The organism is Paraburkholderia sp. SARCC-3016 (assembly GCF_031119615.1).
Lineage (GTDB): Bacteria > Pseudomonadota > Gammaproteobacteria > Burkholderiales > Burkholderiaceae > Paraburkholderia.
Genome location: NZ_JAVHZD010000003.1, coordinates 115,070 through 170,852, shown reverse-complemented (window position 1 = coordinate 170,852; position 55,783 = coordinate 115,070). Strand labels below are relative to the sequence as shown.

At 62.8% G+C, this 55,783-nt stretch carries 45 protein-coding genes, 1 other RNA gene and 3 pseudogenes (1 of these 49 only partly in view); 31 read left to right on the top strand and 18 right to left on the bottom strand.

What is annotated here, in order from left to right; all coding sequences use genetic code 11:
* Position 1: 1 nt before the first annotated feature.
* Positions 2-430: a ferric iron uptake transcriptional regulator gene (gene fur, locus QYH69_RS04810; RefSeq protein WP_075158160.1), complete on the bottom strand. Its 429-nt coding sequence runs from the start codon at positions 428-430 to the stop codon at positions 2-4.
* Positions 431-664: 234 nt separating this feature from the next.
* Between fur and bamE the strand changes: the two genes are divergently transcribed.
* The 11 genes and pseudogenes from bamE to QYH69_RS04760 all read left to right on the top strand — a co-directional run bounded on the left by bamE (position 665) and on the right by QYH69_RS04760 (position 19,483).
* A complete protein-coding gene (gene bamE, locus QYH69_RS04805; RefSeq protein ID WP_308830754.1) occupies positions 665-1,513 on the top strand; it encodes an outer membrane protein assembly factor BamE in 849 nt (282 codons plus the stop codon).
* Between the two features lie 177 nt (positions 1,514-1,690).
* A complete protein-coding gene (gene dapB / locus QYH69_RS04800) occupies positions 1,691-2,488 on the top strand; it encodes a 4-hydroxy-tetrahydrodipicolinate reductase (protein WP_308830753.1) in 798 nt (265 codons plus the stop codon).
* A 255-nt stretch (positions 2,489-2,743) separates the two neighbouring features.
* Positions 2,744-3,466, top strand: coding sequence for a MotA/TolQ/ExbB proton channel family protein (locus QYH69_RS04795; protein WP_308830752.1), 723 nt, complete (start codon positions 2,744-2,746; stop codon positions 3,464-3,466).
* A 45-nt stretch (positions 3,467-3,511) separates the two neighbouring features.
* Positions 3,512-3,952, top strand: a complete 441-nt coding sequence (locus QYH69_RS04790; protein ID WP_308830837.1) for a biopolymer transporter ExbD — start codon at positions 3,512-3,514, stop codon at positions 3,950-3,952.
* A gap of 219 nt (positions 3,953-4,171) precedes the next feature.
* Complete coding sequence (gene leuS / locus QYH69_RS04785; protein WP_308830751.1) at positions 4,172-6,766, top strand: leucine--tRNA ligase; 2,595 nt, start codon at positions 4,172-4,174, stop codon at positions 6,764-6,766.
* Positions 6,767-6,866: 100 nt separating this feature from the next.
* Positions 6,867-7,418 carry an LPS assembly lipoprotein LptE gene (gene lptE, locus QYH69_RS04780; RefSeq protein ID WP_308830750.1) on the top strand — a complete coding sequence of 184 codons (552 nt, stop codon included), beginning with the start codon at positions 6,867-6,869 and terminating at the stop codon, positions 7,416-7,418.
* A 34-nt stretch (positions 7,419-7,452) separates the two neighbouring features.
* Positions 7,453-8,619 (top strand): DNA polymerase III subunit delta, encoded by a 1,167-nt coding sequence (holA, locus tag QYH69_RS04775; RefSeq protein ID WP_308830749.1) that lies wholly within the window; start codon positions 7,453-7,455, stop codon positions 8,617-8,619.
* A gap of 222 nt (positions 8,620-8,841) precedes the next feature.
* Positions 8,842-10,113, top strand: coding sequence for a glutamate-5-semialdehyde dehydrogenase (locus QYH69_RS04770; protein WP_308830748.1), 1,272 nt, complete (start codon positions 8,842-8,844; stop codon positions 10,111-10,113).
* A 48-nt stretch (positions 10,114-10,161) separates the two neighbouring features.
* A complete protein-coding gene (locus tag QYH69_RS04765) occupies positions 10,162-10,578 on the top strand; it encodes a CopD family protein (RefSeq protein ID WP_308830747.1) in 417 nt (138 codons plus the stop codon).
* Positions 10,579-11,191: 613 nt separating this feature from the next.
* Positions 11,192-11,479, top strand: a pseudogene (locus QYH69_RS36030) (ESPR domain-containing protein); the annotation flags it as partial.
* 267 nt (positions 11,480-11,746) lie between these two features.
* Entirely contained in the window at positions 11,747-19,483 is a 7,737-nt protein-coding gene (locus tag QYH69_RS04760; RefSeq protein WP_308830746.1) for a YadA-like family protein, read from the top strand.
* A gap of 139 nt (positions 19,484-19,622) precedes the next feature.
* On the opposite strand, the gene QYH69_RS04755 is transcribed toward QYH69_RS04760, so the two are convergent.
* Entirely contained in the window at positions 19,623-20,468 is an 846-nt protein-coding gene (locus tag QYH69_RS04755) for a MurR/RpiR family transcriptional regulator (RefSeq protein WP_075158148.1), read from the bottom strand.
* A 315-nt stretch (positions 20,469-20,783) separates the two neighbouring features.
* Between QYH69_RS04755 and edd the strand changes: the two genes are divergently transcribed.
* The 4 genes from edd (at position 20,784) to QYH69_RS04735 (ending at position 25,559) form a co-directional block, all read left to right on the top strand.
* On the top strand, positions 20,784-22,748 hold the full coding sequence (gene edd, locus QYH69_RS04750; protein ID WP_308830745.1) for a phosphogluconate dehydratase: 1,965 nt from the start codon (positions 20,784-20,786) through the stop codon (positions 22,746-22,748).
* 11 nt (positions 22,749-22,759) lie between these two features.
* Entirely contained in the window at positions 22,760-23,395 is a 636-nt protein-coding gene (eda, locus tag QYH69_RS04745; protein WP_308830744.1) for a bifunctional 4-hydroxy-2-oxoglutarate aldolase/2-dehydro-3-deoxy-phosphogluconate aldolase, read from the top strand.
* Positions 23,396-23,680: 285 nt separating this feature from the next.
* Positions 23,681-25,054: a GntP family permease gene (locus QYH69_RS04740; protein ID WP_308830743.1), complete on the top strand. Its 1,374-nt coding sequence runs from the start codon at positions 23,681-23,683 to the stop codon at positions 25,052-25,054.
* Between the two features lie 10 nt (positions 25,055-25,064).
* A complete protein-coding gene (locus tag QYH69_RS04735; protein WP_308830742.1) occupies positions 25,065-25,559 on the top strand; it encodes a gluconokinase in 495 nt (164 codons plus the stop codon).
* A gap of 54 nt (positions 25,560-25,613) precedes the next feature.
* Here QYH69_RS04735 and purB read toward each other — a convergent pair whose 3' ends face one another.
* Positions 25,614-27,002 carry an adenylosuccinate lyase gene (purB, locus tag QYH69_RS04730; RefSeq protein ID WP_308830741.1) on the bottom strand — a complete coding sequence of 463 codons (1,389 nt, stop codon included), beginning with the start codon at positions 27,000-27,002 and terminating at the stop codon, positions 25,614-25,616.
* A gap of 161 nt (positions 27,003-27,163) precedes the next feature.
* Between purB and QYH69_RS04725 the strand changes: the two genes are divergently transcribed.
* The 6 genes from QYH69_RS04725 to QYH69_RS04700 all read left to right on the top strand — a co-directional run bounded on the left by QYH69_RS04725 (position 27,164) and on the right by QYH69_RS04700 (position 33,005).
* Positions 27,164-28,123: a LysR family transcriptional regulator gene (locus tag QYH69_RS04725; RefSeq protein WP_308830740.1), complete on the top strand. Its 960-nt coding sequence runs from the start codon at positions 27,164-27,166 to the stop codon at positions 28,121-28,123.
* A gap of 171 nt (positions 28,124-28,294) precedes the next feature.
* Positions 28,295-29,599: a Glu/Leu/Phe/Val dehydrogenase gene (locus QYH69_RS04720; RefSeq protein WP_308830739.1), complete on the top strand. Its 1,305-nt coding sequence runs from the start codon at positions 28,295-28,297 to the stop codon at positions 29,597-29,599.
* A gap of 271 nt (positions 29,600-29,870) precedes the next feature.
* Positions 29,871-30,776 carry a glutamate/aspartate ABC transporter substrate-binding protein gene (locus tag QYH69_RS04715; protein ID WP_075158141.1) on the top strand — a complete coding sequence of 302 codons (906 nt, stop codon included), beginning with the start codon at positions 29,871-29,873 and terminating at the stop codon, positions 30,774-30,776.
* An 89-nt stretch (positions 30,777-30,865) separates the two neighbouring features.
* Positions 30,866-31,606: an amino acid ABC transporter permease gene (locus QYH69_RS04710; protein ID WP_308830738.1), complete on the top strand. Its 741-nt coding sequence runs from the start codon at positions 30,866-30,868 to the stop codon at positions 31,604-31,606.
* The gene (gene gltK, locus QYH69_RS04705; protein WP_308830737.1) at positions 31,606-32,283 is read left to right on the top strand and encodes a glutamate/aspartate ABC transporter permease GltK; all 678 of its coding nucleotides are present in this window, start codon (positions 31,606-31,608) and stop codon (positions 32,281-32,283) included. Before QYH69_RS04710 ends, gltK begins: the two co-directional genes overlap by 1 nt.
* Complete coding sequence (locus tag QYH69_RS04700) at positions 32,280-33,005, top strand: amino acid ABC transporter ATP-binding protein (RefSeq protein WP_075158138.1); 726 nt, start codon at positions 32,280-32,282, stop codon at positions 33,003-33,005. Before gltK ends, QYH69_RS04700 begins: the two co-directional genes overlap by 4 nt.
* Positions 33,006-33,052: 47 nt before the next feature.
* On the opposite strand, the gene QYH69_RS04695 is transcribed toward QYH69_RS04700, so the two are convergent.
* Positions 33,053-33,967 carry a class II glutamine amidotransferase gene (locus QYH69_RS04695; RefSeq protein ID WP_308830736.1) on the bottom strand — a complete coding sequence of 305 codons (915 nt, stop codon included), beginning with the start codon at positions 33,965-33,967 and terminating at the stop codon, positions 33,053-33,055.
* 350 nt (positions 33,968-34,317) lie between these two features.
* Here QYH69_RS04695 and pyrC point away from each other — a divergent pair, with 350 nt between their 5' ends.
* From pyrC to rnpB, 3 genes are all read left to right on the top strand, one after another.
* Positions 34,318-35,388, top strand: a complete 1,071-nt coding sequence (pyrC, locus tag QYH69_RS04690; protein WP_308830735.1) for a dihydroorotase — start codon at positions 34,318-34,320, stop codon at positions 35,386-35,388.
* Entirely contained in the window at positions 35,385-36,224 is an 840-nt protein-coding gene (locus QYH69_RS04685) for a DUF3025 domain-containing protein (protein ID WP_308830734.1), read from the top strand. Before pyrC ends, QYH69_RS04685 begins: the two co-directional genes overlap by 4 nt.
* A 53-nt stretch (positions 36,225-36,277) precedes the next feature.
* An RNA gene (gene rnpB, locus QYH69_RS04680) (RNase P RNA component class A) lies at positions 36,278-36,690 on the top strand.
* Between the two features lie 97 nt (positions 36,691-36,787).
* Here rnpB and QYH69_RS04675 read toward each other — a convergent pair.
* Positions 36,788-37,210, bottom strand: a complete 423-nt coding sequence (locus QYH69_RS04675; protein WP_308830733.1) for an OsmC family protein — start codon at positions 37,208-37,210, stop codon at positions 36,788-36,790.
* Positions 37,211-37,856: 646 nt separating this feature from the next.
* On the opposite strand from QYH69_RS04675, the gene rplM reads away from it, so the two are divergent.
* The 3 genes from rplM (at position 37,857) to erpA (ending at position 39,296) form a co-directional block, all read left to right on the top strand.
* Complete coding sequence (gene rplM / locus QYH69_RS04670; protein ID WP_075158980.1) at positions 37,857-38,285, top strand: 50S ribosomal protein L13; 429 nt, start codon at positions 37,857-37,859, stop codon at positions 38,283-38,285.
* Between the two features lie 11 nt (positions 38,286-38,296).
* Positions 38,297-38,689 (top strand): 30S ribosomal protein S9, encoded by a 393-nt coding sequence (rpsI, locus tag QYH69_RS04665; protein ID WP_075158134.1) that lies wholly within the window; start codon positions 38,297-38,299, stop codon positions 38,687-38,689.
* A gap of 241 nt (positions 38,690-38,930) precedes the next feature.
* Positions 38,931-39,296 carry an iron-sulfur cluster insertion protein ErpA gene (gene erpA, locus QYH69_RS04660; protein ID WP_308830732.1) on the top strand — a complete coding sequence of 122 codons (366 nt, stop codon included), beginning with the start codon at positions 38,931-38,933 and terminating at the stop codon, positions 39,294-39,296.
* Positions 39,297-39,447: 151 nt separating this feature from the next.
* On the opposite strand, the gene QYH69_RS04655 is transcribed toward erpA, so the two are convergent.
* Positions 39,448-40,584, bottom strand: a complete 1,137-nt coding sequence (locus tag QYH69_RS04655; RefSeq protein WP_308830731.1) for an anhydro-N-acetylmuramic acid kinase — start codon at positions 40,582-40,584, stop codon at positions 39,448-39,450.
* Positions 40,585-40,834: 250 nt separating this feature from the next.
* Between QYH69_RS04655 and tyrS the strand changes: the two genes are divergently transcribed.
* From tyrS to QYH69_RS04640, 3 genes are all read left to right on the top strand, one after another.
* On the top strand, positions 40,835-42,076 hold the full coding sequence (gene tyrS, locus QYH69_RS04650) for a tyrosine--tRNA ligase (protein ID WP_308830730.1): 1,242 nt from the start codon (positions 40,835-40,837) through the stop codon (positions 42,074-42,076).
* A gap of 72 nt (positions 42,077-42,148) precedes the next feature.
* Entirely contained in the window at positions 42,149-42,607 is a 459-nt protein-coding gene (gene dtd, locus QYH69_RS04645; protein ID WP_308830729.1) for a D-aminoacyl-tRNA deacylase, read from the top strand.
* Between the two features lie 16 nt (positions 42,608-42,623).
* Complete coding sequence (locus QYH69_RS04640) at positions 42,624-43,295, top strand: histidine phosphatase family protein (protein ID WP_308830728.1); 672 nt, start codon at positions 42,624-42,626, stop codon at positions 43,293-43,295.
* Positions 43,296-43,362: 67 nt separating this feature from the next.
* On the opposite strand, the gene ruvB is transcribed toward QYH69_RS04640, so the two are convergent.
* The 8 genes from ruvB to QYH69_RS04600 form a co-directional block, all read right to left on the bottom strand.
* A complete protein-coding gene (ruvB, locus tag QYH69_RS04635) occupies positions 43,363-44,427 on the bottom strand; it encodes a Holliday junction branch migration DNA helicase RuvB (RefSeq protein ID WP_075158978.1) in 1,065 nt (354 codons plus the stop codon).
* Positions 44,428-44,557: 130 nt separating this feature from the next.
* On the bottom strand, positions 44,558-45,139 hold the full coding sequence (ruvA, locus tag QYH69_RS04630) for a Holliday junction branch migration protein RuvA (protein ID WP_308830727.1): 582 nt from the start codon (positions 45,137-45,139) through the stop codon (positions 44,558-44,560).
* A gap of 162 nt (positions 45,140-45,301) precedes the next feature.
* Entirely contained in the window at positions 45,302-45,844 is a 543-nt protein-coding gene (ruvC, locus tag QYH69_RS04625; RefSeq protein WP_075158128.1) for a crossover junction endodeoxyribonuclease RuvC, read from the bottom strand.
* 180 nt (positions 45,845-46,024) lie between these two features.
* Complete coding sequence (gene purH, locus QYH69_RS04620) at positions 46,025-47,590, bottom strand: bifunctional phosphoribosylaminoimidazolecarboxamide formyltransferase/IMP cyclohydrolase (RefSeq protein WP_308830726.1); 1,566 nt, start codon at positions 47,588-47,590, stop codon at positions 46,025-46,027.
* Positions 47,591-47,635: 45 nt separating this feature from the next.
* On the bottom strand, positions 47,636-47,869 hold the full coding sequence (locus QYH69_RS04615) for a Fis family transcriptional regulator (protein ID WP_075158126.1): 234 nt from the start codon (positions 47,867-47,869) through the stop codon (positions 47,636-47,638).
* Positions 47,866-48,930 carry a tRNA dihydrouridine synthase DusB gene (dusB, locus tag QYH69_RS04610; RefSeq protein ID WP_308830725.1) on the bottom strand — a complete coding sequence of 355 codons (1,065 nt, stop codon included), beginning with the start codon at positions 48,928-48,930 and terminating at the stop codon, positions 47,866-47,868. Before dusB ends, QYH69_RS04615 begins: the two co-directional genes overlap by 4 nt.
* 337 nt (positions 48,931-49,267) lie before the next feature.
* A complete protein-coding gene (locus QYH69_RS04605) occupies positions 49,268-50,452 on the bottom strand; it encodes a UbiH/UbiF/VisC/COQ6 family ubiquinone biosynthesis hydroxylase (RefSeq protein ID WP_308830724.1) in 1,185 nt (394 codons plus the stop codon).
* Complete coding sequence (locus tag QYH69_RS04600) at positions 50,449-51,921, bottom strand: aminopeptidase P N-terminal domain-containing protein (RefSeq protein WP_308830836.1); 1,473 nt, start codon at positions 51,919-51,921, stop codon at positions 50,449-50,451. The genes QYH69_RS04605 and QYH69_RS04600 overlap by 4 nt, the downstream gene beginning before the upstream one ends.
* A 180-nt stretch (positions 51,922-52,101) precedes the next feature.
* Between QYH69_RS04600 and QYH69_RS04595 the strand changes: the two genes are divergently transcribed.
* Positions 52,102-52,713 carry a glutathione S-transferase N-terminal domain-containing protein gene (locus QYH69_RS04595; RefSeq protein ID WP_308830723.1) on the top strand — a complete coding sequence of 204 codons (612 nt, stop codon included), beginning with the start codon at positions 52,102-52,104 and terminating at the stop codon, positions 52,711-52,713.
* 77 nt (positions 52,714-52,790) lie between these two features.
* Here the strand turns inward: QYH69_RS04595 and QYH69_RS04590 are convergent, their stop codons facing one another.
* The 4 genes and pseudogenes from QYH69_RS04590 to QYH69_RS04580 form a co-directional block, all read right to left on the bottom strand.
* A complete protein-coding gene (locus QYH69_RS04590; RefSeq protein WP_308830722.1) occupies positions 52,791-54,401 on the bottom strand; it encodes an FMN-binding glutamate synthase family protein in 1,611 nt (536 codons plus the stop codon).
* 89 nt (positions 54,402-54,490) lie between these two features.
* Positions 54,491-54,622, bottom strand: a pseudogene (locus QYH69_RS36025) (aminomethyltransferase beta-barrel domain-containing protein); the annotation flags it as partial.
* A pseudogene (gene mnmA, locus QYH69_RS04585) lies at positions 54,623-55,687 on the bottom strand (tRNA 2-thiouridine(34) synthase MnmA); the annotation flags it as partial.
* 47 nt (positions 55,688-55,734) lie between these two features.
* Positions 55,735-55,783: the 3' end of an NUDIX hydrolase gene (locus QYH69_RS04580; RefSeq protein ID WP_308830720.1), read on the bottom strand. Its footprint extends 428 nt past the window's final position; the window shows 49 of its 477 coding nt (coding positions 429-477); its start codon lies beyond the right edge, outside the window — the gene reads right to left on this strand; its stop codon occupies positions 55,735-55,737.

The following is a 55,783-nucleotide window of genomic DNA, read 5'->3' as shown; positions in this document are numbered from 1 at the left end:
GTCAATGCTTGCGATGCGGGCAATTTTCCTTCGTGCACGCACCATAGAGCGCGAGCGCATGTTCCTGCAGCCGGAAACCGCGCTGCTTCGCGATGGCCTGCTGGCGGTTCTCGATTTCGGGGTCGAAGAATTCCTCGACAAGACCGCAATCGATGCAGACGAGGTGGTCGTGGTGCGTCCCTTCGTTCAGCTCAAAAACCGCTTTGCCCGATTCGAAATTGCTGCGCGTCAGCAGTCCGGCCTGCTCGAATTGCGTCAGCACGCGATACACGGTCGCGAGGCCGATATCGAGTTCTTCGTGCAGAAGATTCCGGTACACGTCTTCCGCCGTGAGGTGACGCACGGGGCTGTGCTGGAAGATCTCAAGAATCTTGAGGCGCGGTAGGGTCGCCTTGAGCCCGATATTCTTGAGATCGGTTGGATTGGTCATGGCAAGGGATCCCTAGAGTACAATGCAGGGTTCAATAGTAATTGGATTTGCCGTTCAGGTCATCTTCGACGGAAACTTGCAAACCTACGTGGCTCGTAGCCGCTCCGCTTCATGGCTTTGATGCATGGCGTTGATACATCGCTCTGATACATGGCTCTGATTTTCATGGCAGACAGAGCCCGCACGGTGAGGGAAATGATTCCAAAATCTGTATTGTTCTACCGGGGGAGCCGCATGCGGAGTACCTTGCTGGCCGCGGCGGCCGTGGCGCTGGTTGCCGGGTGTTCCACATACGATAGCGTGACGCAGAAAATCGCGCAGAGCATCACGCCGTACCGCATTACTGTCGTGCAGGGCAATTTCGTGTCGAAAGAAGCCGCCGCGCAAATGCAGGTCGGCATGTCGCGCGCGCAAGTGCGTCAGTTGCTCGGCACGCCGTTGTTGACGGACATGTTCCACGCGGACCGCTGGGACTACCTCTTCTATTTCAAGCGCGGCTCGACGTCGATCGTCCAGCAGCGCGATTTCATCGTGATTTTTGCGAACGACCGCGTCGCCAGCTGGTCGGGCGGCGAAGATCTGCCGTCGAATCTCGAGCTGCTCGCCGATATCGACGGCGATAAGTCGGGCAAGAAGAAGCGCGCGACAGCGGTTGCGGCAAGCGCAGCGAGCGCGCCGGCCGCGGCGGCTTCCGGCGCGTCAGCGGGCGTTGCGGCGGCTCCGCAGCCGCCTGCTACGCCATCGCCGGATACGGTGCTTTCACCCACCGCCGAAGCGGCGCAGGCAGGCAGTTTGCCGGCAGAAGACCCGAACGCGCAGGCGGCCCAGGCAGCGAACCGGCTGACCAACGCGGTGCAGGCGCCGGCTGCGGGTACGACGCCGTCGGTGCGCGCGGGTACGCCGCAGTCGAACGGTGGCGTGCCGCAAGGGGCGACGGCGCCGGGTCAGCCGCAGTTCCACTTCCAGCGTCCGCCGCCGCCGCAAATTCAGGGCGTGCCGCAGGACAACCCGGTCGGGCCAACCGGTCCGCAGAGCAGCAATCCGCAGACGCCGGCGCAGCCGCAATCACAGCCGGCGTCGTGATTATCTGATTGTCGGGAACGGGCGGCGCCTTTTCTGGTCCGCCTTGCAGGGTCCGGCTTGTGTGGTCCGCTTTCTGCGGTCCATTTAGCGGTCCGTTCCCGTATTGCCGAACATGCAGCGGCGCGGCTGTCAGATCCCATGCCGCGTCACGTCGCGAGACACGTTACCGAGTCAGCCATGAACATTGCCATTGCCGGCGCATCGGGCCGTATGGGCCGCATGCTCATCGAAACCGTTCTCAACGAATCTGACATGACGCTTTCGGGCGCGCTCGATCGCGCCGGTACGCCGCAGTTGGGCCAGGACGCGGGCGCATTCCTCGGTAAGCAGACGGGCGTCGTGTTGTCGGACGATATCGACGGCGTGCTCGCGAAGTCGGATTTTCTGGTCGACTTCACGCGTCCCGAAGGGACGATCGCGCATGTCGACGCGGCGCTGCGTCACAACGTGAAGCTCATTATCGGCACGACCGGTTTCGATGAGCCGCAAAAAGCGCATCTGCGTGCGGCGGCCGAAAAGACCGGCATCGTGTTTTCGTCGAACATGAGCGTCGGCGTCAATGTGACGCTGAAGCTGCTCGAATTCGCCGCTCGCCATTTCGCGCAAGGCTACGACATCGAGATCATCGAGGCGCATCATCGCCATAAGGTCGATGCGCCGTCGGGCACCGCGCTGACGATGGGCGAAACGATCGCCCACGCGCTCGGCCGCACGCTCGACGATTGCGCGGTGTATGGTCGGCATGGCGTAACCGGCGAACGCGACCCGTCGACGATCGGCTTTTCCGCGATTCGCGGCGGCGATATCGTCGGCGACCATACGGTGTTATTTGCAGGCACCGGCGAGCGCATCGAAATTACGCACAAATCGGCGAGCCGGTTGTCGTATGCGCAAGGGGCGCTGCGCGCGGTACGGTTTCTCGCGCAGCGTGACAGCGGTCTGTACGATATGCAGGACGTGCTCGGGCTTCGTTAGGCGGGCCTTTGCGCGTGGCGCACGTCGAGCGCGCCGCGGTTGCGTCCTGTTTCGTTTCGGTTGCGTCCCGTTTCGCGCGCGCGTCGCGTCCGTTTCGTGCGTTGCGTGCGCCGTGCGCGCTACGTCCGCTACGTTCGTTACGCGGCGGGTCGTGCCTCGAGGCACCATGATCTGCGTTTGCGGCATCGCCGCCCGTGCGCTGTGTGCTGCGTCACGCGAAGCGTCCGCATTCGCCCTTTCAAACAGCGAGGTCAGATGGCAAGCACCGGCATCCTCCATTACCTGCAAACCAGCGATGCAATCACGCATGGCGTCGCCTATGTGTTGGCGGCGATGTCGGTTGCCAGCTGGTGTTTCCTGATCGTCAAGGGCTGGATGCTCGGGCGCGCGAAGCAGCAAGCGTCGCGGGCGATCGCGATTTTCTGGCAGGCTTCGGCGTTATCCGACGGCCTCGTCGCGCTGCGGCGCGCCGATAGCGAGCGCGTTTTCACGCCGCTCGCGGAAGCGGCGCTGCGCGCGTCGGAAATCGAAACGCCGGGCGCGATGCTCGCACGCGTCGAGCGCAGCGAGCGCGTGCTGCGCGCGTTGCGCGAGGCGCTCAGCAGGTCGCAGAGGCGGCTGGAGTTTGGACAGGTGCTGCTGGCGTCGGTGGGCAGTACCGCGCCGTTCGTCGGTCTGCTTGGCACCGTCTGGGGCATCTATCACGCGCTCGGCAGCATCGCCGAAAGCGGGCAGGCGATGATCGGGAATGTCGCCGGGCCGGTCGGCGAGGCGCTCATCATGACGGCGTTCGGGCTCGTGGTCGCGATTCCGGCAGTGCTCGCCTACAACGTGCTCGGGCGCCTCGTGCGGCAGCTGTCGGAAGAGCTCGACGGCTTCGCGCATGACCTGCATGCGTACGTGTGCGCGCCGGCCGAACGGCCGCCACGCGATGCGGTCGAACACGCGGCGAGCCGCAACGCGACCGCGCACCAGTAGCACGGGCGTTAGCGCAGTCCCGCAACCACGCGGAGAATGAACGACATGGCATTCGGCGGACTCGACAGGCACAAGACGGCCGCGCCGATGGCGGACATCAACATGACCCCGCTGATCGACGTGATGCTCGTGCTGCTCGTCATTTTCATCATCACGGCGCCGCTTTTCACGCATGCGATACGGCTCGATCTGCCGCGCGTGGCCGCGTCCGAGGCACGCGAGACGCCGCAAACGGTGACGCTCTCGATCGACGCAGCGGGCAAGATCTACTGGGACGACAAGCCGGTTACGCTCGACCAGATGCGCGCGCGGTTCGACGCAGCGGGCAAGCAGAAGCAGCAGCCGGAGATTCATCTGCGCGCCGAACGGACCACGCAGTATGAGGTGATCGCGCAGGTAATGAGCGCGGCGCAGCAGGCAGGGCTCGAGCGGATTGGCTTTGTGACGCAGCCGCCCGTTGCGGCTTCGGGCGGCGCCGGATTCTGAGCGGCGCGTCGGGGTCGCGCTTTCACCCTGACGGCCAGCGACCGATCGACGGCCCGTCGCGCACTGTCCGCGCGGGCTGCATGCGCGGTGAACGGCGCGGTGAACGGCGCAGTGAACGGTATAATCAGCGTTTTCCCCAGAGAACGGGGAATAAACGACATTCCACTAGCCGAGCACGGTCCGTCGCAGCCGCCCCGGACCCAGCGACACCACCCAACCATGCACGAAAAGTACATCCCCTCCGACGTCGAAGCTGCCGCGCAAGCCCAATGGCGCGCAACCGACGCTTATAAGACGACGGAAACCGCCAATAAGCCCAAGTTCTACTGCGTGTCGATGCTGCCGTATCCGTCGGGCAAGCTGCATATGGGGCACGTGCGCAACTACACGATCAACGACGTGATGTACCGCTATCTGCGGATGAACGGCTACAACACGCTGATGCCGATGGGTTGGGACGCGTTCGGCATGCCGGCGGAAAACGCCGCGATGGCGAACAACGTGCCGCCGGCGAAGTGGACCTACGACAACATCGCCTACATGAAGGGGCAGATGCAGTCGATGGGTCTGGCGATCGACTGGTCGCGCGAGGTCACCACCTGCAAGCCCGACTACTACAAGTGGAACCAGTGGCTGTTCCTGAAGATGCTCGAGAAGGGCATCGCGTACAAGAAAACCGGCACGGTGAACTGGGACCCGGTCGATCAGACGGTGCTCGCGAACGAGCAGGTCATCGACGGCAAGGGCTGGCGTTCCGGCGCCGTCGTCGAGAAGCGCGAGATTCCGATGTACTACATGCGGATCACGCAGTACGCGGACGAGCTGCTGAACGACCTCGAAGGCCTCGGCTGGCCCGAGCGCGTGAAGGTCATGCAGCAGAACTGGATCGGCAAGAGTTTCGGCGTGAATTTCGGCTTCCCGTATGAGATCGACGGCGAGCAGAAGCTGCTGCGCGTGTTCACCACGCGCGCCGACACGGTCATGGGCGTCACGTTCGCTGCGATCGCCGCCGAGCATCCGCTTGCCACGCGCCTCGCGCAGGGCAGGCCCGAACTGCAGGCGTTCATCGACGAATGCAAGCACGGCGGCGTCGCCGAAGCCGACATGGCGACGATGGAAAAGAAAGGCATGGCGACGGGCTTTTACGTCACGCATCCGCTTACGCACGAAAAGGTCGAAGTGTGGATCGGCAACTACGTGCTGATGAGCTACGGCGAAGGCGCGGTCATGGGCGTGCCTGCGCACGACGAGCGCGACTTCGCGTTCGTGAAGAAGTACGGCATTCCGGTGAAGCAGGTGGTGGCAGTCGAAGGCCAGAGCTTTTCAACCGACGCATGGCAGGAGTGGTACGGCGACAAGGAAAACGGCACGCTGATCAACAGCGGCAAATACGACGGCCTCAACTATTCGCAGGCCGTCGATGCGATCGCGGAAGATCTGAAAGCGCTTGGCGTCGGCGACAAGCAGATTACGTATCGTCTGCGCGACTGGGGTATTTCGCGTCAGCGCTATTGGGGCACGCCGATCCCGATCATCCACTGCCCGACGTGCGGCGATGTGCCGGTGCCCGAGCAGGATCTGCCGGTCGTGCTGCCCGAGGACCTCGTGCCGGACGGCACGGGCAATCCGCTTGCGAAGTCGGAAGCGTTCGTCAACTGCGCGTGCCCGAAGTGCGGCGGCGCCGCGAAGCGCGAAACGGACACGATGGACACGTTCGTCGATTCCGCGTGGTACTTCTATCGCTATGCGGCACCGGACGCGAAGACGATGGTCGACGCGCGCACCGACTACTGGATGCCGATGGACCAGTACATCGGCGGCATCGAGCACGCGATTCTTCACCTGCTGTATTCGCGTTTCTGGGCGAAGGTCTCGCGCGACCTCGGCATCGTCAAGTTCGGCGAGCCCGCGAAGAACCTGCTCACGCAAGGCATGGTGCTCAACGAGACGTTCTATCGCGAAGACAGGTCCGGCAAGAAGACGTGGTACAACCCGGCCGATGTGACCGTCGCGCACGACGACAAGGGACGTCCGGTCGGCGCGACGCTCAATGCGGACGGCCAGCCGGTCGAGCTCGGCGGCGTCGAGAAGATGTCGAAGTCGAAGAACAACGGCGTCGACCCGCAAGTGCTCATCGATCAATACGGCGCCGATACCGCGCGTCTCTTCACGATGTTCGCGGCGCCGCCCGAACAGCAACTCGAGTGGTCGGGCGCGGGCGTCGAAGGCGCGAGCCGCTTTCTGCGCCGGGTATGGACGTTTGCGCATGCGAATCACGCGGCGCTGCGCGAGCGCGTATCGTTCGACGCATCGCAACTGGCGGACACCGAGAAAACCGTGCGCCGCGAGATTCACAGCGTGCTGAAGCAGGCCGATTTCGACTATCAACGGCTGCAATACAACACCGTCGTCTCGGCCGCGATGAAGATGCTCAACGCGATCGAAGGCGCGCGCAATGCGCAGGCGGCCGTGCTGCGCGAGACGTACGGCATCCTGCTTCGTGTGCTGTATCCGGTGGTGCCGCACCTCACGTTCCAGCTGTGGCAGGAACTCGGCTACGCGGACGAGTTCGGCGCGCTGCTCGATGCACCGTGGCCGAAGGTCGACGAAAAAGCGCTCGAGCAGGCCGAGATCGAGCTCGTGCTGCAGGTGAACGGCAAGGTGCGCGGCGCGCTGATGGTCGCCAGGGACTCCCCGCGCGAAACGATCGAACAGGCGGCGCTCGCGCACGAGATGTTCGCGAAGTTCAGCGAAGGGCGGCCGGCGAAGAAGGTGGTGATCGTGCCGGGCCGGCTCGTCAATATCGTCGCGTGATCGCAGCAAACGCGAGCGCGGCGCAGGCGACCCGCCGCCTGTGCCGCCCGACGTCGCCTTTCGACGTATGCCAAGAATTAACTGCGAACCAGGAGCCAAAGTGACTCGCAGATCGTTTCTGACGCTAGCGTGCAGCGTAGCGATGCTGTCCGCGTGTGGCTTCCAGCTACGCGGCCAGTCGGACTACGCGTTCAAGCGTCTCGCCATCGCGGGCGCGCCGCCGGCGTTCGCCGCGCGTCTGACGCGCATCGTTCAGGGCGGCAGCGACACCGTCATCGTCAATTCGCCGGTCAATGCGGACGCGGTTCTTCGCGTGACCGAGTCGCTCGGCAATAGCGTGCTGACGCTGAATTCGCTCGGTGTGGTCGAGGAATATGCGTTGACGTATTCGATCAATTACACGCTGGTCGGATCGGACGGCACCGTGTTGATTCCGTCGAGCGTGATTTCGTTGAATCGCGCGATGACATATAGCGATCAGTTTTCGCAGTCGAAAGCCGCGGAAGCCGACATTCTGTACGCGGACATGCGTAACGACGCGGTCGATCAATTGTGGCGGCGTCTGGCGATCGTGAAGTCGCTGCATCCGGCGCCGGGGCAGGGCGTGCCGGCGGTCGTGCCGCGCGCGCCGCTGCCGCCGCCGCCGCTTTGACCGGTTTCGTCCTTGCTTACCGCTGAATCTGACCATGCAACTGCGACTTGACGCGCTTGAACCGCATCTGGCTAAAGGGCTCGCCGGCCTGTACGTCGTGTACGGCGACGAGCATCTGCTCGCGCAGGAAGCGACTGACCGGATTCGCGCGGCAGCGCGCGCAGCGGGTTTTACGGACCGCAACGTGTTCACGGTCGAGCGCGGTTTCGATTGGAGTTCGCTGCTAGGAGCGAGTCAGTCGATGTCGCTGTTCGGCGACCGGCAACTGGTTGAGCTGCGCATTCCGACGGGCAAGCCCGGTAAAGAAGGCGCCGAAGCGTTGAAGACGCTTGCCGGCGCGGCCAACCCTGACGTGCTGACGCTTGTTACGTTGCCGCGTCTCGATGCGGCGACGCAGAAGGCCGGATGGTTCACCGCGCTTGCCGATGCCGGCGTGGCGCTGAAGATCGATCCCGTCGAACGCGCGCAGTTGCCGAACTGGATCGGGCAACGGCTTGCGCTCCAGCAGCAGCGCGTGACGCCGGGCGACGAAGGTCGGCGCGCGTTGCAATTCATGGCGGAGCGTGTCGAAGGGAATCTGCTCGCCGCGCATCAGGAGATTCAGAAGCTCGGGCTGCTGTATCCGGCCGGTGTGCTCACGTTCGAGCAGATTCACGACGCGGTTTTGAACGTCGCGCGGTACGACGTGTTCAAGCTCAATGAGGCGATGCTCGCAGGCGATGTGGCACGGTTGTCGCGGATGCTAGATGGCCTGCGCGGCGAGGGTGAGGCGGCGGTGCTCGTGCTGTGGGCGGTCGTCGAGGAGATACGGACGCTGCTGCGCATCAAACGTGGCGTCGCGGCGGGCAAGCCGCTCGCGATGCTGCTGCGCGAAAACCGGGTCTGGGGGCCGCGCGAAAGACTGGTCGGGCCGGCGCTGTCGCGCGTCACCGAAAACGCGCTGGAGAAGGCGCTGGGCCTCGCTGCGAAGCTCGACCGGCAGGTGAAGGGTCTGTCGGGCACGTCGGGCAGTATGCCGGGACGGCGTCGTGCCGGCGATCCGCCGCCTGATCCGTGGGCGGGGTTGTTTGAGCTGGCCATGACGGTCGCTGCGACGCCGGCGGCGGCGGACAAAAGTGCCCGGCCGGCCAGCGCGGCGCCGCGGATTCCGCCGGGCGGGAGACCGTCGCCGGGCGCCGGGTTCGAGCGGCGGTCGTCGTAGGCGTTCCGGCTGTCATGACTTGCGCGGTGTCGGCGGTGGACCCGGTTACGCAGTCGCTGAGCGCCGATCCACGGCGGTCCGCGGCGGCTGTTCGTGGCCGCGCCGACCGAGCTTCTGCCCGCTCGCAACGCCGCTCCCGACTTACAATCACTCCAACGTTCGCTAACTGACAGCATCCGCGCACTTCGATCTCAAGGCGGCGCGGCACGAAGAGACATCACCATGGATATCGACCAGTACATGACCGACCTCGGTCGCCGCGCGCGCAAGGCGTCGCGCGCGATGGCGCGGGCGTCGACAGCGGCGAAGAACGCCGCGCTCGAATCGATCGCGTGTGCGATCGAACGCGATGCGGCGTCGCTCAAGAACGCAAATGCACGCGACGTCGCACGCGCCCGCGAAAAAGGACAAGACGCGGCATTTGTCGATCGGCTGACGCTGTCGGACAAGGCGCTGAAAACGATGGTCGAGGGCTTGCGCCAGGTGGCCGCGCTGCCGGATCCGATCGGCGAGATCAGCAACCTCAAGTACCGGCCGAGCGGCATTCAGGTTGGACAGATGCGCGTGCCGCTGGGCGTGATCGGCATCATCTACGAATCGCGGCCGAACGTGACGATCGATGCGGCGGCGCTGTGTTTGAAGTCGGGCAACGCGACCATCCTGCGTGGCGGATCCGAAGCGCTCGAAAGCAACACGGCGCTCGCGAAGCTGATCGGCGAAGGGCTCGACGCCGCGGGCTTGCCGCGGGAAGCCGTGCAGGTCGTCGAGACGCCGGACCGCGCCGCAGTGGGCAAGCTGATCACGATGACCGATTACGTCGACGTGATCGTGCCGCGCGGCGGCAAGAGCCTGATTGCGCGGCTGATGGAAGAGGCGCGCGTGCCGATGATCAAGCATCTCGACGGCATTTGCCACGTGTACGTGGACGATCGCGCGGATCTCGCGAAAGCGATGAACGTCTGCGACAACGCGAAGACGCATCGCTACGGCACATGCAACACGATGGAGACACTGCTGGTCGCGCGCGAGATCGCACCGGCGATCTTGCCGCGGCTTGGCAAGCTCTATCGCGAGAAAGAGGTCGAGTTGCGTGTGGATCGTGCCGCGCGTGCGGTGCTCGAGACCGCAGGTGTCGCGCCGTTGGTCGATGCGACGCAAGAAGACTGGAGTACCGAGTATCTCGCACCGGTTCTCGCGGTCAGGATTGTCGCGGGTCTCGATGAAGCGATCGAGCACATCAATACCTACGGTTCGGCTCACACCGATGCCATCGTGACCGAAGACCACGATCGCGCCATGCGTTTTCTGCGCGAAGTCGATTCGGCGAGCGTGATGGTGAATGCCTCGACGCGTTTTGCCGATGGCTTCGAGTTTGGCCTCGGCGCGGAGATCGGCATCTCTAACGACAAGCTGCACGCGCGCGGTCCCGTGGGGCTGGAGGGCTTGACCTCGCTGAAGTATGTGGTGCTTGGGCACGGCGAAGGACGTCAATGAGTTTGTTGGCTTGATCAATCGACTTCGAACGCAAAACAAGGACTGTCGATGCTCTGGATCAAAACGTTTCATATCGTATTGATCGCTGCATGGTTCGCGGGGCTTTTCTATCTGCCGCGAATCTTTGTGAACCTCGCGATGGAGACTGAGCCGGTGGCGATCGCGCGGTTGCTCATCATGGCGCGCAAGCTGTTCCGGTTCATGACGCTTATCGCCGTGCCGGCGCTCGCTTGCGGGCTCTGGTTGTGGCTCGCGGTCGGCATCGGCAGCGGGCAAGGCTGGCTTCATGCGAAGCTCGGCGTGGTCGTGCTGCTGGTGATCTATCACGCGTATTGCGGCGTGCTGCTAAGGACCTTCGAGCGCGGTGAAAACCGTCGCTCGCATAAATGGTATCGAATGTTCAATGAGCTTCCCGTGCTCGGAATGCTTGCGGCTGTGGCGTTAGTGGTTATCAAACCGTTTTAAGTCAATTTTTGTCGCTCCAAATTGCCGTCAGAAAACGCTATATAAGCTAGCAAATCTAGCTTTAGCGTTTTCTGACGCGCGTCAGAAGTTCCTCTGATTTCTCCATATTCAGGTTGACGAACGTCAAGGCGTTTATCCGCCTGCCTGATTGGCCTTTCAATTAAATTTCAATTGCTGTTTTAACGTCGATGTGCCACAGCGTTTCTGGCCGAGCGACGGTGCGGGCGCTCGCGCCGGTGGCTGACGTAAGCCGTGCCATTACGGGCTGTCGGCGAATGTCAATGCGCCTTTTGTCCTACTTCTCCTGCCTTCGTCCGAAGCTTACAAAAGCCTATTCGGAGTTGTCCGATATTCCCTTAAGAGCGTGTCCCATAAAGTTCATCTCGCGGTAGATGGGCTGGGCAGATTCTCTCTCTTCTCAAATTTCTCCTGTCCCACCTCCCGGCTTCGGCCGATTGACACGCGACAGTGGTTCACGAGTTTTCGTGTCCCGAGGCCGGTCTGAAGTGTCCATTTTTTTCTTTGGCTAATGGCTCCGATTACTCGGCGCCGCGGGATGTTTTTGCGTCTTTTCTAGCTGCAAAGGTTATTCCGAGATATTTAGGATTGTGCGATGAATAAGGCTTATCGGTCGGTTTGGAATGAATCCACTGGGACGTGGATGGCAGTGCAGGAGAATGCGAAGGGACGTGGGAAACGAGCGTCGAAATCTGTTGTTGCGGTCGCGATCGCAGCAGGTGCTCTGGGTCTGGCTGATCATGCGGCGGCAGGTAGTTTGGACGGCGGCACGATCGGCAGCGACCCGCATATGTCGGCATACGGCAATGCCTCTAAGGCGACGGGAATAGATGCGACGGCAGTGGGGTATAACTCGGTCGCGACTGGTGTTAACGCTACTGCACTCGGTAACCAGCTTACTGTTCAGGCATCCGGTGGTATTGGAATTGCCGGCAATTACGAAAACATCGTCGCTGTGGACAGCGCATCGACAGACGGGATCGCGATCGGTACAAATGCATTTGTGAAGAACGCGGTGTCGGGCATCGCATTGGGCGCTAATGCGCAGACCACGGCTCAATCGGCTGTAGCGCTTGGTGCCAATTCTGTGGCCGATCGCGCCAATACAATTTCAGTAGGTAGCAGTACCTCCCAGCGCCAGATCGTAAACATGGCGAAGGGCACGGCTGACACGGACGCAGTAAACGTCTCGCAGCTCAAGGGAGTGACGACGGCGCTGGGCGGCGGCTCGACGGTAAATGCGGACGGCACTATCGCGGCACCGACGTATAAAGTGGCGGGCAGCACATACAGCGACGTCGGCACGGCGCTCGCGGCAGTCAATGCGATTGCGGCGAATGGTTCCACGGACGGTGTTAAGTACGATACGTCGGCGCACGATAAGGTGACGCTCGCAGGCGGCACGGCCGGCACGACAATCACGAACGTGAAGGCCGGTGCCTTGAGCGCATCGAGCACAGACGCCGTCAACGGCTCGCAGCTGTTTGCAACGAACGCAAACGTCACGAACGTGACGAATACGGTGAACAGCATCACCAACGGCGGCGGCATCAAATATTTTCACGTGAACTCCACGGCTGCCGACTCGAGCGCCTATTCTGCCGGCGACATTGCCATCGGGGCCAACGCCTCGGCAAGCCGCGCCGGTTACAGCGGGCAGGGCAACTCTATCGGTATCGGTACGAATGCGGCCGGACAAGGTGTCAATTCCATCGCCATCGGTAACGGCGCTTCGACCAACACCGGCACGCTGTATTCGGGCGCTAGCTCGATTGCCATGGGCGCGGGCGCGTTTTCGGAAGGCAGCGGCGCAATCGCGATCGGCAACGGAAGCAACGCCGGCTTTGCGACTGGCTTTGACACGAACTCGGTAGCGCTGGGTACGAGCGCCTACGCCAAGAGCTCTTCCTCGACCGCATTGGGTGCCAACGCCTCGGTGAAGGCGAGCAACAGCACGGCTGTCGGTACGAGCGCAAGCGCGACGGGTGCCAACGCAGTGGCATTGGGTGCGAGCTCGGTGGCGGATCGCGACAATTCGGTGTCGGTAGGTTCCACGTCAACGCAGCGCCAGATCGTGAACATGGCCAAGGGCACTGCCGATACGGATGCGGTGAACGTCTCGCAACTCAAGGGCGTGGCGACGGCACTGGGCGGCGGCGCGGCGGTGAATGCGGACGGCACGATCAAGGCGCCGACGTACACCGTGCAAGGCCAGACGAAGAGCGACGTAGGTTCGGCCCTGGCCGCAATCGACACGGCGACGACCGGCAATACGACGTCGATCACGAACCTGACGAATAACATCAACAACGGGGCAGTTGGCCTGGTCCAGCAGGACGCGACGAGCAAAGCGATCACGGTGGCGAAGGCGACCGCCGGCACGACGGTGGACTTCACCGGCACGGCGGGTACACGTCAGCTGAAGGGCGTCTCGAAAGGCACGGCCGATACCGATGCGGTGAACCTGGCGCAGCTCAAGGCAGCGGGCCTGAACGTCGATACATCGGGCAACGTGACGGGCGCGTTCGTATCGTACGACGATGCCACGAAGGGCAAGGTCACGCTCGCAGGGGGTACGGCCGGCACGACGATCACGAACCTGAAGGCGGGCGCAATCAGCGCGACCAGCAAGGACGCAGTCAACGGTTCGCAACTCTACTCGCTGGCGTCGAGCGAAGCGGCCGCACTCGGCGGCGGCTCGGTCGTCAACGCGGACGGCAGCATCTCGAAGCCGACGTACACGGTCGATGGCAAGTCAGTCAACGGCGTTGACGGTGCGGTTAGCGCACTCGACACGCGCATCACCGATGCCACGTCTTCGACCGCCCAAATCTCCGATAAGCTCAAGTACGTGAAGTTCGGCCAGACCAGCGCACTCGATGCAACCGCGTCTGGCCAGGACGCAGTTGCGATCGGCGGCTACGCCCAGGCAATTGGCGACAACACGCTGGCGATCGGTTCGCAATCTCGCGCGATGGGTACGAACTCCGTCGCCATCGGGTACGGCTCGTCCACCACGCAAGCCAACACTTTCGCAGTCGGCTCGAGCACGTCCAAGCGCCGCATCGTGAACGTTGCGGACGCAACCGGCGTCAGCGACGCGGTCACGCTCGGCCAGATGAACACGGCCATCGGCGCGGCGATCACGAGCTCGGGTGTGAAGAACAACGGCATGCTCGGTGCCTCGACGATGCTGCTCGGTGCGACGTCCAGCAAGACGCCGGATCAACTGATCGTCTCGGGCCCGACAACCCTGTCGACCCCTACCGACGCACTCGGCAAGAACGGCATCGCCATGGGCTTGAACGCGCATGCCAACGCCGACAACGCGGTCGCAGCCGGTCAGAACGTCAGCGTGCTCGGCTCGAACGGCGTCGCAGTCGGCCAGAACATCGCGGTCGGCGCGGACTCCGCCGTCGGCATCGGCGTGGGCACGTCGGTCGCCTCCGAGAACGCCGTCGCAATCGGTAGCAACGGAACCGAAGTCAACACCGGCGCGGCGAACGCAGTCGCAATCGGTAGCGGCGTGTCGGTCGGCGGTCAGAACTCGGTCGGCATCGGCAGCAACATCGTCGTCGGCACCGCGAACAGCGTGGTGCTCGGCGCGAACAGCTCGGACGACAACCGTGCGAACACGTTATCGGTCGGTTCTTCGGCAGTGCCGGGCATGGGCACGAGCGTGGTGCGTCGCCAGGTCATCAACGTGGCGGCCGGTACGCAAGACTACGACGCGGTCAACGTATCGCAGTTGAAGGGCGTGACCTCGACGCTCGGCGGCGGCGCAGGCGTGAACACGGATGGCTCGATCAAGAAGCCGAGCTATACCGTGGCAGGCGGCACATATACGGATGTCGGTTCGGCGCTCGCCGCAGTCGATACCAAGGCAGGTAGCGGATCAGCCGACGCCGTCAAGTACGACAGTTCCGCGCACGACAAGGTCACGTTCAGCGGCACGAGCGGCACGACGCTGACGAACGTGAACGCAGGCACGGCGGACAAGGATGCCGTGAACGTGGCGCAGCTCAAGGCAGCGGGTCTGAACATCGACACGTCGGGCAATGCCACGAACTCGTTCGTCGCCTATGACGACACGACGAAGACCAAGATCACGCTCGGCGGCGGCACGGCCGGCACGACCATCACGAACGTGAAGGCCGGTGCACTGAGCGCCTCCAGCACGGACGCCGTGAATGGCGCGCAGTTGTATGCGACGAACCAGAATGTGAGCTCGATCAACACGCAGATCACGAACATCAACGGCAAGATGGCTGATGCGGTGATGTACGACTCGTCGGCGCACGACAAGGTTACGCTCGGCGGCGGCACGGCCGGCACGACCATCGCCAACGTGAAGGCGGGCAAGTCCGACACGGACGCCGTGAACCTCGCGCAACTGAAAGCGGCGGGCCTGAACGTCGATACGTCGGGCAACGTGACGAATTCGTTCGTCGCCTACGACGACACGACGATGGGTAAGGTCACGCTCGGCGGCGGCACGGCCGGCACGACGATCACCAACGTGAAAGCGGGCGCGGTTACTTCGACGAGCAAGGACGCGATCAACGGTTCGCAGCTGTACGGCACGGCAAGCAGCACGGCGGCAGCGCTGGGCGGCGGTTCATCGGTGGACGCGAACGGCAAAATCACCAAGCCGAGCTATAACGTGGCTGGTAGCACATACGGCGATGTCGGTTCGGCGCTGGCAGCGGTGGACGCGAAGGCGGCATCGGGCTCGGTCGACGGCGTGAAGTACGACTCGTCGGCGCACGATACGGTGACGTTCAGCGGCACCAGCGGCACGAAGCTGTCGAACGTAACGGCCGGTACGGCCGACACGGATGCGGTCAACCTCGCGCAACTGAAGGCGGCAGGCTTGAACGTCGATACGTCGGGCAACGTCACGAACTCGTTCGTCGCCTACGACGACACGACGATGGGCAAGGTCACGCTCGGCGGCGGCACGGCCGGCACGACGATCACCAACGTGAAGGCAGGCGCGGTCAGCTCGGCGAGCAAGGATGCGATCAACGGCTCGCAGCTGTACAGCGAAGCGAATAGCATCGCCACGGCACTCGGCGGCGGCGCGGCAGTGAACACGGACGGCACGATCAAGGCGCCGACGTACACGGTCCAGGGCCAGACGAAGAGCGACGTAGGTTCGGCCCTGGCCGCAATCGACACGGCGACGACCGGCAACACGACGTCGATCACGAATCTGACGAACAACATCAACAACGGCAAGATCGGTCTGGTCCAGCAGGATGCGGCCACCAGGACGATCACGGTGGCGAAGGCAACCGACGGCACGACGGTGGACTTCACCGGCACCGCGGGCGCGCGTCAGCTGAAGGGCGTGTCGGCAGGCAAGGCGGATACCGACGCAGTCAACATGGCGCAGCTGAAGGCAGCGGGCCTGAACGTCGATACATCGGGCAACGTGACGAACTCGTTCGTCGCCTATGACGACTCGACGAAGGGCACGATCACGCTGGCAGGCGGCACCGCGGGCACGACGATCACGAACCTGAAGGCTGGCGCCGTCGGCGCAAGCAGCACGGACGCGATCAACGGTTCTCAGTTGTATTCGCTCGCTTCCAGCGAAGCGGCGGCATTCGGCGGCGGCTCGACGGTCAACGCGGACGGCTCGATCTCGATGCCTGAGTACACGGTCGGCGGCAAGACGGTCGACGGCGTCGACGGCGCTGTGACGGCGCTCGACACGCGCATCACCGACATGTCGTCGGCGATGACGGAAATTGCGCCGAAGCTGAAGTACATCAAGTTCGGCGACACGAACGCGCTCGACGCCACGGCAGCAGGCGCAGACGCAGTCGCGATCGGCGGCTTTGCCCAGGCAATGGGCGACGGCGCTCTGGCAATCGGCGCAAACGCGCGAGCAATGGCGACGAACTCGGTCGCGATCGGCTACGGTTCGTCGACGTCGCAAGCGAACACGTTCGCAGTCGGTTCGACGACGAGCAAGCGCCGTATCGTGAACGTCGCGGACGGTACCAGCATCAGCGACGCAGTGACGGTCGGCCAGATGAATACGGCCATCGGCGCGGCGATCACGAGCGCGGGTGTGAAGAACAACGGCATGCTCGGCGCCTCGACGATGCTGCTCGGTGCGACGTCCAGCAAGACGCCGGATCAGCTGATCGTGTCCGGCCCGACGACGCTGTCGACGCCGACCGATGCGCTCGGCAAGAACGCGATCGCCATGGGCTTGAACGCGCATGCCAATGCGGACAACGCAGTGGCAGCGGGCCAGAACGTCAGCGTGCTCGGTTCGAACGGCGTCGCGGTCGGCCAGAACATCGCGGTCGGTGCGGACTCTGCAGTCGGCATCGGTTCGACGGTGTCGGCGGCTTCGATCAACTCGGTGGCGATCGGCAGCAACGGCACCGAAGTGAACACGGGTTCGGACAACTCGGTCGCGATCGGTAGCAACGTGTCGGTCGGCGGCAAGAACACGGTCGGTATCGGCAGCAACATCGTCGCCGGCACGGAAGGCAGCGTGGTGCTGGGCGCGAACAGCTCGGACGACAACCGTGCGAACACGGTATCGGTCGGTTCTTCGGCAGTGCCGGGCATGGGCACGAGCCTCGTGCGTCGCCAGATCATCAACGTGGCGGCCGGTACGCAAGACTACGACGCGGTCAACGTGTCGCAGTTGAAGGGCGTGACCTCGACGCTCGGCGGCGGCGCAGGCGTGAACACGGATGGCTCGATCAAGAAGCCGAGCTACACCGTGGCAGGCAGCACGTATAGCGACGTCGGTTCCGCTCTCGCGGCAGTCGACGCGAAGGCGGCGACCGGTTCGGTCGACGGCGTGAAGTACGACTCGTCGGCGCACGACAAGGTCACGTTCAGCGGCACGAGCGGCACGACGCTGTCGAACGTGAACGCCGGTGCGGCGGACACGGATGCCGTGAACGTTGCGCAGCTGAAGGCAGCGGGTCTGAATATCGACACGTCCGGTACGGTGACGAACTCGTTCGTCGCCTACGACGACGCGACGAAGACCAAGATCACGATGGCCGGCGGTACGGCGGGCACGACGATCACCAACGTGAAGGCAGGCGACCTGAGCGCCTCCAGCACGGACGCCGTGAATGGCGCGCAGTTGTATGCGACGAACCAGAATGTGAGCTCGCTCACGACGCAGATCACGAACATCAACGGCAAGATGGCTGATGCGGTGATGTACGACTCGTCGGCACACGACAAGGTCACGCTCGGTGGCGGTACCGCGGGCACGACGATCACGAACGTGAAGGCAGGCGGCATCAGCGCAGCCAGCACGGACGCGGTCAACGGTTCGCAACTGTACGGGACGGCGAGCAGCACCGCAGCGGCACTGGGCGGCAATTCGTCGGTGAACGCGGACGGCACGATCAGGAAGCCGAGCTACAACGTGGCAGGCAGCACGTATAGCGACGTCGGTTCGGCCCTCGCGGCAGTCGATGCGAAGGCAGCGACCGGTTCGGTCGATGGCATCAAGTACGACACATCGGCGCACGACAAGGTCACGTTCAGCGGCACGAACGGCACGACGCTGTCGAACGTGAACGCCGGCTCGGCCGACAAGGACGCCGTCAACGTGGCGCAACTGAAGGCGGCGGGTCTGAACATCGATACGTCCGGCAATGTGACGAACTCGTTCGTCTCGTACGACGACGCGACGAAGGGCAAGATCACGCTCGGCGGCGGTACGGCCGGTACGACGATCGCGAACGTGAAGGCCGGCGCGGTGAACGCGACCAGCAAGGACGCGGTCAACGGCTCGCAGCTGTACACCGTGGCCAACAGCACGGCGGCAGCGCTGGGCGGCGGCTCGACGGTCAATGCGGACGGCTCGATCTCGGCTCCGACGTACTCGCTGAACGAAGGCTCGACGAAGGTTCACACGGTCGGCGATGCGATCAGCAACCTTGATGGCCGTGTCACGCAGAACACCGGTGACATTACCGACATCAAGAACACGCTGATCGACGGCGGTGTGATCGACGGCTCGACGGGCAAATCGCTCGCCGTGGTGTACGACAACGCGGACAAGGACTCGGTGACGTTCGGCGGCAAGGGTGCAACGGCTCCGGTCGCGCTGCATAACGTGGCCGCGGGTGTAGCGGATACGGACGCCGTGAACATGTCGCAATTGAACGCGACGAACACGCGCATCGACAATATCAACTACAACATGGGCAACATCGGCGATGCCGTGATGTACGACTCGTCGACGCATGATCGCCTGACGCTGGGCGGCCTTGCTGGCGGCACGACGACGGCGCCGGTGATTCTCACCAACGTCGCGGACGGCGCGAGCAAGTACGATGCGGTGAACTTCGGTCAGTTGTCCGCGCTGCAAGGTCAGGTCACGAACCTCGACAACCGCGTGACGGTCGTCGAAGGCCAGGTGATCAACCAGGGCGGTGGCGGTAGCTGGAACAACGACGCAGGTGGCAAGAAAATCACCAACGTCGCAGCCGGCACCGAAACGACCGATGCGGTCAACGTCGGTCAGTTGAACGACGCAGTCGCAGACGCGCATAACTACACGGACTCGCGCGTCGGCGATCTGCCGGACGGCATGACGGCGAAGGACTACACCGACCAGAGCATGAAGTCGATGCAGTCGCAGGTGAACTCCGTCGCGAAGAATGCCTACGGCGGTATCGCCGCGGCAACCGCGCTGACGATGATTCCGGACGTCGATCAGGGCAAGACGATCGCGGTCGGCGTCGGCACCGGCAACTACAAGGGCTATCAGGCTGTCGCGCTCGGCGCTTCGGCTCGCATCACGCAGAATCTGAAGGTGAAGATTGGCGCAGGCATGGCCCCGGGCAACGGCACGACGATCGGTGCAGGTGCTTCGTATCAGTGGTAAGCGGTAGGCGCAAGAGCGGTGCAGTCATGGCCGCTCGAGCGCGGATCGCACGATCTGCGTAGTTATTTTTGCAGTAGATGGTCAAAAGGGCTCCCTCGGGAGCCCTTTTTTATTGCGCCGTCGCCGCGCGATGCGGCACTTATCCTTCCGGACCGATCCGCCTGCGCGTAATCAGATCCTTCGCACCGGCCAGTTTCTCCGCCAGATCCGGCCCGCGCTGCAGCGCCACGCCGACCGCCAGAATGTCGCCGATCGCCAGATGCGAGGTGCGCGACGTCATCGGCGAAAAAATATCCGTGTCTTCATCGACGTTTGCAAAGAGTCCGATCGACGCAATCCGCGCGAGCGGCGAATTGCCATGCGTGACCGCGATCACTTTCGCGCCTGCAGCAAGCGCAGATTTCGCTGCGTCGATGATGTCGCGCGTGCGGCCCGTGTTCGATATCGCGACCACGACGTCGCCTTTGCCGAGTAGCGCCGCCGACATCAGAAAAGTATGCGGGTCCGAATAGGCAACGCTCGGCATGCCGAGCCGGAAGAATTTGTGCTGCATATCGAGTGCGGCGACGCCCGAGCCGCCGGCGCCGTAGAACTCGATCCGGCGCGCGTTCGCGAGCACGTCGATCGCCGCCGCAACGCTATCCGTCGACAGATTGTTGCGCACCTGGATCAGCGCGCCGATCGTACGGTCGAGCACTTTCGCGGCGACCCCCGGTGCCGGTTCATCGGGCCGCACGTCGCGATAGACGGCGGGCACGTCGGCTGCAATACCTTGTGCAAGCCGGATCTTGAACTCGCGGAAGCCCGAAAAACCGAGTGCGTGGCAAAAGCGCGCGATGGTCGGCTGACTCACGCCCGCGCGCGCGGCGACCTCGGTCATCGACAGGTCGAGGACCTCGCGCGGCGCCTCGATCACGTAGTCGGCGAGCTTGCGTTCGGATGGGCGCAACTGGTCGCGCATCGCTTCCACCTGGGACAACATCATCGGAGAACTCGCACTATGCTGAAGAAACGAATGGACTATAGCTGATCAGTAGATTAGGTACAAAAACTACATTTCGCCGCATAGGTGATTTCCCTGGCATCGCGTGGGTGCGGTAAAAAGCCTTTGACGGTGCGGTTTATGAGCCGATCGACTGAATATCGAATTCAGCGCCGGCCACATTGATTCAATGTAGTTTTTCTACTAATATCGTGTTCACGGCTGGAAACGCAAGCCGTGTCCCCGCGATACCGAATCCGGCACGAGCGCCGTCACATGGGCGGATCCGCGAGCCAGAGCGACGAAGGAGCATCATCGATGGTTTCCCCGCATTCGCAATTGATGAAGGTCACGCGGCGCGTGATCGAGCGCAGCAAACCGACGCGCGACGCCTATCTGGCGCGCATCGAACAGGCGCAGGGTCATTTCCCCGCGCGCGGCGCGCTGTCGTGCGCAAACCTCGCGCACGGTTTTGCCGGACTCGAAGGCAACGACAAGTTCGCCATCAAGGCGATCGGCCAGCCGAACATCGGCATCGTGTCCTCGTACAACGAGATGTTGTCGGCGCATGCACCGTACAAGACATTCCCCGACATCATCAAAGCGGCCGCGCGCGAAAACGGCGGCGTCGCGCAGTTCGCGGGCGGCGTGCCGGCGATGTGCGACGGCATCACGCAAGGCAACGCGGGCATGGAGCTGTCGCTGTTTTCACGCGAAGTGATCGCGATGAGCACGGCCGTTGCGCTCACGCACAACATGTTCGACGCAGCGCTGTGTCTCGGCGTGTGCGACAAGATCGTGCCGGGCCTGATGATCGGCGCGCTGCAATTCGGCCATCTGCCGACCATCTTCGTGCCGGCCGGCCCGATGACGAGCGGCCTTTCGAACGACGACAAGGCGAAGATCCGCCAGCAGTTCGCGACTGGCGGCTGCGATCGCGGCGCACTGCTCGAAGCGGAGGCGGCCGCGTATCACAGCCACGGCACCTGCACGTTCTACGGCACCGCGAACAGCAACCAGATGCTGATGGAAGTGATGGGCATGCATCTGCCGGGCTCGGCGTTCGTGCATCCGCACACGCCGCTGCGCGATGCGCTGACCGCACAGGCCGCGCGCCGCGTGCTCGATCTGACGGTGGATCGTGGCCAATATATGCCGATCGGCCATGTGGTCGACGAAAAAGCGGTCGTGAACGGCATCGTCGCGTTGCTCGCAACCGGCGGATCGACGAATCACACCCTGCACCTCGTCGCGATTGCGCGCGCGGCCGGCATCATCATCGATTGGGACGATTTCGACACGCTGTCGCAAGCGGTGCCGCTGCTCGCGAAGGTCTATCCGAACGGCAAGGCCGACGTGAACCACTTCCACGCAGCCGGCGGCGTGGCGTTCCTCGTGCGCAATCTGCTCGAAGGCGGTCTGCTGCACGAGGATGTGAACACCGTCGCGGGCAAGGGTCTTTCGCATTACACGCAGGAGCCGAAGCTCATCGACGGCAAGCTGACATGGGTGCCGGGCGCGCACGAAAGCCACGACACGAAGGTGCTGCGTGGCATCAAGGAGCCGTTCCAGCCCGACGGCGGCCTGCGTCTGATGCAAGGCAAGCTCGGCCGCGGCGTGATCAAGATTTCCGCGGTCGCGCACGAACATCGTGCGGTGAAGGCACCGGCGATCGTGTTCGATTCGCAGGAAGCCGTGCAGGAAGCATTCGATAACGGCGAACTGAAGCGCGATTTCATTGCCGTGGTTCGTTTCCAGGGCGCCCGTGCAAACGGTATGCCCGAGCTGCATCGTTTGACGCCGCTGCTCGGCGTGCTGCAGGATCAAGGTTTTCATGTCGCGCTCGTCACCGACGGCCGTATGTCCGGCGCGTCGGGCAAGGTGCCTGCGGTGATCCACGTGTCGCCCGAGGCGCTGCTGCAAGGTCCGCTCGGCAAGGTCAGAACCGGCGACACGATCGTGATCGACGCGGAAGCCGGCGTACTCGACATCGAGATCGACGAAGCAGAGTGGCAAGCGCGTCCGCTTGCGGTGTGTCACCACCAGGCCGGGAACGAGGTGGGCTTCGGTCGCGAACTATTCGGCGTGTTCCGCGCGTCAGCGGCGCCGGCGGAGCTTGGCGCATCGGTGTTCGGTCCGCTCGTGGGCGAAGCCGCGCATCACGACGACGCACACAGCCATGGCCACGGCGCGAAGGCCGACGCTTCAGCGGATCACGAAGCGAAGCAGCACGCCACCGCCAAAGCCGCGCACGCCCAACCCAGCCACGCATTGCACAAGTAAGGAGTGTGACCATGACGTCAAAGACAGTAAGCGACATCGTTCGACTCGGCCCGGTCATTCCGGTGCTCGCGTTCGATTCGGTCGAGCAGGGCGAGCACGTGTCGCGTGCATTGCATGCGGGCGGCGTGAAGGTGCTCGAAATCACGCTGCGCACCGAATCGGGTTTGAAAGCGATCGAGCGCGCGAGCCAGCTGGCGGAAGATATCGTCGTCGGTGTCGGCACGATTACGAGGCCCGAGCAGTGCGCGCTAGCGAAGAAGGCTGGTGCGCAGTTCGGCGTGTCGCCGGGGCTCACGAAAGACATGCATAAAGCTGCGCAGGACGCCGGCCTGCCGCTGCTGCCCGGCGTCATGACGCCGACCGACATCATCGTCGCGCTCGAACTCGGCTACGAGATCGTGAAATTTTTCCCCGCGCAGCAAGCGGGCGGCGTACCGATGCTGCAAGCGTTTCAGGGGCCGTTCCCCACGCTCAGATTCTGTCCGACCGGCGGCATCACGGCGGAGTCCGCGCCGAACTTTCTCGCGTTGCCGAACGTGGTCTGCGTCGGCGGATCGTGGCTCACGCCGAAGGCTGCGCTTGCCGCGCAAAACTGGGATGAAGTGACGCGCCTTGCGCGCGCCGCGACCGCGCTCGCCGCGCATTGATGGGATGGTCATGCGCTTTCACTGCTAACCTGTTTCACCAAGCAGCAGGCTCTGCATTGCGCATGAAGCCTCGCCGACGCAGCCGCATGGCTGCAAAAGGCGAGGCTTTTTTGTTGCGCGCGCAGATTTAGGGCGAACCGAAAACGCAAGCAAAACGGCAAGCAAAACGCTGCGTGCGCTTCCCATGCCTCGCACGCTCACGCAGTAAAATTCGCGTCCTGGTACGTAACATGCAGCCGCACTCTGGCACCGCATTCAAAACCAATAACGCATAGGAGGAGCTTCATGGAAGCTGTTCACGGCAGCATGCTGCTGGTCTACGGCGTGATCGCGATTGCGGTTCTGATCGTGATGATCACGCGCTTCAAGGTCTATCCGTTCCTCGTTCTGATCATCGTTTCATTGCTGTTGGGACTGGCTGCCGGCATGCCGGCCGGGTCGATCGTCAAGTCGTTCGAGACCGGCAACGGCAATACGCTTGGGCATATCGCGATTGTGGTGGGGCTCGGTACGATGCTCGGCAAGATGATGGCCGAGTCGGGCGGTGCCGAGCGCATCGCGACTACGTTGATACGCTGGTTCGGCGAAAAGAACATTCACTGGGCGATGATGTTCGTCGCGATCATCGTCGGTTTGCCGGTGTTTTTCGAAGTGGGCTTCGTGCTGCTGATTCCGATTGCGTTCAATGTCGCGAAGCGCACGGGCAAGTCGCTGTTGCTGATCGGCTTGCCGATGGTCGCGGGTCTGTCGGTTGTGCATGGGCTGATCCCGCCGCACCCGGCCGCGTTGCTCGCGGTGCAGGCCTATCACGCGGATATCGGCAGAACGATTGTGTATGGGCTGATCGTCGGCGTGCCGACGGCGATTGTCGCGGGGCCGCTGTTCGCGCTGCTGATTCACCGTCAGATCGCCTTGCCGGAAAATAATCCGCTCGCTGCGCAATTCATCGCGCAGTTCGACGATCAAGGCGAACAGAAAAACAAGCGCGAACTGCCCAGCTTCGGTGTGACGCTGTTTACGATTCTGTTGCCCGTTATCCTGATGCTGATCGGCAGCTGGGCCGATCTCCTGTTCGCACCGAAGACACTCGCGAATGATCTGCTGCACTTTATCGGCAACACCGACGTCGCACTGCTGATTGCGGTGCTCGTCAGCTTCTGGACGTTCGGGGCGCAGCGCGGCTTCGATCGCGAGCAGATCCAGAAATTTTGCGGCGAATGCCTTGCGCCGATCGCCGGGATCACGCTGATCGTCGGCGCGGGCGGCGGTTTCGGACGCGTGCTGATGGACAGCGGCATTTCAAAGCAGATCGTCGATACCGCGACGTCCGCGCATCTGTCGCCGCTTTTGCTCGGTTGGTCGGTGGCTGCGCTGATTCGCCTCGCGACGGGTTCGGCGACCGTTGCGATGACTACCGCGTGCGGCATCGTCGCGCCGATCGCGTCCGCAGGTGCGGTTGCCGTGAAGCCGGAATTGCTCGTGCTTGCAACGGGCTCCGGGTCGCTGATTTTTTCGCACGTCAACGATGGCGGCTTCTGGCTGATCAAGGAATACTTCGGAATGACGGTCGGTCAAACGTTCAAGACGTGGTCGCTGTGCGAGACCATCATTTCGTTGCTGGGTTTGGGGCTGACGTTCGCACTCGCGGCCGTCCTGTGAGGAGTGTTCGATGATTCTGATTGCAATGGGCGTGTCGGGCGCCGGAAAAACGCGGATCGGTGAGTTGCTTGCCGAGCGGCTGCATTGCGACTTCACCGATGGCGACGCGTTTCACAGCGCGGCGAACAAGGAGAAGATGCATCAAGGTATTCCGCTCACCGACGAGGACCGCTGGCCGTGGCTGAAGACAATACGCGCGGCGATCGAAGCAAAGCAGAACGCGAATGAGACGGCAGTATTCACGTGCTCGTCGCTCAAACGCTCGTATCGCGACATCTTGCGCGCGGGCGACAAGGACGTGTGCTTCGTCTACCTGAAGGGAACGCGCGAAGTGCTGCAGGAGCGGCTGACGACGCGCACCGGGCACTTCTTCGATCCGTCGCTGTTGCAAAGCCAGCTCGAGACGCTCGAAGAGCCCGGTGAAGACGAAGCGATTACGGTGAGTATCGATCTGACGCCGGCGCAGATCGTCGATGAGGTGCTCGATCGACTGAAAACGCGCTAGCGGGCGTGCCGATCTCCAGATGAGAAGTGAGCCGCCCGTGGCGGCTCACTTCTTTCAAGCAATCCGCTTCGCCAATTCCACCGCCTTGCCCACATAAGAACCCGGCGTCATCGCAAGCAACCGCTCTTTCGCATCGGCCGGAATATTCAATCCGCCGATGAACGTCTGCAATCCGTCGCGCGTGATGCCCTTGCCGCGCGTCAACTCTTTCAGCTGCTCATACGGGTTTTCGATTCCATATCGACGCATCACGGTTTGCACCGGCTCGGCCAGCACTTCCCAGCAGTTGTCGAGATCTTCATTGAGCCGCTGCGGGTTCACCTCGAGCTTGTCGAGACCGCGGATCAGCGCGTCGTACGCAAGCAGCGAGTAACCGAACGCAACGCCGATATTGCGCAGCACCGTCGAATCGGTCAGATCCCGCTGCCAGCGCGACACGGGCAGCTTGTCCGCGAGGTGGCGCAGCGTCGCGTTCGCGAGCCCGAGATTGCCTTCCGAATTTTCGAAGTCGATCGGATTGACCTTATGCGGCATCGTCGACGAACCGATCTCGCCGGCCTTCGTCCTCTGCTTGAAATAGCCGAGCGAGATATAACCCCATACATCGCGATCGAGATCGAGCAGGATCGTGTTCGCGCGTGCGACCGCGTCGAACAGTTCCGCCATATAGTCGTGCGGCTCGATCTGGATGGTGTACGGATTGAACGTCAGCTTCAGGCGCTCTTCGACCACCTTGCGCGAGAACGCTTCCCAGTCGAACTCCGGATACGCGGACAGATGCGCGTTGAAGTTGCCGACCGCGCCGTTCATCTTGCCGAGCAGTTCGACCCTCGCGATACGGTCGATCGCACGCGCGAGCCGCGCGGCCACATTCGCGATTTCCTTGCCGAGCGTCGTCGGGCTGGCCGGCTGGCCGTGCGTGCGCGACAGCATCGGTTGTTCCGCTTGCGCGTGGGCCAACGCGACGAGGCGCTGATGCACCGAGCGCAGCGCCGGCAGAATGACGTGTTCGCGCGCACCGGCCAGCATCAAACCGTGCGACGTATTGTTGATGTCCTCCGACGTACACGCGAAGTGGATGAACTCGCTTGCACGTTCGAGTTCGGGCTGTCCCTTCACCGACTCCTTCAGCCAGTACTCGACGGCCTTCACGTCGTGGTTCGTCACACGCTCGATTTCCTTGATCCGCGCCGCATCGTGCGCAGTGAAGCGCTCGACCAGTTGTAGCAGGAACTGCTCGGACGCCGGCGAAAAGCGCGGCACTTCGGCAAACCCCGCGTGCGACAGCGCGATCAGCCAGTGAATTTCAACGGTTACGCGATGACGCATGAAGGCGGCTTCCGAAAGCCAGTCGCGCAGGGCTTCGGTTTTCGGCGCATAGCGGCCGTCGAGCGGGGACAGCGCGGTCAGCGCGAACAGGGTATCGGGACGGGTGTCGGACATGATGGGGCGGACGCGCTGCGTCAGGACGGAAACGGGGAGAACCGCGAATTTTACCACCGCGGGCGCACCGTCCTCGGCGCGGACGCGGTTTGCCGACCGGGCCGCCGCTAGAATGCTGACTTCGCCGGATTTCCTTTCCCCCGGCGCCCACAGGCTCTCGCATGGAACTGAAATGGCTCGAAGACTTCGTGTCGCTCGCCGAAACCCGCAGCTTCAGCCGCTCGGCTGAGCTGCGGCACGTCACGCAGCCGGCATTTTCGCGCCGCATCCAGGCGCTCGAAGCGTGGCTCGGCACGGAACTGATCGACCGCTCGGTGTACCCGACGCGTCTGACCAATGCCGGCCAGGTGTTCTACGAGCAGGCGCTCGCGATGCTGTCGCAGTTCCACGAAGCGCGCACGCTGTTGCGCGGCCATACGGCGACGCCCGCCGCGACGATCGAATTCGCGGTGCCGCATACGCTGTCGCTCACGTACTTTCCGCGCTGGCTGCAGCGCATCGAAGCGCAACTGGGGCCGATCCACACACGCCTGCGCGCGCTGAACGTGCATGATGCCGTGTTGTCGCTCGTCGAAGGCGGCTGCGACCTCGTCATGGGTTATCACCATCCGAGCCATCCGGTCGCACTCGATCCGGCGCGTTACGACATGCTGACGCTCGGTATCGAGCCGATCAGCCCGTTCTCGGCGCCGGGCCGAGCGGGGCGCGCGCGGCACACGCTGCCGGGCACACCCGATGCGCCGGCGCCCTACCTCTCGTACACGCCTAACGCATATCTGGGCCGCATGACCGAGGTGATCATCTCGAATGCGCCGCACCACCTGTACCTCGACCGCGTGTACGAGACCGACATGGCCGAAGGACTGAAAGCAATGGCGCTGGCCGGACACGGCATCGCGTTCCTTCCGCACAGCGCCGTCGAAGACGCGGTGGCCGACGGCCGCCTGATCCGGCTGGACCGCGCGACGCGCGGCGGCGGCGCGCAAGGCCAGTTCACGCTGACGATGGAGATCCGCCTCTATCGCGACAAGCTCGCCGCGCAAGGGGACGACGCGCGGCACACGCTGATACGCGCGCTGTGGGACGCGGTGTCGGCCGAGCTCGCGCAAGACGCGAGCTGACCGGCGCGACGCGTTTATAAAAGCGCCCGCCCGTCACCGCCGTCGTCAGCAACGGTATTTTGTGCATTCCAAAGGTTATGCACAAAAAACATAACGAGATGATCAAACGGCATTGGCGTTCGTTCAGGCGATTTTCGACAATGGCGTCATTCGTTGAGCGTCGGAGTCTTCATGTCATCCCAATCGAAGTTCGAAACATCGCCGGAAGCACTGCCATCCTATCTGCATCACGACGACCTCGGCCCATGGGGCAACTATCTGCGCCAGGTCGACCGCGTCGCCCCGTACCTCGGCACGCAGTCGCGCTGGATCGAGACGCTCAAGCGTCCGAAGCGCATCCTGATCGTCGATGTGCCGATCGAACTCGATAACGGCACGGTCGCTCACTTCGAAGGCTACCGTGTGCAGCACAACGTATCGCGCGGTCCCGGCAAGGGCGGCGTGCGTTATCACCAGGACGTGACGCTGTCGGAAGTCATGGCGCTGTCCGCGTGGATGTCGGTCAAGAACGCGGCCGTCAACGTGCCGTACGGCGGCGCCAAGGGCGGTATCCGCGTCGACCCGCGCAAGCTGTCGCGCGGCGAACTCGAGCGCATGACGCGCCGCTACACGAGCGAAATCGGCATCATCATCGGGCCGAACACCGATATCCCCGCGCCGGACGTGAATACGAACGAGCAGATCATGGCGTGGATGATGGATACGTACTCGATGAACCAGGGCCAGACGGCGACCGGTGTCGTGACCGGCAAGCCGATCGCGCTCGGCGGTTCGCTCGGCCGCCGCGAAGCGACCGGCCGCGGCGTGTTCGTGGTCGGCTGCGAAGCGGCGCGGCGCACCGGATTGTCGATCGAAGGCGCGCGGATTGCGGTGCAGGGCTTCGGCAACGTCGGCGGCATCGCGGCGCGGCTCTTCCAGGAAGCGGGCGCGAAAATCGTCGCCGTGCAGGACCATACAGGCACGCTGCACAAGTCAACCGGTATCGATGCAGGTGCGCTGCTCGAGCATGTCGCGAAAACCGGCGGTATCGGCGGCTTCCGTGAAGCGGATACCATTGCGAATGACGACTTCTGGTCAGTCGAGTCGGACATCCTGATTCCGGCCGCGCTCGAAAACCAGATCACCGAAAAAAACGCGCCGAAGATCCGTACAAAGATCATCGTGGAAGGCGCGAACGGCCCGACCACGACCGCGGCCGACGACATTCTTCACGACAAGGGCGTGCTCGTCATTCCGGACGTGGTCGCGAATGCGGGCGGCGTGACGGTGTCGTACTTCGAATGGGTGCAGGATTTCTCGAGCTTCTTCTGGACCGAGGACGAGATCAACGAGCGGCTCGAACGCGTGATGCGCGAGGCATTTGCAGCGGTCTGGCAGGTCGCGGACGAACAGAAGGTATCGGTGCGCACGGCGGCCTTTATCGTCGCGTGCAAACGGATTCTGATGGCGCGCGAGATGCGCGGGCTTTACCCCTGATTTACGGCTTCTGGCGAGGATTTAATTTTTTACCAAACGGTTTGTGCGCGATTCTGTATGATCGCGCACATTGCAGGCGGACGGCGTTGTAAGATGCCGTCCGCTTTTGCGTATGCGCTCCGTAGGGGGGGCGCGGGACGCTATAGCGGGCGGGGTGCTGGACGCAATGCTGGATTTACGCAACATTTATGTCCGGACATGGTTAACGACCATTCTTTCAAAATAGTTACTTTGATACACTTGCGCCGGTATTGGCCAAGGAGACTTACAAATGAAGGTTAAAAAAGCTGCGCTGCTTCTCGCGACTGTCGGACTGTTTTCGGGTTTGTTCACGGCGGGCGCTCACGCGCAGGACGCCGGCACGCTGAAGAAGATCAAGGACACGGGCGTTATTTCTCTCGGTCACCGCGAATCGTCGATTCCCTTTTCGTACTATGACGACAAGCAGAATGTGGTCGGTTACTCGCAGGAATTTGCGCTGAAGATTGTCGATGCCGTCAAGGCGAAGCTGAACATGCCGAACCTGAAGGTCAAGCTGACGCCGGTTACGTCGCAAAACCGCATTCCGCTCGTGCAGAACGGCACGATCGACCTCGAGTGCGGCTCGACCACGAACAACGCCGAGCGCCAGCAGCAGGTCGCATTCTCGAACACGATCTTCGTGATCGGCACGCGCCTGATGACGAAGAAAGACTCGGGCATCAAGGATTTCCCGGACCTGAAGGGCAAGACGGTCGTGACGACCGCGGGCACCACGTCCGAACGCCTGCTTCGCAAGATGAATCAGGAAAAGAACATGGGCATGAACATCATCAGCGCGAAGGACCACGGCGAATCGTTCCTCACGCTGTCGACGGGCCGTGCCGCCGCGTTCATGATGGACGACGCGCTGCTCGCGGGCGAGCGCGCGAAGTCGAACAACCCGAACGATTTCGTGATCGTCGGCACGCCGCAATCGCGTGAAGCGTATGGCTGCATGCTGCGCAAGAACGATCCGGAATTCAAGAAGGTCGTCGACGATGCGATCGCGAAGGTCGAAACCTCGGGCGAAGCCGATGCGATCTACAAGAAGTGGTTCGATTCGCCGATCCCGCCGAAGGGCCTGAACCTGAACTTCCCGGAAAGCGAAGACATCAAGGCGCTGTACAAGAGCCCGAACGACAAGGCAATCGACTAACGGTCGATCAGCCGTTACCGTCGCAACGTGTTGAACGAAACGGAAGGGGCCGAACGCTTCTTCCGTTTCTTTTTGTTGGAGTCTTTGTCATGTCCTATCACTGGAACTGGGGCATCCTGCTAAGTCCGGTTTCCACGGGCGAGCCGACCACCTATCTGGGCTGGCTGTTGTCCGGCTTCTGGGTGACGATCGTCGTCTCGCTCTCGGCATGGGTGATCGCGCTGATCGTCGGTTCGCTGTTCGGCGTGCTGCGCACCGTGCCGAACAGAACGCTTTCCGCGATCGGCACCACGTATGTCGCGATCTTCCGCAACATCCCGCTGATCGTCCAGTTCTTCATCTGGTATCTCGTCATACCGGAGTTGCTGCCGGTGTCGATCGGCACCTGGTTCAAGCAGTTGCCGCCCACCGCGCAGTTCTTTTCGTCGTCGATTCTCTGCCTCGGCCTGTTCACCGCCGCGCGCGTCTGCGAGCAGGTGCGCTCGGGCATCAACGCGCTGCCGCGAGGCCAGCGTGCCGCCGGCCTCGCGCTCGGCTTCACGCAATGGCAGACGTATCGCTACGTGCTGCTGCCGGTCGCCTACCGGATCATCGTGCCGCCGCTTACGTCCGAGTTTCTCAATATCTTCAAGAACTCCGCCGTCGCGTCGACGATCGGTCTGCTCGAACTGTCGGCGCAGGCGCGGCAGCTCGTCGATTACACGTCGCAGGCGTATGAGTCGTTTATCGCGGTGACGGTCGCGTATATGGTGATCAACCTGATCGTGATGCAACTGATGCGCATCCTCGAACACAAGACCCGCCTGCCGGGCTACATCGGAGGCAAGTGATGCATCACTTCGACTGGAGTGGTATTCCGGGCGCGCTGCCTACGCTGTGGACCGGCGCGATCATCACGTTTCAGATCACCGTTGTCGCGATCGTCTGCGGCATTCTGATCGGTACGTTTCTCGCACTGCTGCGGCTATCGGGCGTCAAGCCGCTCGAGTGGTTTGCGCGCGTGTACGTGACGCTGTTCCGCTCGATTCCGCTCGTGATGGTGCTGCTGTGGTTCTTCCTGATCGTGCCGCAGGTGTTGCAGAACCTGCTCGGGCTGTCGCCCGATATCGACATCCGGCTGGCGTCGGCCATGGTCGCATTCTCGCTGTTCGAAGCCGCGTATTACTCGGAGATCATCCGGGCCGGCATTCAGGCGGTGCCGCGCGGTCAGGTCAACGCAGCGTTCGCGCTCGGCATGACCTACGGCCAGGCGATGAAGCTGATCGTATTGCCGCAGGCCTTCCGCGCGATGGTGCCGCTGCTGCTCACGCAGGCAATCGTGCTCTTTCAGGATACGTCGCTCGTCTACGTGATCGGCCTTGCCGACTTCTTCCGTACGTCTGCCAATATTGGCGACCGTGACGGCACGAGCGTCGAGATGGTACTGTTTGCGGGCGCCTGCTATTTCGTGATCTGCGTGATCGCGTCGAGCCTCGTCAAAAGTCTTCAGAAAAAGGTCGCAAGATGATCTCCATCAAGAATGTTTCGAAGTGGTACGGCCAGTTCCAGGTGCTGACCGACTGCACGACGGAAGTGAAAAAGGGCGAAGTGGTCGTCGTGTGCGGCCCGTCGGGTTCCGGCAAATCGACGTTGATCAAGACCGTCAACGGACTCGAGCCGTTTCAGAAAGGCGACATCGTGATCAACGGCCAGTCGCTCGGCGACAAGAAGACGAATCTGTCGAAGCTGCGCGCGAAGGTCGGCATGGTATTCCAGCACTTCGAACTGTTCCCGCATCTGACGATCACTCAAAACCTGACGCTCGCTCAGGTCAAGGTGCTAGGCCGGTCGAAGGACGAAGCCGCGGCAAAGGGGCTCAAGCTGCTCGATCGCGTCGGCCTGCGCGCGCATGCGGACAAGTTTCCGGGGCAATTGTCGGGCGGTCAGCAGCAGCGCGTGGCGATTGCGCGCGCACTGTCGATGGACCCGATCGCGATGCTGTTCGACGAGCCGACTTCCGCGCTCGACCCGGAGATGATCAACGAAGTGCTAGACGTGATGGTCGAACTCGCGCAGGAAGGCATGACGATGATGTGCGTCACACACGAAATGGGCTTTGCGAAGAAGGTCGCGCATCGCGTGATCTTCATGGACAAGGGCTTGATCGTCGAAGACGACCGCAAGGAAGATTTCTTTGCGAATCCGAAGTCCGATCGTGCGAAGGATTTCCTTGCCAAGATCCTGCACTGACCACCGCGCACGCACTCGCATGACAGGCGGGCAGCGAGAAGCTGCCCCTACGATTCGAACGCTGCCGCGTCGTCGGATTCGAGATCGAGCGTCGACGTATCGGGCAGCATCGATGCGCTCGACGTTACCGCGCCGTCGCACGGCGCCTGAGCGGCTTTTTCGAGCACGGCGCGCGGGACCGGCACGTTCGTTTGCGCAACCATCTTGCCGTGCTGGAACATCAGTAAATCGCCGGGCGCAAAGCGCGTCCATACTTCGTTGTCTGTCAGCGGCTGCGTCGCGATGACCGCGACGCGATCCTCGGGCGTCGTGTACTTCGCGAAATCGATCGATACGTCCGCATCGACGAGATGCGCGGTCGAAAACGGCCAGCTGCGCACGAGGTAGTACAGGTGCGTCGAGCAATGCGCGAACAGCGCCTGCCCGTTGGACATCAAAAAGTTGAACACGCCGAATTGCGAGATTTCTCGCGTGAGCGTTTCGAGCGCGGCGAACAGCTCTTCGAGCGGAGGCTGCTGCTGGCCCGGAAACGCCTCGCGCAGCCCTTGCAGCAATGCGCAATACGCGAGCTCGCTATCGGTTGTGCCGACCGGCTGATAGACACCCGACAGCGCCGGCCGGTAATTCTGCAGATCGCCGTTGTGCGCGAAGATCCAGTGACGGCCCCACAGTTCACGCAGGAACGGGTGGCAGTTTTCGAGCACGATATGGCCTTGCGTCGCTTTGCGGATATGCGCGATCGTATTCTTCGATTTGATCGGATAGCGCTTGACCATCTCGGCGATCGGCGACGTGGCCGACGATTGATGATCGATGAAGAGGCGGCATGCCTTGTCTTCGAAGAACGCGATGCCCCAGCCGTCGGCGTGGTGATCGGTGACTCCGCCGCGTGCCGCGAAACCGGTGAATGAGAACACGACATCCGTCGGCGCGGCGCAGTTCATTCCAAGAAGTTGGCACATGATGCGCTAGGGTCAAGCGTCTGAGACGCGTAAGGGCGGGCGCTACGCGAAAGCCTTACCGCTTAAGGCCTGGCCAGCCGTTACAATGCTATTTTTACAAGCATAGCACCTCGCCCCAGGCCGCAATCAATAAAATTGGCGTATGTTCAGGCCGCTTTCCGACGGTTCGCGACAGAAATCGTGAAGGCGCGCATGCGTGATTTGCGCCGCTTTTCTCTGCGGGCTGTCGACCGGATCGCCGTCGGTTCGCCGGGTTTGCGCCGGGCTTTGCTCTCTCGGGCTTTGCTCTCCGGGTTGCTCTCCGGGTTGCTCTCTATTCGATTGCCATGATCTCTTTATCGTCTGCTTCCATGTCTTCTTCGTCCCCAGCTGGCGCGTCCGTCGATTCCGTATCGCTTGCACGTCCCGATGACTGGCACCTGCATGTGCGCGACGGCGCGATGCTCGCGGCCGTGTTGCCGCACACGGCTCGCCAGTTCGGCCGCGCGATCATCATGCCGAACCTGAAACCGCCCGTTACCACGACCGAACAGGCGCGCGCGTATCGCGAGCGAATTCTCGCCGCGCTTCCCGCCGGCGTGAAGTTCGAACCGCTGATGACGCTGTATCTCACCGACAATACGGCGCCCGACGAGATTCGTCGCGCACGTGCAAGCGGCTTCGTGCATGGCGTCAAACTTTACCCGGCCGGTGCGACGACGAATTCCGACGCGGGCGTGACGAATCTCGCGAAGTGTTCGAAGACGCTCGAAGCGATGCAGGAAACCGGCATGCCGTTGCTCGTGCACGGCGAAGTGACCGATGCGTCCATCGATCTCTTCGACCGCGAGAAGGAATTTATCGACCGTGTGATGACGCCGCTGCGCCGCGATTTTCCGGCGCTAAAGGTCGTGTTCGAACACATCACGACGAAGGATGCCGCCGAATACGTGCGCGACGCGGACGCGGCCGCTGGCCTGCTCGGTGCGACGATTACCGCGCACCATCTGCTCTACAACCGCAACGCGATATTCCAGGGCGGCATTCGCCCGCATTACTACTGCCTGCCGGTGCTGAAGCGCGAGAAGCATCGTGTGGCGCTCGTCGAAGCGGCTACTTCCCGCAATCCGCGCTTTTTCCTCGGTACCGATAGCGCACCGCATCCGAAAGGACTCAAGGAGCACGCGTGCGGCTGTGCGGGCTGCTATACGGCGCTGCATGCGCTCGAGCTTTACACGGAAGCCTTCGACATGGCCGGCGCGCTCGATCGTCTCGAAGGCTTCGCGAGCTTTTATGGTGCCGATTTCTACGGTCTGCCGCGCAGCGTCGAGCGCGTGACGCTGCGTCGCGAACAGTGGACGCTGCCCGACGAAGTCACGGCCGGCGACACGCCCGTGGTGCCATTGCGCGCGGGCGAGGCGATCGGCTGGCGGCTCGTGTGAATGGCGTAACTGGGCAGGCGGTGCGTGCCGCCGCCGGCTTCGCCGATCTCGACTGGTCGGCGCCATGGTTCTCCCAGTTCGCGCCGCGCGGCGCGCGTTGGCAGCAAGCGGCGTTGCAAAGCGCCAGTGCGCTGCGCGCAGAGATGAACGCGGACGCACGGCGCTGCGCTCATACGACCGGCCGGGGCGCGCGTCTGTCGTTTATCGCGCAGCATGAACTTCCGCCCGGTACGACGTACGAGGCGCATATCGCAGCGACCGGCTGCGTTCCGACTCGCCACAATCTTCACGATTTCTTCAACGCGCTGTCGTGGTTCCAGTTTCCGCGCATCAAGGCGGCGCTCAGTGCGCGCGGGACCGCGGCGATCGATGCGCTCGGCGTGGGTCCGACGCGCGGCAGCATGCGCGACGCGCTGACCGTGTTCGACGAAAACGCGGTTCTGTTTGCCTGTTCCGATCGCGCAATTGCGTCCGCGTTGCGCACATTCGACTGGCCGGCGCTTTTTATCGCAGGCCGCAGCGCGTGGGGAACGCATTGCGAAGTGCGCTGCTTCGGTCATGCGCTGCTGGAAAAACTCGTGACGCCGTATAAGGCGTGCACCGCGCATGCGTGGATCGTCGACGTGCCGGCCGCTTACTTTTCGTGGAACGTCGTCGCACGCGATACGTGGCTGGACGACGCGGTCAGCCGCGCCTTGCTTGCGACGGACACGATGACGGGCCGTGCGTTCGCTCCGCTGCCCGTGCTCGGCATTCCGGGATGGTGGCCGCCGAACGAGGTGCCGTCGTTCTACGACGATCGATCGGTATTCCGTGCAGGCCGCCGGGTCGGATAGCCCGTGCAGGCCGGGGCGGTGAGCGATGCGCAATGGTAGAATCGCTGCTCAGCAAAGCAGGCCAGGCAGTCGCGGCTTTGTCGGTCACGGCCGGCGAGGGCGAGGAAAGTCCGGACTCCATAGGGCAGGGTGATGGCTAACGGCCATCCGTGGCGACACGCGGAACAGGGCAACAGAAAGCAAACCGCCGATGGCCTGGCGAAAGCCAGGATCAGGTAAGGGTGAAACGGTGCGGTAAGAGCGCACCGCGGCTGCGGTAACGTAGCCGGCATGGCAACCTCCACCCGGAGCAATTCCAAGTAGGCAGGCGTGCATCTTCGCGATGCAGGACGGGGCCCCCGTTTCGTCTGCGGGTAGGAAGCTTGAGCGCGTCAGCAATGGCGCGCCTAGAGGAATGGCTGCCGCGCGCGGTACGTCTTCGGGCGTGCGGCGTGCACAGAATCCGGCTTATCGGCAGGCTTTGCCGCTCAATAAAAAACGCCGGCGTCCCATTTGCGGGGTCACTTCAATCGGGACGCCGGCGTTTGTTTTTTGTTGCGCGCACGCGCGAGGACATCGCCCGATCAGGCGTCGACGATGTCGAACGAGTGGGTCAGCTCGGCGGTCTTCGCCAGCATGATCGACGCGGAGCAATATTTGTCGTGCGACAGATTGATCGCGCGCTCGACCGTCGTCGGGTTCAGATTCTTGCCGGTGACGGTGAAGTGGAAGTGGATCTTCGTGAACACCTTCGGGTCTTCACTCGCGCGTTCCGCCTTCAGCGTGACCGAACAGCCGGCGATTTCCTGGCGGCTCTTCTTGAGGATCATGACGACGTCGTACGCGGTGCAGCCGCCCGTGCCAAGCAGTACCATTTCCATCGGGCGCGGCGCGAGATTGCGGCCGCCGCCTTCGGGCGCGCCATCCATCGCAACCAGATGGCCACTGCCGGTTTCCGCGGCGAAGGCCATGCCGTCCGTTCCCATCCAGCTCACTTTGCATTCCATTGCGATCCCCAGCTGATTCCGTGCAGATTCGAGCAGGCATTGTAGCTTGTCGGATTCGGGTTCGCCCGAGGCTACATCATTTCGCATAGATATTGACCGGACGTCTATTGTTGCGGTGCATCACAATGCTGTTTGTACGGGATTCCAAGTCGGATCGTAGCCATGTCGTTCTGTGAGCCAAGGAGTTGGTAGAATGTTTTGTCTTCCTAAGACCGCTTGGCCTCCGACTCGATTCAAACTATGAGTGCCATGTCATATGGTGAAATCGGATTTCGCATTGCAAATCCTCTTGCGTCGCACAAGCCATGCTCATATAATCTGTTCATTGGTTGCTGTCTCTGGGCAACCTCCGCATGTCTCCTCCACCCTCCTCCTAAGGTGGATTAAGCCCGAACTTCATGGTTCGGGTTTTTTTTCGTCTGCACACTTCGCGCCGTGTGGCGCGCACCGTTAGCCGTGCTTTGACTCGGGTGCACATTTTCCTTTATAATTCAGAGCTTTTCCGCATTCATGCCCGCGGAAGAAGAATAGGGAGCACCTGCACAGCGTTACGGAAGCATCTAGAACTTCCCGGCAAACGCGGTCAATGGACGCGGTTCAAGTCCAGCAGGAACAAAAAGGGCAGCGCAATTTTTTTGGATCGATCATGAAGACTTTTTCCGCAAAAGCCCACGAGGTGACGCGCGAATGGTACGTGATTGACGCGACGGATAAGGTTCTCGGCCGTGTCGCCAGCGAAGTGGCACGCCGTCTTCGCGGCAAACACAAGCCTGAATTCACTCCGCACGTCGACACTGGCGATTTCATCATCGTCATCAACGCCGGTAAGCTGAAGGTCACGGGCAACAAGACCACGGACAAGAAGTACTACCGTCACTCGGGCTATCCGGGCGGTATCTACGAAACGACGTTTGGCAAGATGCAGGAACGCTTCCCGGGCCGCGCGCTCGAAAAGGCGGTCAAGGGCATGCTGCCGAAGGGCCCGCTCGGCTACGCAATGATCAAGAAGCTGAAGGTCTACGCCGAAGCAACGCATCCGCATTCGGCGCAACAGCCGAAGGCGCTCGAGATCTAAGGGGAGCCCACATGATCGGTAACTGGAATTACGGTACGGGCCGCCGCAAGAGCGCTGTCGCTCGTGTCTTTATCAAGGCTGGCAAGGGCGACATCATCGTCAACGGCAAGCCTATCGCTGACTACTTTTCGCGCGAAACGTCGCTGATGATCGTGCGTCAGCCGCTGGAACTCACGAACCACGCAACCACGTTCGATATCAAGGTGAACGTCTCGGGCGGCGGCGAGACGGGTCAGGCAGGTGCGGTTCGCCACGGTGTTACCCGTGCGCTGATCGACTATGACGCAACGCTGAAGCCGGCGCTGTCGAATGCTGGTTTCGTCACGCGTGACGCACGTGAAGTCGAGCGTAAGAAGGTCGGCTTCCACAAGGCACGTCGCAGGAAGCAGTTCTCGAAGCGTTAATCGCTTCTGCGGATTCCCGCCGCCGGCTATATGGCTATTGGCGGCGATGGAATCAGCCGCAAAAGGCCGCTGTCGCAAATTTGCGTAGGCGGCTTTTTGCTTTTCGGCCCGCTACGCTCAGGCGTGAGTCGGTTCGGCGTATCGTGCCGCTATTCGTAAGAACCTATTGATTTCATGGACTTCGGCACGATATCAGGATCGGCCCTACAATAGCGTTTAGTAGCTTTTTTGGAGAGTTCGCATGAACGCAGTGACCGACACCCCAGTAGCCGAAATGCCGGCTCCGTTCGTTTTTACGGACGCAGCGGCTGACAAGGTCAAGGAACTGATCGACGAAGAAGGCAACCCGGAGCTGAAGCTCCGTGTATTCGTGCAGGGCGGCGGCTGCTCGGGCTTTCAGTACGGTTTCACGTTCGATGAGGCAGTCAACGACGACGATACCGTGATGAACAAGAGCGGCGTCCAGTTGTTGATCGACTCGATGAGCTATCAGTACCTGGTCGGCGCAGAGATCGACTACAAGGACGACATCAATGGCGCTCAGTTCGTGATCAAGAATCCGAACGCGACGACCACCTGCGGTTGCGGTTCGTCGTTCTCGGTTTGATGGTTCGACGCGCAGTCTGTCCGACAGAAAACGGGGCCTCGGCCCCGTTTTTTTTCTTTGGGGAGTGGTCCACATAGTGCGCTTTGCCTGGACGCGTTCTGCATAACCCCGGTGCGGCGCCGGCTTTCACCGGCCGCGCCGCCGTATGCGTTCAGCGCGGATAGAGTGCGCCCAACACACGTTCGCCAGCCGCGCCCGTCACAGCGGGCAGGTTTCCCGCTTCCCGCGCAACACGCCGCATCGCGAGCCACGCAAACGCAAGCGGCTCGACCTGATGAGGCGGCACACCAAGCGCTTCAGTTGTCTGCACGGGTACGCCGCTTACGCCGCTTTCCGTCATCGCGCGTTGCAGCGCCCTGAGCAACTCCGCATTGCGCGCCCCGCCGCCGCACACGTAGAGTGCCTGGCAATCTGACGCATGACGTTCGATCTCGCGCGCGACTGTGATCGCGGTCAACGCAGTCAACGTGGCCTGCACGTCGGCCGGCTGAAGTGAAGCGAATGCCTGTAACTTTGCATCGAGCCATTCGTTATTGAAGAGGTCGCGCCCTGTGCTTTTGGGGGGCTGAAGCTCGAAGAAAGGCTCGTCGAGCAGCGCATGCAGTAGCGGGCGGTGCACCTGACCACCCGCTGCGAAATGCCCGTTTTCATCGAAAGGCTTGCCGAGGTGGCGCTGGGCCCATTCGTCGAGCAGTGCGTTTGCCGGACCGCAATCGAAGCCACGCACGGCGCCGTTCGCAGACAGGATTGTAATGTTACTGATGCCGCCCAGATTGCAGACTACACGCGTTTCGCCCTTGACCCCAAAGACCGTGGCGTGAAATGCCGGCACGAGCGGCGCACCCTGACCGCCCGCCGCGACGTCGCGCGAGCGGAAGTCCGCGACGACGTCGATATGCGTCATTTCCGCAAGCAGCGCCGGGTTGTTGATCTGCCGTGTATAGCCTTTTTCCGGGCGGTGGCGGACGGTCTGCCCGTGCACGCCGATCGCGCGGACGTCTTCCGCGGACAGATTGCCGCTTCTGAGCAATTCATGCACGCAAACGGTATAACGCGCGGCGAGCGCATTAGCGGCAAGCGCCTCACGTTCGATTTCGTTGTCGCCTGGCTGTTGCAGGCCGAAGAGCGCTTCGCGCAGCGTTTCCGAAAAGCTCACGAACGCTTCCGACCGCACGACCGGCGTTTTGCCCGCCGCAAATTCGACCGCGATGCCATCGACGCCGTCCATGCTCGTACCCGACATCAACCCGAAGTACACGCCGTCTGCGCCTGTCGCCTCTTTTGCCACGTTGGGCTCCTTTCAAACGTAGGTTCCGAACCGCCGACGCCGATTGTCGCGCAACGCGGCTACGCGTAACAGGTTATGCAATGCGCGCTGCGGTTGCACTTGGTTCGCGCGACCCCTGCATCATGCCTCATTCATGCATCGTCGAAACCTTGGCCATTCGGCCAGCGCGCGGCGAATGCGATCCCATTCCGGCCGGGTTGCCGGTCAACTATGGGACAATCTGACTTTTCGCGATTTCCTCCGTTCCAGCATGAGTACCGAGTCCACTTCCAAACCCGCCTTTCCCGTCACCGACGAAGTCCGTCATGCGCTTGCCGTTACGAAGCGCGGTGTCGACGAGCTGCTGATCGAAGAGGAGTTCGAGCAAAAGCTCGCGAAAAGCGCGGCAACCGGCACGCCGCTTCGCATCAAGCTCGGTCTCGATCCGACCGCGCCCGACATTCATATCGGCCATACGGTCGTGCTGAACAAGATGCGCCAGCTGCAGGATCTCGGCCATACCGTGATCTTCCTGATCGGCGATTTCACATCGCTGATCGGCGATCCGTCCGGTCGCAACGCAACGCGGCCGCCGCTCACGCGCGAGCAGATCGAAATGAACGCAAAGACGTACTTCGACCAGGCGTCGCTCGTGCTCGACCGCGCGAAAACGGAGATCCGCTACAACAGCGAATGGTCGATGCCGCTCGGTGCGGACGGCATGATCAAGCTTGCGTCGCGTTACACGGTCGCGCGCATTCTCGAGCGTGAAGATTTCACGAAGCGCTTTCAGGGCGGCGTGCCGATTTCGATTCACGAATTCCTGTATCCGCTGATGCAGGGCTATGACTCGGTGGCGCTCAATTCGGACCTCGAGCTGGGCGGCACGGACCAGAAGTTCAATCTTCTCGTCGGGCGTGAACTGCAAAAGCAGTACGGCCAGGAGCAGCAGTGCATCCTCACCATGCCTCTGCTCGAAGGGCTCGACGGCGTCGAGAAGATGTCGAAGTCGAAGCACAATTACGTTGGCATCAGCGAAAAGCCCACCGATATGTTCGGCAAGCTGATGAGCATCTCCGACGATTTGATGTGGCGGTATTTCGAACTGCTGTCGTTCCGGCCGATGGACGAGATCATCGGATACAGGCGCGAAACCGAAGCTGGCCGCAACCCGCGCGACTTCAAGGTAATGCTCGCGCAGGAGATCGTCGCGCGCTTTCACTCTCAGGCGGATGCCGAGCGGGCGCTCGAAGATTTCAATCATCGCGCGAAGGGCGGCGTGCCCGACGACATTCCGTCCGTGACGCTCGCCGGTGCACCGCTCGCGATCGGTCAGTTGCTGAAGCAGGCCGGCCTCGTGCCGTCGACGAGCGAAGCGCTGCGCAACATCGAGCAGGCCGGAGTGAAGATCGACGGTGCGACGATCTCGGATAAGGCGCTCAAGGTCGAAGCGGGTGAATACGTCGTGCAGGTCGGCAAGCGGCGTTTTGCGCGCGTGACGCTTTCGGCGTGACGTGAACGCGATGGAACACATGGTCGGTATCGTCTCTCAAGTCGTCGCGCTTGCGCCGGCGGGGTGTGGCGCATGATTGCGCTGATCCAGCGCGTGAGAAACGCCGAGGTACGCGTCGGTGATCGCGTGACAGGCGCGATCGGCGCAGGCCTCCTTGCGCTTGTCTGTGCCGAGCGCGGCGATACCGACGCGGTCTCCGACCGTCTGTTGGCAAAAGTGCTCGGCTACCGGGTCTTCAGTGATGCCGCAGGCAAGATGAACCTGAACGTGCAGAACATCGACGGTGCTGGCCGCGCAGGCGGCTTGCTGCTGGTTTCGCAGTTCACGCTCGCGGCAGATACGAATAGTGGCCTGCGGCCGAGCTTCACGCCGGCGGCACCGCCCGACGAAGGCAAGCGCCTGTTCGACTACTTCGTTACGGCTGCGCGCGCGAAGCATCCGCTGGTCGAGACCGGCGAGTTCGGCGCGGAGATGCAGGTCTCGCTGGTGAATGACGGGCCCGTCACGTTCTGGCTGCAAGTTCGCGCATAACCGCACCGCTTATCTCATGTCCACTCAAATTCTCTTTATCCGGCACGGCGAAACGGATTGGAATCGCATCAAGCGCATACAAGGGCATATCGACATTCCGCTCGCGGCGTCCGGTATCGCACAGGCGCAGCGGCTGGCCGTGCGTTTCGCGCGCGAAGCGAAACAAGGTGCACGCCTCGATGCGATCTATTCGAGCGACCTGCAGCGTGCGCAGCAAACCGCGCAGCCGTTCGCCGATGTACTTGGCATGTCGCTGATTCTCAACGAAGGCTTGCGCGAACGTTCGTTCGGCGCGTTTCAGGGCCACGACAGCGACGAGATCGCTGAGCGCTTTCCCGACGAATTCGCGCAATGGCAAACGCGCGATCCTGGCTTCGCTCCCCCTGAAGGCGAGTCGGAACGAGTGTTCTATCACCGCGTGTTGCATGCGCTCGAGCCGATCGTCGCCGCGCATCCGAACGGACGCATTGCGTGTGTCGCGCATGGTGGCGTGCTCGACTGCGTGTACCGGTTTGCGAATGGCATCGCGCTCGACGCGCCACGCGACTACCCGTTGCTCAACACGAGTATCAACGTTGTCGATTTCGACGGCGGCAAGGCGAAGGTCGTGTCATGGGCAGACGTTGCGCATCTCGACGGACCCAGCGAGGACGACAGCTTTTACAAGTCGCCGCACGCGCGGCGTTGAAACCGTCGCCGGAATTTCAAGCTACCGGCTGCATCCGTCGCCGCTAGATCGCTGCACGCGGCGTCGTCTATGCGGGATCCGAATCCCACAAGCCGCGCACGGAACTCGAAGCATCGGGCGCTGCCAGCCCAAAATGCCGGTATGTGAGCAGCGTCGCCACACGGCCGCGCGGCGTGCGTTGCAGATAGCCTTGCTGGATCAGATACGGTTCGAGCACGTCTTCGATGGTGTCGCGCTCTTCGCCGATCGCCGCGGCGAGATTGTCGACACCGACCGGACCGCCATCGAACTTGTGCAGGATCGCCTCGAGCAGCTTGCGATCCATGAGGTCGAAGCCGACCGGATCGACGTCGAGCATTGCGAGCGCGGCGTCCGCCACCTTTGCGGTGATATTGCCGTCCGCCTTTACCTCTGCGAAGTCGCGCACGCGCCGTAGCAGACGGTTTGCAATGCGCGGCGTTCCGCGCGAGCGCTTCGCAATTTCGAGCGCGCCCTCCGGATCGATCTGCGCATTCAACAGCGACGCGGAGCGCGAAACGATGCGCGCGAGTTCGGTCGCGTTATAAAACTCGAGCCGCGCGACGATACCGAAGCGATCGCGCAGCGGATTGGTCAGCATGCCTGCGCGCGTGGTCGCGCCGACCAGCGTGAACGGCTGCAGATCGAGCTTGACGCTGCGCGCGGCCGGCCCTTCGCCGATCATGATGTCGATCTGGTAGTCCTCGAGCGCCGGATACAGGATTTCTTCGACGACCGGCGACAAGCGGTGAATTTCGTCGATAAACAGCACATCGTTCGCTTCGAGGTTGGTCAGCAGCGCGGCGAGATCGCCGGCCCGCTCGAGCACCGGTCCCGATGTCTGCCGCAGATTGACACCCATTTCGCGCGCGATGATGTGCGCGAGCGTGGTCTTGCCGAGGCCGGGCGGCCCGAACAGCAGAACGTGGTCGAGCGACTCCGAACGGCGTTTCGCAGCTTCGATAAAGATTTCGAGCTGGCCGCGCACCTTTTCCTGGCCGACGTATTCGTCAAGCTGCCGCGGGCGCAGCGCGCGCTCGAACGCCTCCTCATTCGGCGACACGGGCGTGGCGGCGATGATGCGTTCGGCGGCGAGTTTGTCGGTTTCGATCATGACGGGCATTGTACCGCGCGCCGCATGTTCACAAACCTGGCCGAATGGCCAGGGTGTGCGGGCGGCGGTGGTGTGAGATGCTTCGCTTCGTCGTCACGCGCCGCTAGCTGCGGGCGGCAATCACCACCGGTCAGGTCTTCGACAAAGCCTTGAGCGCGAGCTTGATGCCTTCGGAAACACCGGTGCCTGCGGGCACGTTCTTGATGGCCGCCAACGCTTCTTTTTCGGAGTAGCCCAATGCGAGCAGTGCATTCAGGATGTCGGACGCATGATCGGAAGCGGAGACGGCGCCAGCGGCTGCACCGAGGTCAGCGCCAAGCTTGCCCTTGAGCTCGAGGAGCAGCCGCTCCGCAGTCTTCTTGCCGATGCCGGGCACGCGCGTGAGGCGCGCGGCGTCCTGCAGTGTCACGGTTTGGGCGAGTTCCTGCACGCTCATGCCGGACAGCACGGCGAGCGCCATGCGCGCGCCGATGCCACTGATCTTTAACAATTCGCGAAACGTCGCGCGCTCCTGCGCGGTCCCGAAGCCATACAGCAGATGGGCATCCTCACGCACGATCAGCTGCGTGAGCAGCACCACTTTTTCGCCTGTCGAAGGCAGGTTGTAGAAGGTGCTCATCGGTACGTCGACTTCGTAGCCGACGCCGTTGCAGTCGACGAGCAGGTGCGGCGGGTTCTTTTCCAGCAGGACGCCGGCAATGCGACCGATCATGATCGATTCAATCGTGAGGGAAAGCGCGAGTGTAGCGCAGCGCGCTAGCCGGCGGCGCGGGCTGGAAGGTTGACCCGGGTTGACGCCGCTATCCAGCCATTGTTCCGCCGTCCTCCTGCCGCTCGCCACGGGCAACGGTCCCGGTTCGCGCGACGCGGTCCCCTAGCCGACCAGTCTTCCGCGTCGTACGCGCAGGCCTTTCTTTGCCAGTGCCGGTGCGATGCCGCCGAGCGTGTTCAGCGTGCTGCCGCCGTGCGCATGGCAGATGGCCATACCGAGCGCATCGGCGGCGTCGGTGCCGGGCATGCCGGAAAGCGTCAGCAGGCGCACCACCATCTGCTGCATCTGTTCCTTTGTCGCGCGCCCGTAGCCGACCACGGCCTGTTTCAACTGCAGCGCCGTGTATTCGGCAACCGGCACGCCGCCGGCCACGAGACCGCAGATCGCCGCGCCGCGGGCCTGGCCGAGCAGCAGCGTCGATTGCGGGTTGACGTTGACGAACACCTTCTCGATGGCCGCCTGATCGGGCGCGTGCTCGCGAATCAGCGTGGAAATACCGTCGAAGATCGTACCGAGTCGCGACGGCAGATCGCCGTCGGGCGTCTTGATGACGCCGCTTGCGATGTAGCTCAACTGGTGACCGGACTGGTCGATCACGCCGAAGCCGGTCACGCGCAGGCCAGGGTCGATGCCGAGAATTCTCATAACGGGAGGGCGGACTCAGTGCCTGCGATACTACAACGAATCGGATGAAAAACGGCCCGGCAGTGGTGTTCTGCCGGGCCGCGCGATGAATCCGGAATGTACCTGGTGGCGTAACTCAGTGTCGTAACTCGGTGACGTAACCCAGCGACGTAACCCAGTGACGCAACCCAGCGACGTAGCTCAATGCCGGAAATGCCGCACGCCGGTCACCACCATCGCGATATTGTGCTCGTCCGCGGCGGCGATCACCTCGTCGTCGCGCACCGAGCCGCCCGGCTGTATCACGCAGGTGGCGCCGGCCGCAACGACCACATCGAGCCCGTCGCGGAACGGGAAGAACGCGTCCGACGCAACGGCCGAGCCGTTCAACGACAGCCCCGCGTTCTGCGCCTTGATGCTTGCAATGCGCGCTGAATCCACGCGGCTCATCTGTCCAGCGCCGACGCCGAGCGTCATGCCGTTGCCGCAAAACACGATCGCATTCGACTTCACGAACTTTGCCACGCGCCACGCGAAGAGCAGATCGTCCATTTCCTTCGGCGTCGGGTAGCGCTTCGTCACGACGCGCAGGTCGCGCGCCTGCACATTCTTCGCATCGAGCGACTGCACGAGCAGGCCGCCGCCGACGCGCTTCAGGTCGAACGCGTTATTGCCGTCGCCGAGCGCGATTTCGAGTAGCCTGACATTCTGCTTCGCAGCGAACACCTGGCGCGCCGCGGTACTGAATGCCGGGGCGATCAGCACTTCGACGAACTGCTTCGCAACGGCTTGCGCAGTCGCTTCATCCACCTCGCGGTTGAACGCGATGATGCCGCCGAACGCCGACGTCGGATCGGTCTGGAATGCCTTCGCGTACGCTTCGCCCGTATCCGCACCCACTGCCACGCCGCACGGATTCGCGTGCTTGATGATCACGCAGGCCGGAACGTCGAATGTTTTTACGCATTCCCAGGCAGCGTCCGAGTCGGCGATGTTGTTGTACGACAGTTCCTTGCCCTGCAGTTGCGCGTAATTCGCGAGCGCGCCGGCCGGCACCGACAGATCGCGGTAGAACGCTGCGTTCTGATGCGGATTCTCGCCGTAGCGCAGGTCCTGCACCTTGTCGAACGCGAGGTTCAGCGTAGCCGGGTACGTGTTGCGCGAGCGGTGCTGCAGCTCTTCGGTGAGGCTCGTCAGGTAATTCGTGATTGCACCGTCGTACTGCGCCGTGTGCGCGAACACCTTGGTCGCGAGACGGAAGTTCGTCTTGTAGCTGACCGTATTGCGGTTCTCGCGCATTTCATCGAGCACTGCCACGTAATCGGCGGGATCGACGACCACGGTGACGTCGCGATGGTTTTTAGCCGCGGAGCGCAGCATGGTCGGGCCGCCGATATCGATATTCTCGATCGCGTCTTCGAGCGAGCAGTCTTCCTTCGCCACGGTTTGCACGAACGGATACAGATTCACGACGAGCAGATCGATGGTCGGAATGCCGTGCTGCTCGAGTGCGGCCACGTGCTCGGGCAGATCGCGGCGCGCGAGAATGCCGCCGTGCACTTTCGGATGCAGCGTCTTCACGCGCCCGTCGAGCATTTCCGGAAAGCCCGTGTAATCGGCCACCTCGGTAACCGCGAGGCCCGCGTCCGCGAGCAGTTTCGCGGTGCCGCCGGTCGACAGTATCTTGACGCCGAGTTCCGACAGCGATTTCGCGAAATCGACGATGCCTGACTTGTCGGAAACGGAGATGAGCGCTTGCTTGATCATGATGAAAACGGAAAAGACCGATGAAGGCGTGGCAGGGCGCGTGCGCTACAGCAGACCGTGCTGTTGCAACTTCTTGCGCAGCGTATTGCGGTTGATGCCGAGATACTCGGCGGCCAGCGACTGATTGCCGCCGGCCTGCTCGAGCACCACCTCGAGCAGCGGTTTTTCAACGCACGAGATGACCATGTCATAGACGTCGTGCGGATTGGAGCCGTCGAGATCCTGAAAGTACATATCCAGGCTGTCGCGGACACATTGTTCGATGTTGTGCTTGCTCATGCTGCTAATAAGTCGGATTGGTCCCGTTCGCCGTTGTTATTCGCGACGTCTTCGACGTACACGAGACGATCGGAAATCGCCTTTTGCGCGTCGAAGAACTCATTGACGGCGAGCAGTTGCTCGCGCGTCGTATCCAGCGTATTCATCCGATGGCGGAACACGTTGGCGCCGGAAAGGCCGCGAGTGTACCAGCCGATATGCTTGCGTGCAGTACGGACGCCAGTGAACTCCCCGTAAAAAGCGTAGTGATCCTCGAGATGCTCGTTCATGACCTGCTGGATTTCGTCGATGCGCGGCGCTGGCAGCAGGCTGCCCGTCTGCAGGAAATGATCGATCTCGCGGAACAGCCACGGGCGCCCCTGCGCTGCGCGCCCGATCATGATGGCGTCGGCGCCGGTTGCGGCAAGCACGTCGCGCGCCTTGAGCGGCGATGAGATGTCGCCGTTCGCGACGACAGGAATGGTCACCGCCGCCTTTACCGCGGCGATCGTTTCGTATTCCGCTTCGCCGTGGTAGAGATCCGCGCGCGTGCGGCCATGCACGGTCAGCATCGAGATGCCTGCCGATTCGGCAAGACGCGCGACGGTGAGCGCGTTTTTGTTCTCGCGATTCCAGCCGGTGCGAATCTTGAGCGTGACGGGCACGGCGTCGGGACCAATGCCAACCGCATTGACGACGGCCTCGACGATGCGCTGCACGAGCGGCTCGTTCTGCAGCAGCGCGGAACCGGCCGCGACGTTGCAAACTTTTTTCGCGGGGCAGCCCATGTTGATGTCGATGATCTGCGCGCCGTTCGCGACGTTGTAGCGCGCGGCCTCGGCCATCATGTGCGGGTCGGCGCCGGCGATCTGCACGGCAATCGGTTCGACTTCGCCCGCGTGGTTGGCGCGGCGCATGGTCTTTTCGCTTTTCCATAGCTGCGCGTTCGACGCAACCATTTCCGACACGGCATAGCCCGCGCCCAGCCGCTTGCAAAGCTGGCGGAACGGGCGGTCCGTCACGCCCGCCATGGGAGCGACGAAAAGGTTGTTGCGTAAATTGTGCGTGCCGAGAACGGGCATGAGCAAAAGAACCAGCCGCGGTGAGCCGCTTTGCCTGGCAACGCTGCACACAGTGCCGGCGCCGTCATACGAGCGAGTACCGCAGATCGCGAGGGGAAAGTTTCTATTTTAACGTTAACGGCTCACTACCAGTCACAGTTGAGTGCGTAATAAGCCGTTAAATCTTCTATGAAAGTGCGTTCGGTCATAGAACGGACACGCGGATGCGCGCGGCGATGAACCAACACGCGTCGTTCGCGGCGCGGCGGGCTAGCGCATCGATGCACGCGCGCACATCGGCCCGGGCGTGCAACGATGCTCTGCCGAGCGCGACGCCCGTCTGCTGCCGGATAACGGGCTAGCGACGCTGCCCGAACATCATCTGCCGCGCAAGCGCCGTTTTCACGGGGGGCACGAACTCGAGCGCGGTCAGCGCAAGCCCGCGCAGCGCGCCAAGCGCCGGGAAGTCGAACGTGAAGAGACGCGCGAGCGTATCGGTCGCGCCGATCGTGAGCCGCCGGTCCAGGGTGCGGCTGCGCGCGAACGCCGCCAGCGCGAGCGGCGAAGCGCCATGTTGCGACAGTGCGTCGGCAAGCGCATGCGCGTCGCGCAGACCGAGGTTGAGCCCCTGTCCGGCGACCGGATGCAGCGTCTGTGCGGCGTTGCCGATCGCGACGACGCGACCGTTCACGAGCGCGTCGACGGTATTGAGGCCGAGCGGAAATGCCGCACGTCCGCGAATCTGCGTAAAGCGGCCCATGCGCTCGCCGAATGGGGCGCCGAGCTCGTGCAGAAACGCATCGTCGGGTAGTTGCGACCTGCGCGCCGCTTCTTCGGGTGGACAGCACCAGACGAGCGCATAGTCCGCACCGCGCACGCCGCCGACCGGCAGCAGCGCGATCGGCCCTTGCGATGTGAAGCGCTCCCACGCGACATGCGGCCGCGGCGCCGATACGGTAACCGTGCCGACGAGCGCCGTCTGGCCGTAGTCGCGCGTGCCGCCGCCGCGAGGCGCCTGTTGTTCGTGGAACAGCCCGCCTTCGGCATTGACCAGCAGCCGCGTGCGCAGCGTGCGCGATACGTGGGCGGGTCCGGCGCTTTCGATGTGCAGCGTGACGCCGTCGTCTTCCTGCACGGGCGGTTGCGCCGTCGTCGATTTGAACCAGTGCACGGAGGTTGTCTGCACGACCTGCGCGAGCGCGTGCACGATCGAGCCGTAGCGCAGCACGTAACCGAGCGCCGGCAGGCCGTGCTCGGTATGGTCGATCAGTGTCCGGCCGAAATGTCCACGCTGCGAGACATGAATGCGATGAATCGCGGTCGCCTCGGCGGGCCAGCGCAGTGGCTCGAGAATCATCCGGCTGCCTTGCGATACAGCGATCGAGCGCGGGTCGGATGCGGCATCCTCGGGCTCGCGCGCGTCGATCAGCGCGATCGACAGCGCGCGCGTCGCGCTGCGCCGCGCGAGCCAGCCCGCGAGCGCAAGCCCGACCGGGCCCGCACCGACAATCGTCACGTCGAAGTCGAACGGCGCCGCGTTCATGCGGCACCGGGCGCGGCAAGCACAGTGTCCTGAGCCGCCTGCGCGTCGCGCATCAACGCTTCGATTTCATCGGCGTCGACCGGCACGTCGCGCGTGAGCAGCTCACAGCCGGTCGCGGTGACGACGGCGTCGTCTTCGATGCGAATCCCGATGTTCCAGTACTTTTCCGGCACGTCTTCGGCGGCGCGAACGTAGAGACCAGGTTCGATCGTGAGCGTCATCGACGGCGCAAGCGTGCGCCACGGCGGCATCTTCCGGCCATCCGGCGTTGCACTGGCATTGCCGCTTTTTTTCCCGCTTCTTTCACCGCTTCTTTCCCGATAATCGCCGCAATCATGCACATCCATGCCCAGCCAATGCCCGGTCCGATGCATATAGAACCGCGCATACGCGCGCTGCTCGATCACATCGTCGACCGTCGCATACCGATCGCGCCCGAGAATGCCGGTATCGAGCAGCCCCTGCGCAAGCACGCGCACCGCGGCTTCATGCGGCGCATCGAAGCTGACGCCGGCGCGCGTCGCGTCGATCGCTGCCTGCTGCGCGGCGAGCACGATGTCGTACAACTCGCGCTGCGCGGCGCTGAAGCGGCCGTTGACCGGGAAGGTGCGCGTGATGTCGGATGCGTAGCCGTCGAGTTCGCATGCGGCGTCGATCAGGATCAGCTCGCCGTCGCGCGCGACCGCGTTGCCGGCCGGATAGTGCAGCACGCAGGCATTTGCGCCCGCCGCGACGATCGACCCGTATGCCGGCGCTTGCGCACCGTACTTGCGAAACGTGTACAGCAATTCGGCTTCGAGTTCGTATTCGCGCATGCCCGGCCGGCACGCGGCCATCGTGCGGCGATGCGCGAGCGCGGAAATCTGCGCGGCGCGGCGCATCACGGCGAGCTCGTGACTGTCCTTGAACAGACGCATCTCGTCGAGCACCGGCAGCAGGTCATGCACCGCGGTCGGCGCCATGACGCCGCTGCGCGACTGCGCGCGTACCGCATCGAGCCATTGACGCACCTGCGCGTCGAGCTCGGGCGATACGCCGAGGGCGTAGTGCAGCGCCGGCTTGTCCGCGATGATGCGCGGCACATGCGTGCCGAGTTCGTCGAACGCAAACGCGGCGTCGAAGCCGAACGCATCGCGCGCGCCTTCCGGCCCGTAGCGAAAGCCTTCCCACGTCTCGCGCTCGGCGTTCTTCTCGCGGCAGAACAGGATCGCCGCGGGCGCATCGGGCGCCGCGCTCGCGTCGAGCACGAGCAGCGCCTCGGGTTCGGTAAAGCCGGTCAGATAGTAGAAATAGCTGTCGTGCCGGTACGGGTAGTCGGCGTCGCGGTTGCGCAGCACTTCGGGCGCGGTCGGCACGATCGCGACGCCGCCGCCCGCCGCCCGCAGCGCGGCAAGCACGCGCTCGCGCCGCTGGCGGTAGACGGCGACGGCCGCTTTAGGATCGATGGAGGATTCGGTCGGCAGGTTCATCGTGCGATTGTAGCGCCCAATAAGAAATGGCAATGTGCTGCGCCTTATGCGCCATATTGTTGCAATCCGCCCACAGGCAGCCGCGGCGCCGCTTACAGGATCGGGCCGCAGCCCTTGAAACGCCGCCTTTCCACGTATACTTTCGGCCAATCAGGAAGACGAGAAGAGGCAGAAGAAGTGATGAAACTCATCGGTTCGCTGACGAGCCCGTTCGTCCGCAAAGCGCGGATCGTGCTCGCGGAAAAAAAGATCGACTACAAGCTGGTGCTTGAGAACCCATGGTCCGACGAGACGACCATTCACACGTTCAACCCGATCGGCAAGGTGCCGTGCCTCGTGATGGAAGACGGCGAGGCCGTCTTCGATTCGCGTGTGATCTGCGAATACGTCGACACGCTGTCGCCGGTCGGCAAGCTGATTCCGCAACCGGGGCGCGAGCGCATCGAGGTGCGCTGCTGGGAGGCGCTCGCGGACGGCGTCATGGATGCCGCCGTGCTCGCGCGCCTCGAAGGCGTGCTGCGCACGCCGGAGCAGCGCAGCGAGAACTGGGTGGAGCGGCAGCGCCGCAAGGTCGATGAAGGCCTCGTCGCGATGTCGCAAGGCCTCGGCAGCAAGACCTGGTGCACCGGCAACCACTACACGCTGGCCGATATTTCAGTCGGCTGCGCGCTCAGCTACATCGATTTCAGAATGCCGGAGCTGAACTGGCGCGAGCTGCATCCGAATCTGGACAAGCATTACCAGAAACTGTCGCAGCGGCAGTCGTTCATCGATACGGCGCTGACCGAGTAAGCGGCGCCCTGCGTCAGCCGCACGCTGCTTTCCGACGCGGTCCGCTGCTCTCCGACGCTTTGTGCGGCTTTTTGCCTTCAGGCCGCCACACTCGTCACTTGCGGCGTAAACGAATCGCTGGTCGCGACCGGCCACCATTTCTCGTACAGCGTATAGCGGTACGTGCCGTTGAGCAGGTCGTCCGGCTCGAGGTACTTGAGCAGATCGCACATCAGCCGCACCTCGTACGACGACACGCGCCGCACGATATGATGCGGCCGCAGATCCCCGGGGTGCCGCAATCCGGCGGCCTGCACGATTTCCTTTAGCGCGTGCAGCGTGTTGTGGTGATAGTTGAACACGCGATCGGACTTGTCGGACACGATCAGCGCGCGTTGGCGCACCGGATCCTGTGTCGCGACGCCGGTAGGGCAGCGGCCCGTGTGGCACGTTTGCGCCTGAATGCAGCCGACCGCGAACATGAAGCCGCGCGCGGCATTGACCCAGTCCGCGCCGATCGCGAGCGTCTTCGCGATATCGAATGCGGTGATCATCTTGCCGCTCGCGCCGATCCGGATCTTGTGGCGCAGCCCGATGCCGACGAGCGTATTGCGCACGAGCAGCAACCCTTCCTGCAGCGGCACGCCGATATGATCGGTGAACTCGAGCGGCGCCGCGCCGGTGCCGCCTTCCGCGCCGTCGACGACGATAAAGTCCGGCAGGATGCCCGTTTCCAGCATCGCCTTTGCAATGCCGAAGAACTCCCACGGATGCCCGATGCACAGCTTGAAGCCGGTTGGCTTGCCGCCCGACAGATTCCGGAGCCGTTCCACGAATTCGAGCAGTTCGCGCGGCGTCGAGAACTCCGAGTGCGACGCCGGCGACACGCAATCGCGGCCCATCGGCACACCGCGCGTCTCGGCGATTTCCGGCGTGATCTTCGCGGCCGGCAGCACGCCGCCGTGGCCGGGCTTTGCGCCTTGCGACAGCTTGATCTCGATCATCTTCACCTGCGGGTCGCGCGCCTGCTTCGCGAATTTGTCGGCGTTGAAGGTGCCGTCGTCGTTGCGGCAGCCGAAGTAGCCGGAGGCGATCTCCCAGATGATGTCGCCGCCGTGCTCGCGGTGATATTTCGACATCGAGCCTTCGCCGGTGTCGTGCGCGAAGCCGCCTTTTTTCGCGCCGAGATTGAGCGCGCGGATCGCATTGGCCGACAGCGAGCCGAAGCTCATCGCCGAGACGTTGAAGATCGACATCGAATACGGCTGCTCGCGCGTCTCGCCGACCGTGATGCGGAAATCGTGATCGTCGAGCTGTGTCGGCGCGAGCGAGTGGCTGATCCATTCGTGGCCGACCGCTTTCACATCGACTTCGGTGCCGTAAGGACGGCTGTCGGTTTCGTTTTTCGCGCGTTGATAGACGATGCTGCGCTGCACACGGGAAAACGGCTTTTCATCGGTATCGCCTTCGACGAAATACTGGCGGATCTCGGGCCGGATGAACTCGAACAGGAAGCGGAAGTGCCCCCACAGCGGATAGTTGCGCAGGATTGCGTGCCGCTTTTGCGTAAGGTCCCACACGCCGAGCGCGACGAAGAGCGCGGGCACGATCAGCCAGAACCACGAAATGAGCGACCGGCTCGCGAGCGCCGCGCAGGCAGCGCTCGCGAGCACCGCGCACCACATCGCCAGATAACGTCGAGAAAACATGGGGACTCCATTGCTATGAATGCGCCGCGGCGGGATCGTTCGTCGCCATGCGAACCGGATCCGCCGAGGGGTGAGGGCGTGGAGCCTGGTCAGCGCGCGGCGAGCGCCGCGTCGTGCGGTGCTTGCGTGGCCGGCTGAGGCTGCGCGGTTGCCGCGTGTTCGATGATGCCGCCGCCGAGACAAATGTCGCCATCGTAGAGCACGGCGGACTGTCCCGGTGTGACAGCCCATTGCGCATCGTCGAAGTGCAGCGAGAAGTGCGCTTGATGCGAATTCCGATGTGAATTCCGATGCGAGTTTTGCTGCGGTTTCCCATGCGCATTTCGCTGCGAGCCTTGCAGCACATCCACGCGTGAGAACGTGCACGCCGCATCGGCTTGCCGATAGCGCGTTTTTGCACCACACGCGAAGCCTTCGGCCGGCGGTTCGCCCGCGACCCAGCTCGTATTGCCGGCGACGAGCGTTTCGCTGAGCAGCCATGGATGGTCGTGCCCTTGCGCGACATAGAGCGTGTTGGTCGGCATATCCTTGCCCGCGACGAACCACGGTTCGCCGCTGCCGTCCTTGCTGCCGCCGAGGCCGATGCCCTTGCGTTGCCCGAACGTATAGAACGCGAGGCCGATATGCTCGCCGACCAGCTTGCCGTCGGCCGTTTTCATCGGGCCCGGCTTCGTCGGCAGGTAGCGGTTCAGGAATTCTCGGAACGGCCGCTCGCCGATAAAGCAGATGCCGGTCGAGTCCTTCTTCTTTGCATTCGGCAGACCGATCTTTTCAGCGATTTCGCGCACCTTCGTTTTCGGCATGTCGCCGAGCGGAAACAGCGTTTTGGACAGTTGCGCCTGGTTCAGCCGATGCAGGAAGTACGACTGGTCCTTCGTGTGGTCCTTCGCCTTCAGCAGTTCGAAACGGCCGCCGTCCACTTCGCGCACGCGCGCGTAGTGGCCCGTCGCGATGATTTCCGCGCCGAGCGACATCGCGTGATCGAGGAACGCCTTGAACTTGATTTCCGCATTGCACAGCACATCGGGATTCGGCGTGCGGCCCGCCGAGTATTCGCGCAGGAATTCGGCGAACACGCGATCCTTGTATTCGGCGGCAAAGTTGACCGCTTCGACGTCGATGCCGATCAGGTCCGCGACCGACACGACGTCGATCCAGTCCTGCCGCGTCGAACAGTATTCGCTGTCGTCGTCGTCTTCCCAGTTCTTCATGAACAGGCCGACCACGTCGTAGCCCTGTTCCTTCAGCAGCCATGCGGTAACCGACGAATCGACGCCGCCCGACATGCCCACTACGACTTTCTGCTTGCTCATCTTTGTGCCTGCTGCTTTCTTTATCGGGGAGGCCCGACCGAATGCGTGTGCACGAAGTCGAGCGGGAAA

Coding starts and splice junctions, on each gene's coding strand:
- fur (WP_075158160.1), bottom strand. CDS start 430: ATGACCAATCCAACCGATCTCAAGAATATCGGGCTCAAGGCGACCCTA.
- bamE (WP_308830754.1), top strand. CDS start 665: ATGCGGAGTACCTTGCTGGCCGCGGCGGCCGTGGCGCTGGTTGCCGGG.
- dapB (WP_308830753.1), top strand. CDS start 1,691: ATGAACATTGCCATTGCCGGCGCATCGGGCCGTATGGGCCGCATGCTC.
- QYH69_RS04795 (WP_308830752.1), top strand. CDS start 2,744: ATGGCAAGCACCGGCATCCTCCATTACCTGCAAACCAGCGATGCAATC.
- QYH69_RS04790 (WP_308830837.1), top strand. CDS start 3,512: ATGGCATTCGGCGGACTCGACAGGCACAAGACGGCCGCGCCGATGGCG.
- leuS (WP_308830751.1), top strand. CDS start 4,172: ATGCACGAAAAGTACATCCCCTCCGACGTCGAAGCTGCCGCGCAAGCC.
- holA (WP_308830749.1), top strand. CDS start 7,453: ATGCAACTGCGACTTGACGCGCTTGAACCGCATCTGGCTAAAGGGCTC.
- QYH69_RS04770 (WP_308830748.1), top strand. CDS start 8,842: ATGGATATCGACCAGTACATGACCGACCTCGGTCGCCGCGCGCGCAAG.
- QYH69_RS04765 (WP_308830747.1), top strand. CDS start 10,162: ATGCTCTGGATCAAAACGTTTCATATCGTATTGATCGCTGCATGGTTC.
- QYH69_RS04760 (WP_308830746.1), top strand. CDS start 11,747: ATGGCGAAGGGCACGGCTGACACGGACGCAGTAAACGTCTCGCAGCTC.
- QYH69_RS04755 (WP_075158148.1), bottom strand. CDS start 20,468: ATGATGTTGTCCCAGGTGGAAGCGATGCGCGACCAGTTGCGCCCATCC.
- edd (WP_308830745.1), top strand. CDS start 20,784: ATGGTTTCCCCGCATTCGCAATTGATGAAGGTCACGCGGCGCGTGATC.
- eda (WP_308830744.1), top strand. CDS start 22,760: ATGACGTCAAAGACAGTAAGCGACATCGTTCGACTCGGCCCGGTCATT.
- QYH69_RS04740 (WP_308830743.1), top strand. CDS start 23,681: ATGGAAGCTGTTCACGGCAGCATGCTGCTGGTCTACGGCGTGATCGCG.
- QYH69_RS04735 (WP_308830742.1), top strand. CDS start 25,065: ATGATTCTGATTGCAATGGGCGTGTCGGGCGCCGGAAAAACGCGGATC.
- purB (WP_308830741.1), bottom strand. CDS start 27,002: ATGTCCGACACCCGTCCCGATACCCTGTTCGCGCTGACCGCGCTGTCC.
- QYH69_RS04725 (WP_308830740.1), top strand. CDS start 27,164: ATGGAACTGAAATGGCTCGAAGACTTCGTGTCGCTCGCCGAAACCCGC.
- QYH69_RS04720 (WP_308830739.1), top strand. CDS start 28,295: ATGTCATCCCAATCGAAGTTCGAAACATCGCCGGAAGCACTGCCATCC.
- QYH69_RS04715 (WP_075158141.1), top strand. CDS start 29,871: ATGAAGGTTAAAAAAGCTGCGCTGCTTCTCGCGACTGTCGGACTGTTT.
- QYH69_RS04710 (WP_308830738.1), top strand. CDS start 30,866: ATGTCCTATCACTGGAACTGGGGCATCCTGCTAAGTCCGGTTTCCACG.
- gltK (WP_308830737.1), top strand. CDS start 31,606: ATGCATCACTTCGACTGGAGTGGTATTCCGGGCGCGCTGCCTACGCTG.
- QYH69_RS04700 (WP_075158138.1), top strand. CDS start 32,280: ATGATCTCCATCAAGAATGTTTCGAAGTGGTACGGCCAGTTCCAGGTG.
- QYH69_RS04695 (WP_308830736.1), bottom strand. CDS start 33,967: ATGTGCCAACTTCTTGGAATGAACTGCGCCGCGCCGACGGATGTCGTG.
- pyrC (WP_308830735.1), top strand. CDS start 34,318: ATGTCTTCTTCGTCCCCAGCTGGCGCGTCCGTCGATTCCGTATCGCTT.
- QYH69_RS04675 (WP_308830733.1), bottom strand. CDS start 37,210: ATGGAATGCAAAGTGAGCTGGATGGGAACGGACGGCATGGCCTTCGCC.
- rplM (WP_075158980.1), top strand. CDS start 37,857: ATGAAGACTTTTTCCGCAAAAGCCCACGAGGTGACGCGCGAATGGTAC.
- rpsI (WP_075158134.1), top strand. CDS start 38,297: ATGATCGGTAACTGGAATTACGGTACGGGCCGCCGCAAGAGCGCTGTC.
- erpA (WP_308830732.1), top strand. CDS start 38,931: ATGAACGCAGTGACCGACACCCCAGTAGCCGAAATGCCGGCTCCGTTC.
- tyrS (WP_308830730.1), top strand. CDS start 40,835: ATGAGTACCGAGTCCACTTCCAAACCCGCCTTTCCCGTCACCGACGAA.
- dtd (WP_308830729.1), top strand. CDS start 42,149: ATGATTGCGCTGATCCAGCGCGTGAGAAACGCCGAGGTACGCGTCGGT.
- QYH69_RS04640 (WP_308830728.1), top strand. CDS start 42,624: ATGTCCACTCAAATTCTCTTTATCCGGCACGGCGAAACGGATTGGAAT.
- ruvB (WP_075158978.1), bottom strand. CDS start 44,427: ATGATCGAAACCGACAAACTCGCCGCCGAACGCATCATCGCCGCCACG.
- ruvA (WP_308830727.1), bottom strand. CDS start 45,139: ATGATCGGTCGCATTGCCGGCGTCCTGCTGGAAAAGAACCCGCCGCAC.
- ruvC (WP_075158128.1), bottom strand. CDS start 45,844: ATGAGAATTCTCGGCATCGACCCTGGCCTGCGCGTGACCGGCTTCGGC.
- purH (WP_308830726.1), bottom strand. CDS start 47,590: ATGATCAAGCAAGCGCTCATCTCCGTTTCCGACAAGTCAGGCATCGTC.
- QYH69_RS04615 (WP_075158126.1), bottom strand. CDS start 47,869: ATGAGCAAGCACAACATCGAACAATGTGTCCGCGACAGCCTGGATATG.
- dusB (WP_308830725.1), bottom strand. CDS start 48,930: ATGCCCGTTCTCGGCACGCACAATTTACGCAACAACCTTTTCGTCGCT.
- QYH69_RS04605 (WP_308830724.1), bottom strand. CDS start 50,452: ATGAACGCGGCGCCGTTCGACTTCGACGTGACGATTGTCGGTGCGGGC.
- QYH69_RS04600 (WP_308830836.1), bottom strand. CDS start 51,921: ATGAACCTGCCGACCGAATCCTCCATCGATCCTAAAGCGGCCGTCGCC.
- QYH69_RS04595 (WP_308830723.1), top strand. CDS start 52,102: ATGAAACTCATCGGTTCGCTGACGAGCCCGTTCGTCCGCAAAGCGCGG.
- QYH69_RS04590 (WP_308830722.1), bottom strand. CDS start 54,401: ATGTTTTCTCGACGTTATCTGGCGATGTGGTGCGCGGTGCTCGCGAGC.